This window comes from Stenotrophomonas sp. STEN063, assembly GCF_056854515.1.
Window position 1 is genome coordinate 1 of record NZ_JBXFWF010000038.1, and the last position, 43,944, is coordinate 43,944.

At 61.6% G+C, this 43,944-nt stretch carries 35 protein-coding genes; 28 read left to right on the plus strand and 7 right to left on the minus strand.

Translation table 11 applies throughout. The features are described from left to right. Positions 1-260: 260 nt before the first annotated feature. Together oleD and AC1VWL_RS11445 are read left to right on the plus strand one after the other, a co-directional pair. Positions 261-1,247 carry a 2-alkyl-3-oxoalkanoate reductase gene (oleD, locus tag AC1VWL_RS11440; protein WP_482986763.1) on the plus strand — a complete coding sequence of 329 codons (987 nt, stop codon included), beginning with the start codon at positions 261-263 and terminating at the stop codon, positions 1,245-1,247. A gap of 101 nt (positions 1,248-1,348) precedes the next feature. After that, positions 1,349-1,504, plus strand: coding sequence for a DUF1328 domain-containing protein (locus AC1VWL_RS11445; protein WP_282269396.1), 156 nt, complete (start codon positions 1,349-1,351; stop codon positions 1,502-1,504). 75 nt (positions 1,505-1,579) lie between these two features. Here AC1VWL_RS11445 and ddlA read toward each other — a convergent pair whose 3' ends face one another. Next, positions 1,580-2,683 (minus strand): D-alanine--D-alanine ligase, encoded by a 1,104-nt coding sequence (ddlA, locus tag AC1VWL_RS11450; RefSeq protein WP_482986764.1) that lies wholly within the window; start codon positions 2,681-2,683, stop codon positions 1,580-1,582. A gap of 307 nt (positions 2,684-2,990) precedes the next feature. Between ddlA and AC1VWL_RS11455 the strand changes: the two genes are divergently transcribed. From AC1VWL_RS11455 to AC1VWL_RS11465, 3 genes are read left to right on the plus strand one after another with little or no spacing between them, the layout of a single operon-like run. Continuing rightward, on the plus strand, positions 2,991-3,641 hold the full coding sequence (locus AC1VWL_RS11455) for a ubiquinone biosynthesis accessory factor UbiJ (protein WP_482986765.1): 651 nt from the start codon (positions 2,991-2,993) through the stop codon (positions 3,639-3,641). Beyond that, positions 3,638-5,305, plus strand: a complete 1,668-nt coding sequence (gene ubiB, locus AC1VWL_RS11460; protein ID WP_482986766.1) for a ubiquinone biosynthesis regulatory protein kinase UbiB — start codon at positions 3,638-3,640, stop codon at positions 5,303-5,305. Before AC1VWL_RS11455 ends, ubiB begins: the two co-directional genes overlap by 4 nt. Beyond that, on the plus strand, positions 5,302-6,045 hold the full coding sequence (locus tag AC1VWL_RS11465) for a pseudouridine synthase (protein WP_482986767.1): 744 nt from the start codon (positions 5,302-5,304) through the stop codon (positions 6,043-6,045). The genes ubiB and AC1VWL_RS11465 overlap by 4 nt, the downstream gene beginning before the upstream one ends. A 313-nt stretch (positions 6,046-6,358) precedes the next feature. Here the strand turns inward: AC1VWL_RS11465 and AC1VWL_RS11470 are convergent, their stop codons facing one another. Further along, positions 6,359-6,883 (minus strand): DUF2059 domain-containing protein, encoded by a 525-nt coding sequence (locus tag AC1VWL_RS11470; RefSeq protein WP_282272241.1) that lies wholly within the window; start codon positions 6,881-6,883, stop codon positions 6,359-6,361. A 313-nt stretch (positions 6,884-7,196) separates the two neighbouring features. Between AC1VWL_RS11470 and AC1VWL_RS11475 the strand changes: the two genes are divergently transcribed. The 8 genes from AC1VWL_RS11475 (at position 7,197) to dcp (ending at position 18,389) form a co-directional block, all read left to right on the plus strand. Beyond that, entirely contained in the window at positions 7,197-8,258 is a 1,062-nt protein-coding gene (locus AC1VWL_RS11475; RefSeq protein WP_482986768.1) for a HEAT repeat domain-containing protein, read from the plus strand. Then, on the plus strand, positions 8,255-9,778 hold the full coding sequence (locus tag AC1VWL_RS11480) for a glycosyltransferase family 2 protein (protein WP_481614971.1): 1,524 nt from the start codon (positions 8,255-8,257) through the stop codon (positions 9,776-9,778). Before AC1VWL_RS11475 ends, AC1VWL_RS11480 begins: the two co-directional genes overlap by 4 nt. A gap of 17 nt (positions 9,779-9,795) precedes the next feature. Beyond that, complete coding sequence (locus AC1VWL_RS11485; protein ID WP_482986769.1) at positions 9,796-11,073, plus strand: YaiO family outer membrane beta-barrel protein; 1,278 nt, start codon at positions 9,796-9,798, stop codon at positions 11,071-11,073. 14 nt (positions 11,074-11,087) lie between these two features. Next, positions 11,088-13,448: an LTA synthase family protein gene (locus AC1VWL_RS11490; RefSeq protein WP_482986770.1), complete on the plus strand. Its 2,361-nt coding sequence runs from the start codon at positions 11,088-11,090 to the stop codon at positions 13,446-13,448. Continuing rightward, positions 13,445-14,380, plus strand: coding sequence for a hypothetical protein (locus tag AC1VWL_RS11495; protein WP_482986771.1), 936 nt, complete (start codon positions 13,445-13,447; stop codon positions 14,378-14,380). The genes AC1VWL_RS11490 and AC1VWL_RS11495 overlap by 4 nt, the downstream gene beginning before the upstream one ends. Positions 14,381-15,085: 705 nt before the next feature. Next, positions 15,086-15,517: an alternative ribosome rescue aminoacyl-tRNA hydrolase ArfB gene (arfB, locus tag AC1VWL_RS11500; RefSeq protein WP_482986772.1), complete on the plus strand. Its 432-nt coding sequence runs from the start codon at positions 15,086-15,088 to the stop codon at positions 15,515-15,517. Positions 15,518-15,520: 3 nt separating this feature from the next. Then, positions 15,521-16,123, plus strand: a complete 603-nt coding sequence (locus AC1VWL_RS11505) for a lysophospholipid acyltransferase family protein (RefSeq protein ID WP_482986773.1) — start codon at positions 15,521-15,523, stop codon at positions 16,121-16,123. 106 nt (positions 16,124-16,229) lie between these two features. Continuing rightward, a complete protein-coding gene (dcp, locus tag AC1VWL_RS11510; protein ID WP_482986774.1) occupies positions 16,230-18,389 on the plus strand; it encodes a peptidyl-dipeptidase Dcp in 2,160 nt (719 codons plus the stop codon). Between the two features lie 114 nt (positions 18,390-18,503). Here dcp and AC1VWL_RS11515 read toward each other — a convergent pair whose 3' ends face one another. Beyond that, the gene (locus AC1VWL_RS11515; RefSeq protein ID WP_303748740.1) at positions 18,504-18,830 is read right to left on the minus strand and encodes a hypothetical protein; all 327 of its coding nucleotides are present in this window, start codon (positions 18,828-18,830) and stop codon (positions 18,504-18,506) included. A gap of 161 nt (positions 18,831-18,991) precedes the next feature. Between AC1VWL_RS11515 and AC1VWL_RS11520 the strand changes: the two genes are divergently transcribed. Beyond that, positions 18,992-20,053 carry a linear amide C-N hydrolase gene (locus AC1VWL_RS11520; protein WP_482986775.1) on the plus strand — a complete coding sequence of 354 codons (1,062 nt, stop codon included), beginning with the start codon at positions 18,992-18,994 and terminating at the stop codon, positions 20,051-20,053. 52 nt (positions 20,054-20,105) lie between these two features. After that, a complete protein-coding gene (locus tag AC1VWL_RS11525; protein ID WP_482986776.1) occupies positions 20,106-20,867 on the plus strand; it encodes a porin family protein in 762 nt (253 codons plus the stop codon). A gap of 310 nt (positions 20,868-21,177) precedes the next feature. Here AC1VWL_RS11525 and AC1VWL_RS11530 read toward each other — a convergent pair whose 3' ends face one another. Both AC1VWL_RS11530 and AC1VWL_RS11535 read right to left on the minus strand, forming a co-directional pair. Further along, positions 21,178-21,969, minus strand: coding sequence for a siderophore-interacting protein (locus tag AC1VWL_RS11530; protein ID WP_482986777.1), 792 nt, complete (start codon positions 21,967-21,969; stop codon positions 21,178-21,180). An 87-nt stretch (positions 21,970-22,056) separates the two neighbouring features. Then, positions 22,057-22,554 (minus strand): PadR family transcriptional regulator, encoded by a 498-nt coding sequence (locus AC1VWL_RS11535; protein WP_482986778.1) that lies wholly within the window; start codon positions 22,552-22,554, stop codon positions 22,057-22,059. Positions 22,555-22,949: 395 nt separating this feature from the next. Here AC1VWL_RS11535 and aceE point away from each other — a divergent pair, with 395 nt between their 5' ends. The 5 genes from aceE to AC1VWL_RS11560 all read left to right on the plus strand — a co-directional run bounded on the left by aceE (position 22,950) and on the right by AC1VWL_RS11560 (position 32,171). Continuing rightward, positions 22,950-25,637: a pyruvate dehydrogenase (acetyl-transferring), homodimeric type gene (gene aceE / locus AC1VWL_RS11540; RefSeq protein ID WP_482986779.1), complete on the plus strand. Its 2,688-nt coding sequence runs from the start codon at positions 22,950-22,952 to the stop codon at positions 25,635-25,637. Between the two features lie 111 nt (positions 25,638-25,748). Then, positions 25,749-29,144, plus strand: coding sequence for a hypothetical protein (locus AC1VWL_RS11545; RefSeq protein ID WP_481614983.1), 3,396 nt, complete (start codon positions 25,749-25,751; stop codon positions 29,142-29,144). Then, on the plus strand, positions 29,141-29,620 hold the full coding sequence (locus AC1VWL_RS11550) for a response regulator (protein WP_482986780.1): 480 nt from the start codon (positions 29,141-29,143) through the stop codon (positions 29,618-29,620). Before AC1VWL_RS11545 ends, AC1VWL_RS11550 begins: the two co-directional genes overlap by 4 nt. Further along, positions 29,617-30,834, plus strand: a complete 1,218-nt coding sequence (locus tag AC1VWL_RS11555) for a 5'-methylthioadenosine/S-adenosylhomocysteine nucleosidase family protein (protein ID WP_482986781.1) — start codon at positions 29,617-29,619, stop codon at positions 30,832-30,834. The genes AC1VWL_RS11550 and AC1VWL_RS11555 overlap by 4 nt, the downstream gene beginning before the upstream one ends. Before the next feature lie 668 nt (positions 30,835-31,502). Further along, positions 31,503-32,171 carry a hypothetical protein gene (locus AC1VWL_RS11560; protein WP_482986782.1) on the plus strand — a complete coding sequence of 223 codons (669 nt, stop codon included), beginning with the start codon at positions 31,503-31,505 and terminating at the stop codon, positions 32,169-32,171. A gap of 207 nt (positions 32,172-32,378) precedes the next feature. On the opposite strand, the gene AC1VWL_RS11565 is transcribed toward AC1VWL_RS11560, so the two are convergent. Beyond that, positions 32,379-33,320: an HNH endonuclease gene (locus AC1VWL_RS11565; RefSeq protein WP_482986783.1), complete on the minus strand. Its 942-nt coding sequence runs from the start codon at positions 33,318-33,320 to the stop codon at positions 32,379-32,381. Between the two features lie 160 nt (positions 33,321-33,480). Here AC1VWL_RS11565 and AC1VWL_RS11570 point away from each other — a divergent pair, with 160 nt between their 5' ends. From AC1VWL_RS11570 to AC1VWL_RS11585, 4 genes are all read left to right on the plus strand, one after another. Beyond that, the gene (locus tag AC1VWL_RS11570) at positions 33,481-33,867 is read left to right on the plus strand and encodes a hypothetical protein (RefSeq protein WP_482986784.1); all 387 of its coding nucleotides are present in this window, start codon (positions 33,481-33,483) and stop codon (positions 33,865-33,867) included. Between the two features lie 279 nt (positions 33,868-34,146). Then, positions 34,147-35,340, plus strand: coding sequence for a GGDEF domain-containing protein (locus tag AC1VWL_RS11575; RefSeq protein WP_482986785.1), 1,194 nt, complete (start codon positions 34,147-34,149; stop codon positions 35,338-35,340). A gap of 486 nt (positions 35,341-35,826) precedes the next feature. After that, a complete protein-coding gene (locus AC1VWL_RS11580) occupies positions 35,827-36,321 on the plus strand; it encodes a hypothetical protein (protein WP_482986786.1) in 495 nt (164 codons plus the stop codon). Between the two features lie 158 nt (positions 36,322-36,479). Further along, on the plus strand, positions 36,480-38,465 hold the full coding sequence (locus AC1VWL_RS11585; protein WP_482986787.1) for an alpha/beta hydrolase family protein: 1,986 nt from the start codon (positions 36,480-36,482) through the stop codon (positions 38,463-38,465). Positions 38,466-38,496: 31 nt separating this feature from the next. On the opposite strand, the gene AC1VWL_RS11590 is transcribed toward AC1VWL_RS11585, so the two are convergent. Further along, positions 38,497-39,192 carry an REP-associated tyrosine transposase gene (locus AC1VWL_RS11590; RefSeq protein ID WP_482986788.1) on the minus strand — a complete coding sequence of 232 codons (696 nt, stop codon included), beginning with the start codon at positions 39,190-39,192 and terminating at the stop codon, positions 38,497-38,499. Between the two features lie 198 nt (positions 39,193-39,390). On the opposite strand from AC1VWL_RS11590, the gene AC1VWL_RS11595 reads away from it, so the two are divergent. From AC1VWL_RS11595 to AC1VWL_RS11610, 4 genes are all read left to right on the plus strand, one after another. Continuing rightward, entirely contained in the window at positions 39,391-40,542 is a 1,152-nt protein-coding gene (locus AC1VWL_RS11595; protein WP_482986789.1) for a YncE family protein, read from the plus strand. A 460-nt stretch (positions 40,543-41,002) separates the two neighbouring features. Continuing rightward, the gene (locus AC1VWL_RS11600; protein WP_482986790.1) at positions 41,003-41,968 is read left to right on the plus strand and encodes a hypothetical protein; all 966 of its coding nucleotides are present in this window, start codon (positions 41,003-41,005) and stop codon (positions 41,966-41,968) included. Between the two features lie 92 nt (positions 41,969-42,060). Further along, positions 42,061-43,152 (plus strand): DNA glycosylase AlkZ-like family protein, encoded by a 1,092-nt coding sequence (locus AC1VWL_RS11605; RefSeq protein WP_482986791.1) that lies wholly within the window; start codon positions 42,061-42,063, stop codon positions 43,150-43,152. Between the two features lie 238 nt (positions 43,153-43,390). Continuing rightward, on the plus strand, positions 43,391-43,777 hold the full coding sequence (locus AC1VWL_RS11610) for a hypothetical protein (RefSeq protein ID WP_482986792.1): 387 nt from the start codon (positions 43,391-43,393) through the stop codon (positions 43,775-43,777). The last annotated feature ends 167 nt before the right edge of the window (positions 43,778-43,944 follow it).

Here is a 43,944-nt window from a genome sequence, read left to right on the forward strand (position 1 = left end):
ACCCTCCCCTTCGCTGCGCGAAAGGGAGGTCTAAAGATTTGCCCCCTCCCTTTGCCGCAGGCAAGCGGAGGGTTGGGGAGGGGTGCTTTGGCTCCCTCCCTTGCGCCGAAGGCGGAGGGGAGGGTTGGGGAGGGGTAACGCTCTCCGCCAACATCCCGGCAAAGCACCCGAGCACTACTGCTGCGATACTGACGGACAAATCTCAATGCTTCCGCCGCAGCAGGTCGGTGCCGAAGCCCAGCAGCAGAGCGATCAAACGAATGAAGATTCTGGTTACCGGTGGTGGTGGTTTTCTCGGTCAGGCCTTGTGCCGCGGCCTGGTCGAACGCGGCCATCAGGTGCTGAGCTTCAATCGCGGGCATTACCCGGCATTGCAGGAAATCGGGGTTGGCCAGATCCGTGGCGACTTGGCCGATGCGAACGCTGTGCATCACGCCGCCGCCGGCGTCGATGCCATCTTCCACAACGCTGCAAAGGCTGGAGCCTGGGGCAGCTACGACAGCTACTTCCAGGCCAATGTGGTCGGCACCCGCAATGTGCTTGCCGCCTGCAAGGCGCACGACATCCGCCGCTTGGTCTACACCTCAACACCTAGCGTCACCCATCGCGCCACCCATCCGGTCGAAGGCCTGGGTGCGGATGAAGTGCCTTACGGTGAGGACTTCCAGGCGCCGTATGCCGCCACCAAGACCATCGCCGAACAGGAGGTGCTGGCCGCCAATGGTGCCGATCTGGCAACCATTGCCCTGCGCCCGCGGCTGATCTGGGGCCCGGGCGACAATCAGTTGGTGCCGCGCTTGGCCGAACGCGCGCGTGCCGGACGCCTGCGCTTTGTCGGCGATGGCACGAACAAGGTCGATACCACCTTCATCGACAACGCCGCGCAGGCGCACTTCGATGCCTTCGATCATCTGGTGGTTGGTGCGGCCTGCGCTGGCAAGGCCTACTTCATTTCCAATGGCGAGCCGCTGCCGATGCGCGAACTGCTCAACCGCCTGCTTGCAGCGGTGGGTGCGCCGGGCGTGGAGAAGTCGATCTCGTTCAAGACCGCGTACCGCATCGGCTCGGTCTGCGAAAAGCTGTGGCCGCTGCTGCGCTTGTCCGGCGAACCGCCGATGACACGCTTCCTCGCCGAGCAGCTGTGCACGCCGCATTGGTACTCGATGGAGCCGGCACGCCGCGATTTCGGCTATGTGCCCAGGGTGTCCATCGAGGAAGGCTTGCGGCGTTTGGCGGCCGCATCCTGAATGGACCGTGTCGTCATCATCCGGCGCTAACGTTCCTGTCACCGTATCGCGACCGGCAATTGCCGAGGATGGAGCCCTGATTCCAACCGAGGACCCAGCCCATGCTGCATTACGCCGTCGTTTTCTTCGTCATCGCCATCATTGCCGCCGTACTCGGCTTCAGTGGCATTGCCGGTGCGGCCAGCAATATCGCGTGGATCCTGTTCGTCGTCTTCCTGATCCTTGCGGTGGTGTCGATGTTCCGCAAGAAAGGCTGATCATTCCTGACGCCAGAAACAGAACGGCCCGCATCCTCGGTGAGGGTGCGGGCCGCGTCGTTTCAGCAGTTTCGATCAGGCCGACGTGCTGATCGAGCTGCGCAGGCCCTTGTCTGCCGCGTTGCGCTCCAGCGCCAGCTCGATCAGGCGGGTGATCAGCGCGGTATAGCCCAGACCGCTTGCGCCCCACAGCTTGGGATACATGCTGATCTTGGTGAAGCCGGGCAGGGTGTTCAGTTCGTTGATGACGACGTCGCCGGCCTCGGTGAGGAACACATCCACGCGCGCCATGCCGATGCAGTCCAGCGCCTGGTAGGCGCGCACGGCGATCTCGCGGATGCGCTGCTGTGCATCGGCAGCGATATCGGCCGGGATCACCGTTTCCGCACCGCTGGCGCTGATGTACTTGGTGTCATAGGCGTAGAAGTCGTCATGCACCACCACTTCGCCGCAGACGCTGGCCTCGGGCACGTCATTGCCCAGCACCGCGCATTCGATCTCACGGCCGACAATCGCCGACTCCACCAGCACCTTGTGGTCGAACGACAGGGCCAATGCCATCGCGGTGGCGAACTCGTCGGCGGTGCGCACCTTGCTCACGCCAACCGAGGAACCCTGGTTGGCCGGCTTGACGAACAGCGGCAGGCCGAGCTGCGCGACCAGCGCGTCGTAGTCGGCGTGTGCAGCAGTGACATGGTTGAAACAGGCAAACGGCGCCACCGCCAGGCCGGCATCGCGTAGCAGGCGCTTGGCCATGTCCTTGTCCATCGCCGCGGCTGCGCCAAGCACGCCGGGGCCAGCGAAGGGCAGGTTCAAGGTGCGCAGCAGGCCCTGCAGGGTGCCGTCTTCGCCGAGGGTGCCGTGCACGATCGGGAACACCACATCCAATTGCGGCACGTCGCGACCATCGGCGGCCAGCAGCTGGCCGCGCTCGGCGCCGGGCAGTACCGACAGCACCGGGCCGGAGGTGTCCAGCGCGATGCGCTTGGGATCATCGGCATTGAGCAGGAAACCGGCCGCATCGCACAGGTGCCACAGGCCCTGCTTGTCCACGCCGATCAGGCTGACGTCGAAACGTTCCTTGTCCAGCGCATCGAAGATGTTCTTCGCCGACTGCAGCGAGACCTCGTGCTCGGCCGAGCGACCGCCGAAAATGATGCCAACCCGGGTCTTGCCCATTGCCTGTGTGCTCCTGACGCTGTGTTTGGTGGTGTCTGCATAGCATGAACGCAAACGCCGGAAATGGGGATTGGGGATTCGGGATTTGTTTATCGCGGGGCGCAGACATGAACAAACCCTGTGCGGACGATGCCCCCGCGCCCGTCCCCCGGGAACGCCCCGCCCACCCGGCCGCACGCCCCCCCCGCCTCCCCCCCCGCCCGCCACCGGCCCCGGGGGCGCTGCGCTTACCCGGGCTACGTCGCGGGGCGTCGCAACATCGTGCATGGCAGGCTCCCGATCCCGGCCCTCCGGTAGAATGCCCGGCATGCCTGCATCCCCCTTCAAAATGATCAAGCCGCTGGCCGGCCGTGCGCTGGAAGTGGCCTTGAACCGCGCGCTGGCGCTGGACCCGGATACCCGCGCCGCACTGGCCTCGCTCGACGGCCAACGCATTGCCCTGACCCTGGAGTCGCCGTCGCTGGCGATGCAGATCGGGGTCGCCGGCGAACGCCTGACCGTGGGCCCGGTCGATCCGGCGCTGGAACCGGACCTGGCCGTGCGCAGCACGCTGGGCGGGGTGCTGGCGCAGCTTCCATTCCTGGCCAATGCACGGCGCGGCAACAGCGCGCCCGCTGGGCGGGTCAAGGTCTCCGGCGATGCCGAGCTGGCGCGCCGCCTGCAGCAGCTGGCCACCCGTTTTGATCCGGATTGGCAGCAGCCTTTTGTCAAAGCCTTTGGCGAGATCCTCGGTGTGCAGATCGCGCAGACCTTGCGTGCAGCGTTGCTGCAGGCCAGGCGCAGCGCCAAGGATCTGGCCGAGACCGCCGCCGAATACGTTACCGAGGAGTCGCGTGATGTCGTTGCCCGTGCCGAGCTGGATGCCTTCCATGATGATGTGGACGTGATCCGCGATGACGTCGAACGCATGGCCGCGCGCATCGCGCGCCTGCGTCAGCGCGCCGGGGGTGCCGCATGAAGGCGACCCGCGCCATGTTCCGCGCCAGCCGCATCGGCCGGGTGATCCTGCGCTACCGCCTGGATGACCTGCTCGACGGCACCCCGGTCGAACGTTGGCTCGGCATCGCCAAGCCGTTCGTGCCGCGTGCCAGCGCCGATATCGCCTCGCAGTCGCGCGGTGCGCGCCTGCGACTGGCGTTGCAGGAGCTGGGCCCGATCTTCGTCAAGTTCGGCCAGATCCTGTCCACCCGCCGTGATCTGGTGCCGCCGGACGTCGCCGCCGAGCTGACCCTGCTGCAGGACCGGGTCAAGCCGTTTGACGGCGAACGCGCGCTGCAGATCGTCGAGGAGGCGCTGGGCCTGCCGATCACCGAAGCCTTCGCCAGTTTCGACACCACGCCGCTGGCCTCGGCCTCGATCGCGCAGGTGCATGCAGCAACGCTGGACGATGGTCGCCAGGTCGTCGTCAAGGTGTTGCGCCCGGATATCGAAAAGCAGATCGCCGGTGACATCGCCCTGCTCAAATCGCTGGCCGCATTGGTCGAACGCACCCATCCGCGTGCCGACAAGATCCGCCCGCGCGAAGTGGTGGCCGAGATCGAAACCACCCTGGCTGCCGAGTTGGACCTGCAGCGCGAAGGCGCCAACGCCAGCGTGCTGCGCCGCTTCTGGGAAAACTCGGACGATCTGTACGTTCCGGAAGTGATTTGGAGCCACACCGCCGAGCGCGCGCTCACCCTGGAGCGGGTCTGGGGCATTCCTTCCGACGACATCGTGGCGCTGGACAAAGCCGGCATCGACCGCAAGGCGCTGGCCGCCAAGGGCGTGCGCGTGTTCTACACGCAGGTGTTCCGCGACAACTTCTTCCACGCCGATGCGCACGCCGGCAACATCTGGGTCGACATCGATCCGGCGCGCCGCGACAACCCGCGCTTCATCGCGCTGGACTTCGGCATCATGGGCCAGCTGTCGGAAGAGGATCAGTTCTACCTCGCCGAAAACTTCATGGCCATCTTCAACCGTGATTACCGCCGCATCGCCGAGCTGCACCTGCAGGCGCAGTGGATGCCGAACACGGTGCGCATCGATGAGCTGGAAGCCGCCGTGCGCGCGGTCTGCGAGCCGTACTTCACCCGCCCGCTGTCGCAGATATCGCTGGCCGAAGTACTGATGAAGCTGTTCCGCACCGCCCAGCGTTACCAGCTGACCCTGCAGCCGCAGTTGATCCTGCTGCAGAAGACGCTGCTGAACATCGAAGGCGTCGGCCGCCAGCTCGACCCCAACCTGGACATCTGGGAAGTGGCCAAGCCGGTGCTGGAACGCATCCTGCGCGAGCGTTACAGCCCGCGCCGTGCGCTGAAGGAACTGCGCAAACGCCTGCCGGAAATCATGACCCAGGCCCCGGACATGCCGGCCCTGCTGCACAGCTGGCTGCGCCAGCAGGTGGAAGGCAAGCATGAGCTGGCGATGCGCTCGCAGGACATCGTCAATCTCGAAGGCACGCTGCAGCGCATGCAGCGGCGTGTGGTTACTGCGGTTGCCGGTGTCGGTTTGATGGTGGTGTCGGCGCTGTTGTACGGCTTGCAAGCGGGCGGTCCGCAGTTCGCCTCGGTTCCGCTGTGGTCGTGGGTGACGGGAGCGGTCGGTGCGATAGCGTTGGCTTCGGCGTGGTTGCGTCGATGACTGATGTTGTCGATGAAGCCGCGGAGGTGCCGGTTGTTTTTGAACCGCTGCCGCTGTTGTATGAAGACCAGTGGTTGGCGGTGGTCAACAAGCCTGCGGGTTTGATGGTCCACGACAGCAAGCTGGCGCGCGGCGAGGATGATTTCCTCGCTGACCGTCTGCGCGAGCAGCTGGGCAAGCCGATTTTCCTCGTGCACCGGCTGGACCGTGCAACCAGTGGCTGCCTGCTGTTGGCCTTCGATCGCGAAAGCGCCAGCACCTTGGGCAAGACGCTGATGGGCGGCGAGGTGGAGAAGGATTACCTGGCGGTGTGCCGCGGCTGGCCGGCCGAAGATGCGTTCACCGTCGATCATGATCTGGACGGCGGCCCCGGCAAGCCGGTCAAGAAGCAGGCCATCACCCACTTCCAGAAGCTGCTGGAAGGCGAGTTGCCGATTCCGTCGACGGGCTTCCCGACCTCGCGCTATGCGCTGCTGCGTTGCCAGCCGCAGACTGGCCGTTTCCGGCAGATCCGGCGGCACCTCAAGCACATGTTCCACCACATGATCGGGGACACCAGCCACGGCGACGGGCGCCACAACCGTACCTTCCGCATGCAGGGCGTGCACCGCATGCTGCTGCACGCCGAGCGCTTGGCTTTCCCGCACCCGCAGGATGGCCACCGCATCGAAGTGCGCGCACCACTGGACCGCGAGTTCCAGAAAGCGATGGACCTGTTCAACTGGAAGCTACCGGACTGAGGTAGTGCCGAGCCATGCTCGGCAGGGGCTTTCCAAGCGAAAAACCACCCCTCCCCAACCCTCCCCTTGGCTTCGCCAAAGGGAGGGAGCGCAGTGCCCAGCCATGCTCGGCAAAGGCTTCCCCAGAAATCCATCAGCACGCGCAGGATTGTGGGAGCGGCGTAAGCCGCGAAGCCCACAAATCATCAGATCGCAGAGATGCCGGTGATTCCAGTATTGCCAGCTTCGCGGCTTATGCCGCTCCTACAAAAAACAGAGCAGCTTTACCGGTAACGCCCCTTGCCGAGCATGGCTCGGCACTACCGTTGGGCGCTTATTTGACTTCGCTGTTGATCTTTTCCAGGTCCTTCTGCAGGTCGGCCATCAGCGGGGTCATCTTCTGCTGGATGGCGACCATCAGGTTCTGCATCAGTGCCGGGGTCTTGTCGAGCAGGCTCTGGCCTGCCGGGCTCTCGTAGAACTCGGCCATCGCCAGCACGTCTTCCTTCGAGAACGACTGCTTGTACAGATCCACGTACATCGGCCGCATCTGCGACCACGCCAGCGCCTGACGCAAAGTCTGCGAGGTGCGCTGCTGGATGCGTTGCAGCCCGGCCTTCTGCTCGGCAGTCAGTGACTGCTTCTGGGCGATCTCGGCGAACTGCTGTGCCTGCATGGCTTCCATCTGCGGCAGCATCGCGTCGAGCATGTTCTGGGCGCGGGAGGCGGCCAGCAGGCGGTTGACGTCGGCATCGGTGGCCGGGGCCGCCCATGCCGGCGCGATGCCGGCAAGCGCCAGGCTGGCGGCGACCAGCAGGGGCGCGCAACGGGTACGAAGGGTCTGGCGGCAGCGCTGCATGGATCGTCCTTGTGATGGGGTGGGCTTGAGCATAACCGCGGCCTTGCCGGGGCTGAAGACAGGTTGCTGACCTCTGGGCGCAGGGGGGGGCAGACAGTTGCGAGTGTCGAAGTGCGCTGTAGCGCATTGTTTTTAATGAAAAATTTACATCTTACGATCTTGCTTAACATAATTTGATGACGGGAACCTTACTGAAATTGCGAAAAATAGAGACGAGGGTCACGTTTCTATCTATGCTTGGCACCAGGAGTTGTACTCAGGGGGGGTTACGTGGTCTCGCAAGCCACGTACCCGCAACAAGTAGGGAACTGCGATGGACAGTCTGTTCGAGGGGCCGACCGTACTCGTCGTGGCCAGCTGGGTGGCGATTCTCACCCTGCTGTTGGCCACGGTATTGCTGTTGATCATTGTTGTTCTGCGGGTAAGGGCGCAGCGCCGTGAAAAGCGTGACACCCAGGCCCGGCAGTTCTGGAACGATGTTCTGCAGCGCGAGCTTGCCGGTGAAACCGTGCCGGTGCACCGATTGCAACGCGATGAGGTCATAGGCTTCGTCGAAGCCTGGAACAGCGTCTGCGAGAGCCTGCCGGAAGCGTCGGTACGGCGGCTGGCGCCGCTCGGCCATCGGGTGGGTCTGGAGGAGGCAGCGCAACGCATGTTGCGTGGCAGCTACCACGATCGCGCGATGACCATCATTGCCCTGGGCCATCTGCGCGACCGGCATCTCTACGACCTGCTGGCCAAGTTCCTCAACGATCGCAGCCCGATTGTCTCGCTGTGCGCAGCGCGGGCATTGGCGCAGGTGGATCCGCCGCGCGCCATGTCGGCATTCGTGCCGATGATCACCGAGCGCGAGGACTGGGTGCCGGGCAGCGTGGCGCGGATCCTGGCAGAGAACGAAGATGGCAGCGCTGTGCGCGAGATCAGCAATGCACTGCTGCGTGCCAATGCCGACTCCACCGTGAAGCTGGTGCGCTTCCTTGCCGACATCGATCCGCAGCGTGCGGCGGTGGTGGTTCGGCAGTTGCTGGAAGGGCACGTGGATGACCACATCATTTCGGTCTGCCTGCAGCTGATCAACGATCGCCAGGATCGCGAGCGCGTCATTGGCTTCCTCACGGCCTCGCGCTGGCATGTGCGCATGCACGCGGCCGCGGCGCTGGGCCGCATCGGTGAGATTGGCGACGCCGGACGACTGGAAGCGCTGCTGTCGGACAGCGTCTGGTGGGTGCGCTATCGCACCGCACAGGCCTTGCTCGGCTTGCCGGGCATGGGCGCTGGCGCACTGCGTGAAGTGCAGTCGCGGCAGAGTGATGGCTACGGACGCGACATCATCGAACAGGTGCTGTCCGAGAACGCGATGAGGAGTGCGACATGAACGCTTATTGGCAGATGCTGGTGAGCTACGTGCAGCAGATTCCCTGGGTGAGTATCGCCGACTCGCTGCAGTGGTTCTTCATGGCCTACTTCGTCGCGATCAACCTGGCCTACCTGCTGCTGAACTACATCTCGGCCTACCAGATCGTGCGCTACATGCGCGAGTACCGGGCCAATTACCTGCCGGCCGGCCTGCGTGAGTACCAGCCGCCGGTAAGCATCATCCTGCCGGCGTACAACGAAGAAACCTCGGTGGTCTCGTCGGTGCGCTCGCTGCTCAAGACCAGCTACCCGGCGTTCGAGATCGTGGTGGTCAACGATGGCTCCAGCGACCGTACCCGCGATGCACTGATCGAGGCATTTGGTCTGGTGCGGGTGCCCGAGGCCTATCGCACGCGCCTGCAGACCGAACCGGTGCACGGGGTGTATGCCTCGGCCAGTTGCCCGCGCGTACGCATGGTCGACAAGGCCAATGGCGGCAAGGCCGACGCGATCAACGCCGGCATCAACTGCGTGCGCTATCCGCTGTTCTGCGTGGTTGATGCCGACAGTATCCTGCAGCCGGAGAGCCTGTCGCGGGTGGTGCGGCCCTTCCTGGAAGACAGCCGCGTGGTTGCCAGCGGCGGCGTGGTGCGTGTGCTCAATGGCTGCACTGTGCGCGATGGCATGCTCGACAAGATCGGCCTGCCCAACAGTTGGCTGCCCAGTTTCCAGCTGGTGGAATACCTGCGCGCCTTCCTGTTCGGACGCATGGGCTGGTCGCCGATGAACGCGCTGTTGATCATCTCCGGTGCCTTCGGTGTGTTCTACAAGGAACGGGTGATCGCCATCGGCGGTTACCGCACCGACACCGTCGGCGAGGACATGGACCTGGTGATCCGCCTGCACCGCAACCTGCGCGAGGAAAAGCGCGACTACCGCATCGTGTTCGTGCCCGACCCGGTGTGCTGGACCGAGGCCCCCACCGACCTGTCATCACTGCGCAGCCAGCGCATGCGCTGGCAGCGTGGCCTGGCCGAAAGCCTGTGGACCAATATCGGCATGCTGTTCAACCGTCGCAGTGGCGCCGCCGGCTGGGTCGCGTTCCCGTTCATGCTGTTCTTCGAGTTCCTGGGGCCGATCATCGAGGTCGTGGGCTATGTCTCGATGATCGTGCTGGCCCTGTGCGGGCTGGTGCAGCTGGATGTGTTCCTGATCTTCCTCGCTGCGGCCGTCGGCATGGGCATCCTGCTCTCGGTCAACGCGATGCTGCTGGAGGAACTTTCCTTCGGCTTGTACTCGCGGCCAGCGCAGCAGCTGCGTCTGTTCGTGGTGGCGATCCTGGAGAACTTCGGCTACCGCCAGGTGAATTCGGTATGGCGTTTCTCCGCCACCATTCGCTGGATGTTCACCCGTCGCAAGCGGCATAGCTGGGGGCGCATCAGTCGTGATGGTTCCTGGCAACAGAACCAGAAGGAAGACGTGCCGGTGGCGGTGGCAGTTGCATCGTCGGTGGTAAGCGAATCGAGTATCAACCAATGATTGCCAGGAACCGTTCCATGACCCAGCACCACTCCGTCCGTGCTCCTCGCCATGTGCTGTCGCGTTGCCTGTTGTTGGCGCTGGCCGCTGCGCCGTTGCTGGCGTTTGCCCAGGAAGCGCCAGACAGCCTGACCCTGCAGCTGCAGCAGATCCGCGAGCAGTCCGACGCCAATAATCGTGCGGCAACCATCGCCCGCTACAGCGCATTGTTGACCGAGCATCCGGGCAACGGCGACGTGCTGTTGGCGCGCGGCCGCACCTATGCGTGGGACGGCCAGTACGCTGCCGCCGAGGCCGATCTGCAGCAGGTAGTGAAGAACAGCCCGACCTATGCCGACGCCTGGTCGGCATTGGGCGACATGTACCGCTGGAGTGACCGTCCGCAGCAGGCCGCCGATGCCTACTCGCATTGGATTGAACTGGCACCGCAGGACCCTGCCGCACGCATCGCGCGAGGCCGCGAACTGCGTGCGCTCGGCCAGACCGCTGCAGCGCGTGCCGATTTCGACGCTGCCGCCACGCTGGGTGCTGATCCAAAGGAAATCGCCGAGCTGCGCCTGAGCCTGTTGCCGCGCATGGCCAACCCGGACGCGGTAGCAGCCGATGGCTACCGCTGGGGCGCAAGCCTGGGCTGGGATCACACCCGTTTCAGCGGTGACCGCGATAGCTGGAACGACAACGACCTGACCCTGCGCCGTTACTTTCCGCGCGGCTCGCTGGGGCTGGAACTGCTGCGCGCCGATCACTTCAACACCTCCGACACCGCCTGGGCGCTGGACGGCTATGCACCGCTATGGTCGCGTGCCTACGCAAACCTGCGTTACCAGCGCGGTCCGTCCAGCGGCGTGCTGCCCAGGCAGAGCTGGCGCGTGGAAGTGTTCCAGGGCGTGGGCAATGGCTGGGAACTGTCGGCCAGCGTCGACCAGCTGCGCTTCTCCGACACCACCGAGTTCTACGGCGTCGGCGTCGGCCGCTATGTCGGCAACTGGTATGGCCGCTACAAGCTGCAGCACGTGCCGGGTGTCGGCTCGGGCAGCTGGAGCCATCGCGTGTTGCTGCGCAATTACTACAAGGGCGATGCCGACGACTATCTGGAAGTCAGCGTCAGCAGCGGCCGCAGCACCGACCTGGACCGCTTTGGCGGCGTGGTGCGTGACAACAACGCCGCCATCGGCGTTGCGTGGCGGCATCAGGTCACACCCAACTGGGGCTTCAAGCTGGGCGCCGGTTATGCCGACGACGACAGCGGCTTTGATGAGCAGCGCCTGTCCGGCTCCATCTACACGCGCTGGTAAGGGAGCAGCTGACGATGATTTCCACGCATGACGGCGGCGCCTGGGCGCGCTTCTCTTCGGCATTCCCGGTGTTGCTGCTTGCGCAGGCGGTGCTGGTTGCGATGGCGGTCAGCAGCGGTGTGGCAGCTGCCGGCGGCAGTACGCAGACCGGCGCGATTGTCGGTATTGCCGGTGCGCAGGCGCTGCTGATGCTGCTGCGCTCGGTGCCGATCCTGGTGCTGTTGTCGCTGCCACTGCTGGCGATCAAGCGCGCCTTTCCGCGGTACATCGCCTTGGGCGTGCTGTGGTCGTTGTTCATCGTGGTGCAGGTGCTGCTTGACCAGTATTTCCAGGTGGCGCATGTGCCGCTGGGGGCGGATCTGTTCGGTTACAGCCTTGCCGAAATCCGCACCACGCTGGCCGATGGCGCGCCCTTGGGGTTGCGTGGCGTGTTGGCGATGGCACTGCCGCTGCTGGTGTTGTGGGCGGGCCTGCTGTGGCTGGCACGACGCGATGCGCGTGGCTCCACGGTGTGGAGCACGGTGTGGTTGGTGGCTGCGGGTGTTGCGTGGATTCTGCCGCTGCCCAGCGGTGCGGCGGCGTTGAAGGACGTTGCCTCGCGCGACCTGGCCTGCAACAAGCTGGCCTGGTTCAGCGGCGATGTGTGGCGCTGGTTCAAGGGCGAGTCGGATGTGGCGGTCGTTCCCAGCGCCGTCGCCAGCGATGAAGCCCCGCTGGATCCGAACTTCCCGTTCCTGCACCCGGAGCAGACACCGGATGCCTTGGGTCCCAATTTTTCGCCGACCAGCGATGGCCGACCGCCGAATGTCGTGTTGATCGTGGTCGAAGGCCTGGGCCGCTCGTTCTCTGGTCCGCAGGCATCGCTGGGCAGCTTCACCCCGTTCCTCGATGAGCTGGCTGGGCGCAGCCTGTACTTCGACAATTTCCTCGCCAACCAGGGCCGCACCTTCGGTGTGCTGCCGACCCTGATTGGTTCGGCACCGTTTGCCGACGAGGGCTTTACCGGCCTTGGCGATCGCATGCCGGCGCATCCCGGCTTGTTCAGCGTGCTGCGCCAGCAGGGCTATAACACCGCCTTCTACAACGGCACCGACACCAGCTTCGACAACGAGCGCGCCTACATGCAGGGCCAGCAGGTGCAGACGCTGGTCGACATGAACAACTTCGGCGAGGGCTATCAACGCAATCCGTTCAGCGCCTGGGGTTACCCGGACCAGGAACTGATCTCGCGGGTGCTGGCCGACAATGACAGCGTGCAGGCGCCGTTCCTGACCGCGATCCAGACCATCTCGATGCACACCAGCTACGAGTTCCCGGATCAGGACGTGTACCGCAAGCAGTTCGAGCAGCGCCTGCAGCAGCTGCAGGTGCCCGATGCCGAGCGTGCCAGCTACCGCGCCAGCACCGATATCTACAGCACCATCCTGTACACCGATGAGCAGCTGCGCCGCTATTTCGCCTCGGTGGAAAAGACCCCGTGGTTTGCCAATACCATTTTCGTCATCACCGGCGACCACCGCCTGCCGGAGATTCCGATGGGCGAGCATGTGGACCGTTACCACGTGCCCTTGATCGTGTTCTCGCCGCTGCTCAAGCAGCCCAAGCGCATCCGCGCAGTGTCCTCGCAGCTGGACGTGACGCCGTCGTTGATGGCCTTGCTGTCCAATACCTATGGGCTGAAGCGGCCGGCACAGACGCCGTGGCTGGGCACCGGCCTGGACATGGCCGAGAGCTTCCGCAGCAACCAGCAATTCCCCTTGAAGCAGACCAAGACGAGTGCGCCGGAGTATCTGGCCGGGCGTTGGTGGCTGCATGACGGCAAGTTGTTCGAGCTGCAGGACGGCATGCACCTGGCCGAAACCGACGACGCCAGCGTGCGTGCCTGGGCGCTGCAGCGGCTGCAGCGTTACACCCAGGCCAATGCGATCTTCATGCAGAAGAACGCGCTGACGCCGGAAGGTGCGACGCCGAAGTTGGTCGCCTACAGCGCGCCTGCGGCTGCTGCCGAACTGGCGGCGGCACCGGCAGCGCATGGCTTGTCGCTGGCCTCGGCCGAGCTTGCCACCGTCGCCGATGGCGTGCGCTTGACCGCGGTGTTCAGCAGTGGCGATCCCAAACCAAGCCGCTTGTTCGTACCGCTGGCGGTGATGTCCGCTGAGGATGGCCGCGAACTGCAGGAAGTGTATGGGCAGGCAATGCAGCTGCCGCCGGGTGGCAGCCAGCAGGTGCAGTTGCAGCTGCGCCTGCCGCAGGATTGCGGTGGCCGTTGCTACGTGTCGGTGTTCCCGTCCGATCCGGACAACGGCAAGGCGATCGGACAGGGCCGTTACCACCTGCCGGTGGACGCCGCTGCAGGCGTGGAGAAGTCGCAATGAGCCGGATGTTTGGTCTTGGCTTGTTGGCCGTGCTGTGTGTACTGCCAATGGCGCAGGCAGCAGCGGCCAGCCGCGCGATCTGGACCTGGGAGGCCGAGTCGTACGCGATGATCGAAGACCCGGCGGTCGCCGATGAGGCGGTGGCGTATCTCAAGTCGCAGCGCATCGACACCGTGTACCTGTATGCCGACGCCTACAAGGACCGCAACCTCATCGTCGAGCAGCCACAGTTGTACCGCGCCTTCATCGAACGCCTGCACAGCAAGAACATGAAGGTGTATGCCTTGCTGGGTTCCTGGTACCTGAGCACACAAAAGTACGTGTTGCCGGCGCACCGCAAGGAGGCCGAGGCGATGTTCCGCCGGGTGGTGGACTACAACGCCTCGGTGCCGGAAGCCGCGCGCTTTGATGGCGCCAACCTCGACATCGAGCCGCATATCCTCGACGAATGGGACGACGATACTCGTGCGGACTTGCTGATTGGCTTCCTGGACATGAGCGCGGCGGTGATGCGCATCAAGCAGGAAAGCGGCGCGACCTTGGCGGTTGGCCCGGCGATTCCGTTCTGGCTGGACGGCATCGAAGTGGACTGGAACGGCCGTCACCGTCCGGTCAGCGAGCACACCATCAACATCTACGACTACGTGGCCTTGATGGACTACCGCGACAAGGCCGAGGGCCGGGACAGCATCCTGTCGCACGCGGCCAGCGAGATCGCCTATGCCAATGAAGTCGGCAAGAAGGTGGTGATCGGGCTGGAGGTCTCGTCCAACGACATCGACAAGGTCACCTTCCATGAAGAAGGGCCCAAGGTGTTCGAACAGGAAGTGCGCAAGGTGGAACGTGCGCTGCGCAACGAGCCCTCGTTTGACGGCTTCGCGATCCATCACTACCGCGCCTACCGGCGCTGGGCTGGGCAGTATTGGGAATGAATGGAACCCTCCCTGCGCAGGCTGTGCTCCCTCCCTTGCGCACAGCGCAGGGGAGGGCCGGGGAAGGGGGCCTTTGCTTGAGCCCCCTCCCTTTTGCGTAGCAAAGGGGAGGGTTGGGGAGGGGTGCTTCTAAAGCCTCAGCGGCCCAGCAAAGCTCAGCCACAAGTCGCTGTAGTCAGAACCAGCGCACGCACTCAACCTCAGCCGCGAAAGGCACCCCTCCCCAACCCTCCCCTGCGCTACGCGCAAGGGAGGGGGCCGATGGCTGCGATGTGCAGACGGCCAGCGAGTGCACGCTTCGCCCCCTCCCTTTTGCGCAGCAAAGGGGAGGGCTGGGGAGGGGTGCTCTTGCTTGAGCTCCCTCCCTTTTGCGCAGCAAAGGGGAGGGTTGGGGAGGGGTGCTCTTGCTTGGGCTCCCTCCCTTTTGCGCAGCAAAGGGGAGGGTTGGGGAGGGGTGCTCTTGCTTGGGCTCCCTCCCTTTTGCGCAGCAAAGGGGAGGGCTGGGGAGGGGTGCTTCTAAAGCTCCAGTCGCCCAGCAAAACCCAACCCGCAAGCTCCGGTACTCAGAACCAGCGCAGGCACTCAACTTCAGCCGCGTAAGGCACCCCTCCCCAGCTCTCCCCTGCGCTCCGCGCAAGGGAGGGGGCAACAGCGGCGCTTTGTCGGGGAGGCGGCTAAAACCGCCACAGCCCTTACAATGCGCCGATGGCGACGGAGCAGATTGAAATCTCGGAACGATTGGCGATACCGGAAACGGAGATCGTCGAGCGTTTCGTGCGCGCGTCCGGCGCGGGCGGGCAGAACGTCAACAAGGTCTCCACCGCGGTGGAACTGCGTTTCGACATCGCCGGCTCACCGTCCCTGCCCGAGCCACTGCGCGAGCGCCTGCTCGCCCGCCGCGACCGCCGGGTGACCAGCGAAGGCGTGCTGGTGATCGACGCGCAGCGCTTCCGCACCCAGGACCGCAACCGCCAGGATGCGCGGGAACGCCTTGCCAGCTTCATCCAGGCCAGCCTGAGCGTGCCCAAGCCACGGGTGGCGACCAAGCCCACCTACGGCTCCAAGCTGCGCCGGCTGGATCAGAAAAAGGAACGCGCGCAGGTCAAGCGCGGCCGTTCCACACGTAATTGGGAGTAGTGCTTGAGCAACACGCCATCGACCGTTCCGGTTGTCCCAGCCGCCGTGCCGCAGCGCAAAGGCGCCGCCTTCAGCCGTTGGCTTGGGCGCAGCGTGCTGCGTCTGGGCGGCTGGCATATCCGCGGGCCGGTTCCGGACCTGGCCAAGGCGGTGGTGATCGCCGCGCCGCATTCGTCCAACTGGGATGGCCTGTGGGGGCTGGCGGCAAAGATGGCCTTGGGCCTTGAAGCCCGCATCCTCGGCAAGGACAAGCTGTTCTGGTGGCCGCTGAGTCTGGTGCTGCGGCGGATGGGCGTGGTGCCGCTGGACCGCAGTTCGCCGCAGGGCACGGTGGGCCAGGCGGTGGCGATGATCCGCGACAGCGAGCAGATCTGGTATGCGCTGGCGCCGGAAGGCACGCGCAAGCCGGTGACCGAATGGAAGGGCGGCTTCCTGAAAATCGCGCGCATGGCCGATGTGCCCATCATCCCGGCCTATTTCCATTACCCGGAAAAGGTGATCGGCTTCGGTCCGGTGTTCCATACGACCGGTGACGACGTGGCCGACATGGCCGCCGTTCGCCAGTGGTACCGGCAATGGATGGGCCGCAACCGCGGCACCGGCTGAGCCGCCGCGTCCGGCGCGGCTTGGCGCCACCATCGGCACATGCCGCTCACAGGGGAACGGAGTAGGGTGATGGGCTGTTCGAAGCCCGTTCCCAAGGAGCCGTTTCATGTCGCGTACCGTTGTCCTGGCCGCCGCCATCAGCCTTGCGCTGGCCGCCTGTTCTGGCAAGGAGTCCACTGCCCCCGTGACCGCCAATGCACCAGCGGAGGCCGCCAAGCCGGGCGATGCCTCCACCAACCCGTTCATGACTGTCAGCTCGCTGCCGTTCCAGGCGCCGGCCTTCGACAAGATCAAGGACAGCGACTACCTGCCGGCCTTCGAGGAAGGCATGCGCCAGCAGCTGGCCGAGATCAAGCAGATCACCGACAACACCCAGCCGGCCACCTTCGACAACACCTTGCTGCCGATGGAGAAGTCCGGCGCCATCCTGGACCGCGTCAGCCGCGTGTTCTTCAGCGTGGTGCAGGCCGATACCAACCCGGAGCGGCAGAAGATCCAGGAAGACGTGGTGCCCAAGCTGGCCGCGCATGGTGATGCCATCCACCTCGATGCCAAGCTGTTCGCGCGCATCAAGAGCATCTATGACGGCCGCGTCGAAGCCGGCCTGGATGCCGAGCAGCTGCGCGTGGTCGAGGAAACCTACAAGGGCTTCGTCAAGGCCGGTGCCGAGCTCAGCGATACCGACAAGGAAACGCTGAAGCAGTACAACGCCGAAGAAGCCACCTTGTCCAACGACTTCCACAACAAGCTGGTCGCGGCCACCGCCGCCGGTGCGGTGGTCATCGATGACAAGGCGCAGCTGGCCGGCCTGTCCGATGGCGACATCGCCGCCGCCGAAGACGCTGCCAAGGGCCGCAAGCTCAACGGCAAGTGGGTGCTGAGCCTGCAGAACACCACCCAGCAGCCGGCACTCGGCTCGCTGCAGGACCGCGACGTGCGCGCCAAGGTGCTGCAGGCCTCGGAGACCCGCACCGAGCACGGTGATGCCAACGACACCCGTGCCATCATCCAGCGCCTGGCCCAGCTGCGTGCGGCCAAGGCCAAGTTGCTCGGCTTCCCGAACTACGCCGCCTACAACCTCACCGACCAGATGGCGCAGACGCCGGAGCATGCGCTCAAGCTGCTGACCGACACCGTGCCGGCGGCCACCGCCAAGGCACGCGGTGAGCTGGCCGAGATCCAGAAGGTGATCGACGCACAGAAGGGCGGCTTCAAGGCCTCCGCATCGGATTGGGACTTCTACGCCGAGCAGGTGCGCAAGGCCAAGTACGACCTCGACGAGTCGCAGATCAAGCCCTACTTCGAGCTGGACAACGTGCTGCAGAACGGCGTTTTCTACGCCGCCAACCAGCTCTACGGCCTGACCTTCAAGGAGCGCAAGGACCTGCCGGTGTATCACCCGGACGTGCGCGTGTTTGAAGTCACCGACGCCAACGGCCAGCCGCTGGCGCTGTTCTACGCCGACTTCTACAAGCGCGACAGCAAGTCCGGTGGCGCCTGGATGGACGTGTTCGTCGAGCAGGACGGCCTGACCGGCACCAAGCCGGTGGTCTACAACGTCAGCAACTTCACCAAGCCTGCCGCCGGCCAGCCCGCGCTGCTGAGCTGGGACGACGTGACCACCATGTTCCACGAGTTCGGCCACGCCCTGCATGGCATGTTCTCCAACACCAAGTACCCGAGCGTGGCCGGCACCGGCGTGCCGCGTGACTTCGTCGAGTTCCCGTCGCAGTTCAACGAGCACTGGGCTTCGGACCCGAAGGTGTTCGCCAACTACGCCAAGCACTACCAGACCAAGGCAGCGATGCCGCAGGAGCTGGTCGACAAGATCGCCAAGGCCAAGACCTTCAACCAGGGTTACATGACCACCGAATACCTGTCGGCGGCGCTGCTCGACCTGGCCTGGCATACGCAGGGCGCTGACGCACCGCTGCAGGACGTGGACAAGTTCGAAGCCGATGCGCTGAAGCGCTACAAGGTGGATCTGGCCCAGGTGCCGCCGCGTTACCGCAGCAGCTACTTCGACCATATCTGGGGCGGCGGTTATTCGGCCGGTTACTACGCCTATTTCTGGGCGGAGATGATCGACCACGATGCCTTCGAGTGGTTCAAGGAGAATGGCGGCCTGACCCGTGAGAACGGCCAGGTGTTCCGCGACAAGATCCTGTCGATCGGCAATACGCGTGATCTGGCGACGGCCTACCGCGATTTCCGCGGCAAGGACCCGAGCGTCGAGCCGCTGCTGCACAACCGCGGTTTGAAGTAAGCGGCCTTGAAACAAGCGCTCGCACTTGTGAGCGTGTGAAACGACGAACGGCAGGGGAAACCCTGCCGTTCGTGTTTGTGCGTGTGCCGTGCTGCGAGTTGCAGCGCGCTGGATTTACTCGCAACGCACCTTGGTGATGACGTTGTTGGCATCGGTGTAGACGCGCAGGCGGTCCTGGCGGATATCGCGGGAAACAATCGTGGTCGGGCTGATCGGATTGACCAGGCCGGCACCGCTCTCGGTCTTCAGGCGACGCACGGTGGCTTCGTCATTCACCGTGCCAACCGCCCATTGCAGGGAGGCATCGCTGCAGCGGCCGAAATCGGGATCGTCGCTAAGCGGCGGTGCGCTCAGGCAGCCGCTCAGGGCGATGCTCAGCAGGCCGCCGACCAGCAACGGGCGGAGGATGGCAGCGGTGTGATGTGGTGTGATTTGAGGCATGGGGCAGTTCCTCCGTTCGAATATGCGCTGAGCATAGCAGCGGCCAATTGTCTGGTTGCTGTTTTGCAGGACTGCCAACCAAGTCGCGGCAGGACAATGAATGGCTGTTAGGATCATTCCGATTGCATCTCTGACCTGATCCAGCAAAGGAAGCTAACCCCATGAAATCAGCCAAGCGATCCATTATTGCCGCCTGTGCCACCGTACTTTTCGGTATGGCAGGCGTGCAGCCCGAGGCCGATGCCTGCACCCGTTTCGTCTACCACGGTGCTGGCAATGAAATCTTCACCGGCCGTTCGATGGACTACAAGATCGATACCGGCACCCATCTGTGGATGTTCCCGCGTGGCATGCAGCGCACCGGCGAGACCGGCCCGGACACGCTGAAGTGGACCTCGCGCTACGGCAGCGTCATTGCCAGCGCCTACGACATCTCCACCACCGACGGCATGAACGAAGCAGGCCTGGTCGCCAACCTGCTGTGGTTGGCCGAGTCCGAATATCCCGAGCGCAACAGCGGCAAGCCCGGTCTGGCCATCTCGGTGTGGACGCAGTACATGCTCGACAACTTCGCCACCGTCGAGGAAGCGGTGAAGGTACTGAGCGCCGAGCCCTTCACCCTGGTCAGCGATGCAGCGCCCGGTGAGCAGCGCCTTGCCACCTTGCACCTGTCCATCTCCGATGCCAGTGGCGACAGCGCCATCATCGAATACATCAAGGGCAAGCAGGTCATCCATCACAGCCGCGACTACAAGGTGATGACCAACTCGCCGATCTTCGAAGAGCAGCTGGCCCTGGAAACCTATTGGCGGCAGATCGGCGGCACGGTGATGTTGCCGGGCACCAACCGTGCCTCGGATCGCTTCGCGCGCGCTGCCTTCTATATCGACGCCATTCCCAAGTCGACCGACCCGGTGGAATCCACTGCCAGCGTGTTCGGCGTGATCCGCAATGTATCGGTGCCCTACGGCATCACCACCCCGGACCAGCCGAATATCTCCTCGACGCGCTGGCGCACGGTCTCCGACCAGTCGCGCATGCGCTATTACTTCGAATCCGCGCTGGCACCCAATGTGTTCTGGGTGGATTTGAAGAAGATCGATTTCAGCGAGCGCGGCAAGGTGAAGCGTCTTGATCTTGGCAACCAGCAGCGCACCATCTACTCGGGTGAAGCCAACGCCCAGTTCAAGGACGCCAAGCCCTTCCGTTTCCTGGGCGTATAAGGCGAGCAATCGGCGTGCCCGTGCAAGCGGGCACGCATCATATGGAGCTTCAATGAAAACCCGATTCATCCGCAAATACCTGTGCCTGCTGCTGGCAATTGGCGGCATGCCGCTCGCGCACGCACAGAGCAACGACAACGACGACAGCTGGCGCTTCCAGGCCACGCCTTATGTGTGGATGAGCGGCATGGAAGGGCAGGTAAGGCCGTTCCGCGGCGCGCCGATGGCGGACGTGCACAAGTCGTTCTCCGAGCTGATGGACAGCCTGGATGCCGCCGCCTTCATCACCGGCACCGCACGCCGCGGCAACTTCGTGCTGCAGGCTGACTTCACCCACGCATCCACCTCCGATTCGACACCGCTGCCGATTGGCCTGGCAGCCAACGTGAAGGTGAAGCAGACCTCGGCAACGGTGACTGCAGGCTATGCTTGGTCGGCGAACGAGCGCACCGGCATCGATCTGTTGGCGGGCGCGCGTTATTGGGACATCAATGCAGCGGTGAACGTGCCCGGCCTGGTATCGGCGCGTTCGGATTCCACCTTCGTTGACCCGATTGCCGGCGTGCGCTGGCGGCAGACGCTGAGCCCGCGCTGGAGCAGCATTGCCTATGTGGATGTAGGCGGTTTTGGTGTGGGTTCGGATTCGACCTGGCAGCTGTTGGCGCTGGCCAACTACCAGGCGACGGATAACTTGTTCGTATCGATGGGCTACCGCCACCAGAGCCTGGATTACCGCGACAAGGGCAAGCGTCTGGACGTGTCCCTGTCCGGCCCGATGCTGGGCGTGACCTACCGCTTCGGCGCGGGTCAATAAAGCCCGAAGCCTGAAAGCCCCTCTCCCTCCGGGAGAGGGGTTGGGGTGAGGGTAAGGCGAAGCCCCCGACAATCATTCCCCGCAGGTGCTTCGCACCAACCCTCATCCGCCCTCCGGGCACCTTCTCCCGAGGGGAGAAGGAAGGCGCTAAAGCCCCTCTCCCTCCGGGAGAGGGGTGAGGGTGGGGACGAAGCTCCTGACAATCATTCCCCGCAGGTGCTTCGCACCAACCCTCATCCGCCCCCCGCCTTCGCGGGGGCAGGCTCTTCGGGCACCTTCTCCCGAGGGGAGAAGGGTCAGGCTTCAAGCTTCACTCCACCTCGTTCGGATCCGCCTTCCAATACCCCGTAGCGCGAATCCATTCCTTCGGCACCTGCAGATGCCCTTCCACAAACTTGCGCATCATCCGCGCACGCTTGGACTCGGTGGCAATCCAGTAATGCGTATCACCATCAGGCTGCTCGAAATCCACCAGCGCATCCTCCAGCAAGGTGCTGCTGGCCGCATCAAAGCCATTGCGCTCGAACCACGAAACAGTCACCTGCGCCGCGCTCTCCAACGGCTGCCGGTCACCTTCTTCCGGGATCTCGATGAACACCTCGGCCACCGCACCTTCCGGCAGCTCCTCCAAGCGCCGCGCAATCGCCGGCAACGCCGTCTCATCACCAATCAGCACATAGCAGTCGAAGTCATCGGCCACCACATGCGAACCACGCGGGCCGGCAACCACCAACGCGTCGCCAACCTTGGCGGTGGCTGCCCAACTCGTGGCCGGGCCATCACCATGCAGCACGAAATCCAACACCAGTTCCCCAGCATCGGCATCGTAAAAACGCGGCGTGTAATCGCGCGCCGGTGAAGGCTGCTTGCCTTCCGGATAGCGCGGGCCCTGCTCGGTGAGTTCCGGCAATACAAATTCGCCTTCGGCATTGGCGAAAAACAGCTTCACATGGTCATCCGGTGAGCGGCTGTCAAAACCTTCCAGCGCATCGCCGCCTACTACGATGCGCTGCATGTTCGGGGTCAGGCGTTCCGTGTGCACTACCTGCAGCTGGCGGAAACGCGGGGTCATGCGGATCAATTGGGTTTCATGCTGTGACATGGGGGTACCTGGGGTCAGTGTCGGCAAGGCCGGGAGACCGTGGCTGGATCGCTCTGGCTGGGTCGTAATGAATAACGGTGGTGCGAATCAGTTTTCCTGCGACTGCTGCTGTACCAGCGCGGTCGCCTCTGCAATCAAACTGGCGATGCGCGCGACATCGGCGTCCTGCCAATCGCCCTTGCGCAACATCAACGAATGGGTGAACTGGTGCATGGCATCGCGTAGCGGCGCCGGCAGGCTTTCCCTGGCGATCACGCGCGAGTTGTGGCGCGCTCGCATGCGTGCGGTTTCCACGTCCTCGGCGCGCAGCTTGAGTTGGGCCTGGCCAAGGTTGGTGATGTGGTAGCGCTTGCGCCCGCCGTCTTCCTCGGCGCTTACCCAGCGCTGCTTCTCGAAGTCGGCCAGCAGCGGATACACCGAGCCCGCGCTGGGCGTGTAGACGCGCACGAACATCTCGCTGATCTGCTGGATCAACTCGTAGCCGTGGCGCGGCTGCTCGCCGATCAGGGACAGCAGCAACAGGCGCAGATCGCCACGGCCCAAGGGGCGCGGGGTAGGTGGGCGGCGGGGTTCCGGGCTGGTCATCAGGGTTTTCGATATATCGAATTTGCGCAAAACGATATATCGAAAACTCTTCCGGCGCAAATGGCAGCGCCTCCCATGGGACGGTGCAGACCAGCTAGGTGGGCATTCCTGGTGGGTGGTGGGGCCGTTCGCTGGCCCCGCTGTCATCGGGCTGACCCCGGCAGATGGCAATTTCGCCCCGTGTTTAGCGCCATTAAGGATGTTGGCAGGGGTGCGGAAGCTGTCTCCGGCTGTCCTCGTGGGCGCATGAGAACTGTCGCGAACTGTCTTGCAGACACTGGCTTTTGCCGCTCCATACGCATGCGTAGCCAGCTTGGCAAGGTACCGGGTGCGCTACACTTTACGGCTCAAAATAATGACAAGCGCGCGCGTGCGTGCAGTAACTGGGAGCGCTAATGAACTGGTTGAACGAGATGCTTGATAACGACACGAATCCCCTGGAAACCCAGGAGTGGATCGAGTCGTTGAAGGCCGTTATCGATGTCGAGGGCCCCGAGCGCGCACATCAGTTGCTGGAAGGCATGGTTGAACTGACCCGTCGCTCGGGCGCGTTCCTGCCGTTCTCCCCCACCACCGAATACGTCAACACCATCGAGCCGCAGCTGGAAGCCAAGAGCCCCGGCAATGCGGAACTGGAATGGCGCATCCGCTCCATCATCCGTTGGAACGCGATGGCCACCGTCGTGCGCGCCAACCGCAAGCCGGGCGACCTGGGCGGCCACATCGCCTCGTTCGCATCGGGCGCCACGCTCTATGACGTGGGCTTCAACCACTTCTGGCGCGCGCCGAGTGACAGCCACCCGGGCGACCTGCTGTTCATCCAGGGCCACAGCGCCCCGGGTATCTATGCGCGTTCCTACCTGGAAGGCCGCATCAGCGAGCAGCAGCTGGACAAGTTCCGCATGGAAGTGGACGGCGGCGGTCTGTCGTCGTACCCGCACCCGTGGCTGATGCCCGATTACTGGCAGACCCCGACCGTGTCGATGGGCCTGGGCCCGCTGGCTGCCATCTACCAGGCGCAGTTCCTGCGTTACCTGGAAAACCGCGGCCTGATCGAAAAGAGCGACCGCAAGGTGTGGTGCTTCATCGGCGACGGCGAGTCGGACGAGCCGGAAACCCTGGGCGCGATCGCCCTGGCCGGCCGCGAAGGCCTCGACAACCTGATCTTCGTCGTCAACTGCAACCTGCAGCGCCTTGATGGCCCGGTGCGCGGCAACGGCAAGATCATCCAGGAACTGGAAGGCGTGTTCCGTGGCGGCGGCTGGAACGTTATCAAGCTGCTGTGGGGCGGTTACTGGGATGCCCTGCTGGCCAAGGACACCAATGGCGTCCTGAAGAAGCTGATGATGGAAACCGTCGACGGCGAATACCAGAACTGCAAGGCCTTCGGCGGCGCTTATACGCGCGAGCATTTCTTCGGCAAGTACCCGGAAACCGCAGCGATGGTTGCCGGTCTGTCCGACGACGACATCTGGCGCCTGAACCGTGGCGGCCACGACCCGCACAAGGTGTACGCCGCCTACCACCAGGCCGTGAACACCAAGGGCATGCCGACCGTGATCCTGGCCAAGACGGTCAAGGGCTACGGCATGGGCAGCGCTGGCGAAGCGCTCAATCCCACCCACCAGACCAAGAAGCTGGACGACGAATCGGTCCGCCATTTCCGCGACCGCTTCAATATCCCGGTCACCGACGAGCAGCTCAAGGACGGCCAGGTGCCGTTCTACCACCCGGGCCCGGATTCGCCGGAAGTGAAGTACCTGCAGGAGCGTCGCGCTGCGATGGGCGGCTACCTGCCGCAGCGTCGCCAGAAGGCCGACAAGTCCTTCGTCGCACCGAAGCTGGAAACCTACGAGCGCCTGCTCAAGGAATCCGGCGAGCGCACCTATTCCACCACCATGGCCTTCGTGCAGACGCTGAACATCAGCCTGCGTGACAAGGAGCTGGGCCCGCGCCTGGTGCCGATCGTCGCCGACGAAGCGCGTACCTTTGGCATGGAAGGCCTGTTCCGCCAGATCGGCATCTACGCGCCGTACGGCCAGAAGTACAAGCCGGTCGACGCCGACCAGCTCATGTACTACCGCGAAGACCAGAGCGGCCAGGTGCTGCAGCAGGGCATCAGCGAGCCGGGTGCCATGTCCTCGTGGATGGCGGCCGGTACCAGCTACTCGGTCAGCAACGTGCCGATGCTGCCGTTCTACATCTACTACTCGATGTTCGGCTTCCAGCGCATTGGCGACATTGCCTGGCAGGCAGCGGACATGCGTACCCGCGGCTTCCTGCTCGGCGGTACCGCCGGCCGCACCACGCTGAACGGTGAAGGCCTGCAGCACGAAGATGGCTTCAGCCACATCGTCGCTGGCGGCATCCCGAACGTGCGCAGCTACGACCCGACCTTCGGTTTCGAAGTAACCGTCATCCTCCAGCACGGCACCAAGGCCATGATGGAAGACCAGATCGACGAGTACTACTACATCACCCTGATGAACGAGAACTACGCCCACCCGGCCATGCCGGAAGGCGCAGCCGAAGGCATCATCAAGGGCATGTACCTGCTCACCGACGCCGGCAAGCCGAAGAAGGGCGAGCTGCGTGTGCAGCTGCTGGGCAGCGGCACCATCCTGCGCGAAGCCATTGCAGCGGCCGAACTGCTGGACAAGGATTTCGGCGTCACCGCCGACATCTGGAGCTGCCCGAGCTTCAACGAACTGCGTCGCGATGGTTTCGACGCCGAGCGCTGGAACCGCCTGCACCCGGAAGCCGAACCGCGCAAGCCGTACGTCACCGAGCTGCTGGAAGGCCGCCAGGGCCCGGTCATCGCCGCAACCGACTACGTGCGCGCCTACACCGACCAAATCCGCGCCTTCGTGCCGGCTACCTATTCGGTACTGGGCACGGATGGCTTCGGTCGTTCGGACACCCGCGCCAACCTGCGTCGCTTCTTCGAGGTTGACCGTTACTACATCGCGCATGCGGCCATTGCGGCGCTTGCGAAGGATGGGAAGATGACGGCCAAGGATGTTGCCCGGGCTATCAAGCAGTATGGGATTGATCCGGAGAAGGCTAATCCTGTTGGGGTTTGATTTAATCCTGTGAACTAAAGAAAGCGGCCCAGTGGCCGCTTTCTTTTTGCAGGGATATCTACCTCCGACTGGGTCGGCCGGTACTTCAGCACTACATTGCAGGGAAAGCAAATGGCATCAAAAAAACATGCAAGGGAATCAATCAAGTACGGCTCCTTTCGCGGCTTGTTTGGAAGCGTTCGTGAACGCGCCTATGGTGTAGATCACAGCGTTAGGACCTACAGGGCAGTTCGCGGTTTGCGCGACGTGCACGGGCGCGCTCGTAGTTCGCTACCCGCGAATGCATATGAAGCATATTTCAGTCATATCAATGCTTTTGCTTTCGAAATGCTTCGGCAGGTGCCGATGAAGGGCTACTCGAACGTAGCTGCCCTTGTTGAGATGCCGCCGCTCCCGATAGAGGAGGAACTACTCTGGAATATCGCTCGTATTAGGGCTGGTGCCGAAGAAATTAATGACGTTCTAAATCGTGCAAGGGCCGTTGACGAATGTATATGGCGAGGTCACTCTCGAGACGCATTCAGCATCATGGACGATATCGCTGAAGAATTTGGCGAATCGATGTGGATGATAGAAAAGAGAATATTCTTGCATCAATTCGTGGGGGGACTACATGCCCAGAAGACATATGTAGCGGGCGTAAAGTCGATACTCAAGGGCGGAGTCGCTCCATTCTTAGTCCACTACATCAGTGTCCGCAATGAACCATCGACATCGGTTGCTCGTTTTGTATCCGACGTACGAATGAGATGCCAGCGAATCAAAGATAAAGAGCTGGCGACCTACATCGAGTACCGCCTGACTAGGCAGTGGCCTGAAGATGAAAGCTCAATCGCCAACATTCTTCGAGTTGAACAGAACAACGCGAACATTGATGTATACGAGACGTTCTTGTCCCTCATTACGGCAGCTCGTGCCGGGAAAGTATCCCTCTCTGTCGACATTGAGAAATATGCGAGAGAGCTGAATGAAATCCGGGATCAAAGGCTGAACGCTTGGTTTGCTGGATCCAGCGCATCCAGCACGAGTATGGTCATGGCGAAGCACTTTGTTTCCGGAGACTATGGAAAGGTAGTTCGCGCCAATTCTCTTGGGCTACCAGCAGGTGTAGAGGGTACTTTCTTGGCCGCCCTATGTCGGGCACAGCATGTGCCATTGCTGCAGCACATCGGACGTGACCGTAGGTCCCTCTCCAACGTCCTTGTATGCAAACTATCGGAAAAGATTCGAGGTGGGCTAGGGGAGTCGCGTGCCGTCGCTGAGATGGAGAAAATTGCGCTCAACTTTCATGATGGGGCTCTGGCGGACGCAATCTCCCGCGTTGCCAAAGCCGACATCTTCGACGAAATTGCAGTTAAGGAAGCACTTAACTCTATCCCGCTATACCTCAGGGGTAGTTCATTTTTGGCGCGGCTCTCCATATCTGGGGACGTCATAGCTGTCATGCGCGATCTGGTGAATGAAGGCGTTCTGGCCGAATTTTCCTCACTGGGGCCGGATGCAAGCAGAATGGCCGCTGCCTGCTGTGCGGCTGCTAATGGAGATACTGCGGCCACTATCGACGAACTTGCTTCACTGTGCGCGGATGACCGCGACTCCATCAGCAACATGGCTTTTCTGATGGGTATCGAACTCGCGTCGAAGTGGCGAGACGTAGAGGTTTTCCTAAAAATGATCGCCGAGGCTGTGGTCAGACTCGGGTCCATCTCTTTGACGCCGCGGGCCAGGGAATACGCTGCTGGGGTTAAGTGGAATGATGTTAAGACGCGCGCGCCTGACCTGAGAATCGTAGTGGCCTCCCACTACCTCCTGAGGTCTGGTGGCGGTAAGGGATGGGGGAGCATTCTTCGCTTCTCACTCGACGCATTCTTGGAGTCGCAGGGGATCAGGCACCCTTCTGAGGTAGATCGCTCGCGCAACGGCGCGGCACTTGTGAAGCATTTTTGGAAGGTGGTTTGCGAGCATAAGATTGTAGATATGATTCGCACCATAAACGGGGTCCGAGAACTTCGCATGGAAATGCGAGCGATTTTTTCCGAGCTTCGCTCAATTGATGCGATAAATAGCGAATACTATGACACTGAAATCGTTCATATAACGCACTCCCTAATGATTGAAGATGGAAGGAAGATAGTCGATCAAAGCAGAATCTATGTGGACGAGGCGGCTATTCGGGAACAGCTGAAGTCTGAACTTGCCGAGCCATTTAGTCGGTATCGTGCATTGGCACCTGCAGCTGCGAGTGATGCTAAGGAGTTTGATGAAGCAATTCGCCGGGCCGCTAAAGGAAATTTGGCTTCGGAAGGTTTGACATTTCCAACGAGCGAGGCGGATCAGCTGCTAATTGAAATGATTGGACAAAGTTGTTCAAAGTTTCTTTCCGACCCGGCTCATGGATTGGATAGCTATTTGAGCAAGCGTATTAGACACGGTTCAATTGTTGGCCACCTTCGAGGCGCCATCGAACAACATCGCGTGATCTACCAATCTCAGGGCGATGTCTATGCGCCATCAGCTGAATGGCTGGAAGATTTTGCGGATATTGATAGCGTTGACCAAGTTGAGATAAATGCGGCAATGGCGGAATTTAGTCGTAGCGTTGACTCCGAGCTTCTATACACAAAAAACCACGTGGTCCAAATTCGGTCTGCGGAGAAGAAAAACGGACTGCTTGGCGTCAATCTTTCTCCCGCAGAGTACCACGCTATTCGCTCGATAGTTCGTGTGGATCTCTCTTATGAGGGCTTCTTGACATCAATGTTTGCCACATTCTGGGGGCTCTTGAACCCCTCCTTAGATGCGGTGAAGCGTCATCTGCGGGAGCGCACTGCTTTAGTACTATCCACCGAGTTCTCTAAAGTGAGATCAAGTGTCAGTGCTAAGAGGACCAAGTGTCCACAACTCGCGCAGCTTTCGACTGGTCTCGAGCAAGCGGGCAGGGATGTATTGGCAGAGCTAGAGTTAGTTGCCCAATGGTTTGAACGATCTGGGGCGCAAGCGGCGACTCGTACTTACAAATTGTCAGACGCAATAGCAATCGGCATAGAATCGTCAAAGGCTGCCTATAAGGGCGGGCTTATAGAGCTTAGGCAGCATCTCGCTGAGGATTTTCCAATCACAGTAGTGGACATTCCTGTCCTGGCGGACGTGCTACTTGTTGCACTAGGGAATGTTTACACGAAATCGGGCGTCGCGGGCATCCCGTGGGTAAATATCTCAACCGCGATCGATGCTGAGACCGGGGTATTGATCGTTTGCGTCAATAGTGAAGTGGGGAATGGGGTATATGCGTCCGGTGCTGCAAAAGTCGAATCTATTCGCGAGGACATACGCGAGGGACGCATTGATCAGAGTTTGAGAAAAGAAGGTGAGTCAGGGCTGAAGAAGTTGGCGGCCACTGTCAAACAGTCGCAGCACGGCGGTTTGAAATTCGGGTTTGTTTCAGAGGTGGAATTTTTTGTTGAGGTGAGACTTTCCCTTGTCCTCGATGAAAGGAGCGCGGCGTGATTCAGAAAGCATTTTCTGTCCTATTTGCAGAGGATGACGTACACAAGTCGAAGCATATTCGCGAGTTCTTCGCTAGCATGTATCCGTCGGTCGTTATCACGGAGGTTGCCTCTGTAAAATCCGCTATGACGAAGCTCGCAGGTGGAGTATTCGACCTGCTGCTGTTGGATATGTCGCTTCCTACCTTCGACGTAGCCGCGGGAGAGGGAGGAGGGAGGCCTCAAGGTTCGGGTGGGATGGAGATCCTTCGTGAGATCGAAAGGCTCGATTACAGCCCGCTGGTGATAGTTGTCACCCAGTATGCGGACTTTTCAATTGATGGAAACTGGTACTTACTGTCCGAGCTGCGTGAGGAGCTGTCTGCGGAGAGTGGTGACGTGTTCATTGGTTTGGTGGAGTTTGACAGCGCAAGCGCAGACTGGCGTATCGCTCTAAGTGATCTCATGGATGAATTTGTGATAAGGAGGGGGGGTTGAAGATTTTAGTTGTCGAGGACACACAGGCTAAGCTGAAGAAGATTATTAAAGCCCTTACTGATATCGGCGTAGTACGCGACGATATAGATACTGCTGGATGCTCATATTCTGCGAGACAGCACCTTAGGGTTGGTGTTTACGACCTTCTGCTTCTTGATGTGCTAATACCATTTCGCCAGGAGGGCGATCCTGACTCACAGGTGTGTATCGACCTTATTGACGACATCTGTGCTGGGGGCGATTACTTCTTGCCAAAGCAGATTGTTGGTTTAACCGCTTACGACGAGGGGTTGGTGGATGCGTTTGAAGCGTTCAACGGACGACTTTGGAATGTAATTAAGGTGGAGGATACCGACTCAAGTTGGGTTGATCGTGTAAAGAATTGCGTAAACTACCTAAGGTCAGCAAGTTCTGCACCCAGGCAGAAGGTTTCTGAATGCGATGTGCTGATTGTGTGTGCACTTCGCGTTCCCGAGCTTGAGGCGATTAAGCGTTTATCCTGGAGCTGGGAGTCAGAAACCCCATTTGATGAAGTTTCATTTATCTCGAAGGCCAAGCTCAGTTGCGGTAATCGTGAGATACGAGTAGTCGCAGCGGCCGCGCAAAGAATGGGGATGGTCTCTTCTGGCGTGCTAGCTAGCAAACTCATCTCAGCTCTGCGACCTGAGCTCTGTATCATGCCTGGAATATGTGCAGGTATACCGGGGAGGGTCGGTCTTGGAGACGTCATTTTTGCTGATCCGGTGTGGGACTATCAAGCAGGCAAGAGATCAGTCGATAAAGGCGGTGCTGCTAGGTTCGAGATGGCCCCGCATCACTTACAATCCGCTCCGGAGCTCAGAGCCATTGCGGAGCAGCTGTCGGATGACCGCGCCGTGCTTCGTGGTATCAAGGACTCTTGGCAATGTGCCCCCACCCACGAGCTGAGTTTGAAAATTGGCCCAGTAGCATCCGGCTCCGCTGTCGTTGCTGATTCGGGCTTTGCTCAGGCGGTGTCTCAACAGCAGCGAACGGCCTTAGGTTTGGAAATGGAGTTCTATGGAGTGTCCTCTGCATGTGCCATCGCTGGATCTCCCCGCCCGCTGTTTGTTGGAGTGAAATCGGTTTGCGATCTCGCAGACGAGGAGAAAAACGATGACTATCAGGCTTATGCCTCTTATACCAGTGCGGCGGTCGTCGACCAGTTGATCAGAAGATACTTTGAGGGTAAATAGCTTGCGTCGGAGGAGGTTGGCTCGGGTGGGGAGTCCTCGGCAGACTAGCGGAAAGCAGGGTTCAGAGTAAGGTTGATTCTTCTTCGACTCCTGTGATCTGCGTGTGGGCAACGAAGCGTCAACCAAGAATCAAATCTAGGAATGTTCTAGCCCTTGAAACGGCTTTCCCGATGCCGCTGTGGACCGGCAGAATGTGGATAAGGAAAGGGAGTTGACTGAGCTGCCTCGGATTCCATGAATGGTAGTCAGGGGACGCTCCCGACCTGTTGATATTGCAGCTCGATCTGTAAAGGTGAGGTGTAGTCGAGGCCTGAATGGAGCCGGGCGCAGTTATAGAGCAGTTCGATATACATCGAAGATGGCCGTCCTCGCCGCTTTTCGATCGGGGAACGGGCGGCCATCATTGATTTCAAGATTCTGATTGGCGAAGGACAAACGGAGTAAGGTGCATTTCCGGCAACTTAGAGTTGCTGCGGAATGCAGGTGGCATAGATGGGGTAGTTATCGCCTGTCCCTTGGCATATTTTGGAGTGCTGACATCAACGAATAACGTGTTTGATTCTTGTGGTTTTGACGCCGCGGGACTGATGGTTATAACGATAATATTCCCTATGTTCAGATTGGTATCATTCAATCAAGGATGGATTGCCGGAAAGGAGGAGTGAGCTGTGGATTTTAATATTCTTCGTGAAGCCGGAGTGCCCAGTCTTTTTGTTGTCGGCGTTGTGGTGGCTGTGTCGCTGATGAAACTATTCCATGCCACTCGGGCCTATGCGCGGCAAGGGAGGAAAGAGTGTTTGGAGCTATGGGACGGTGCTCGAGTGGGCGATTCATTCTGGTTGGAGTCATATTTCCGGCATCTATATAACGTGAAGTCGCCTCCTGCCGATCTGATTCGCGAAGGTCTGCAGGCTTTCAATCCAGCGTATGTCTGTCTGGAACTTTCGATGAACTGGAGGTTCTTCAAAGGAATGAATTTGTGCGATCTCCAATGGCGAAGTCGTTGGCTCAACAGGGCTTGGTTCCGCCGTTCTGTTCAAGTCATTCTGCTTATATTATATGGTCTGCCAGTGTCTGCGGCAGTGTATCTATGGGAACGCCAAGGAAGTGGTATTGAAGTCAAGCTCACAGCCGTGCTGCTTGTTGTCATTGGCGCGTCTTCTTTCTGGAGATTTTTGGAGATGGTCGGCGCAGCGAGGGCGTTAGAAACGCTCCGCCAATCGAGTCCTAACTCCCCAAATTTGGATGCCAATAAGGCTGTTGGTACTACGGAAAAGCAACAAAAGTTGGTTGGAAAAATGAAGCGTAAATACGCGGCTAAGGGGGGGCGTCGATGATGCTTGAAGGTGGAGCGCAGTGCCGGGCTTCCCCATGCTTTTTGCTCTCTGGCTCGCTTGGCTAGCCTAAATGGGACCTTCCGCTACCCGGGGATCTAGAAAGCAGGCCAGAGAGCAAGGAGACATAGCCGACTTGGATTCCTTCTGGCGCCTGCTGGTTCTGATCCACATTGTTCTCACAATTCTCTGAGCAGATTGAGCTGCGAATCAGGTGGCTTTTCGACCGAAGGCCGCACGATGGTGTTCGAGAAATAACGCCTGCTCAGGTCTAAAGCCGTCCAGCTTTTTCTGGGGGTCAATGCCCCAGCGTTCCAGTACTTCCGGAGAAAGTGACTGATGAAAGCGCATTCGTCCATTGTCTTCGAACGTCATCAGGTGATCGTCAAACAATGCGTCTACGTGTGGTGACAGCAAGATGCCGTTATGACCATTGAGACGTTCGATGTTGTTGGATGCACGCCACGGCTTGATGTGACTTGCGATAAGCACTCGTCTATCCTCCACGCCGGTGACGCGACACGCCGATTCCAAAAGCATCACGCACTTTCGATACAAGCCTTGGCCTATGCGTGCTTTAGCCAGGTGCAAACGCTGGGTCTCATGTAGTTGCGGATCACTTTCGATCACTTGCAGGTCTTCAAGCAGCTCTCTTGCTTGTGTTGGCTCGCCGAAACTGTACTGACGTGGATCTTTTGGTTCAGTGTTTAGAAGTCCAAGAAGGCTGTAACCCAGCACATCGCTGATAGCGGCTAGGTAGCAACCTTCATTGCCCTTTCCTGTCTTCTTCTGAATTGGAGAGTACTTGTCTGGTAAAAACGGTGCGATCTGCTGCAAAAAATCGGCCGGCCGCATTGATTGGGGGACGGGCTCAAAATGCACGTCTACCAGCCAGCCCTCGTCAGCCCAGTTAGCGCCTACGCTACCGAACTCGGCTGGTTTCGGGCTGAGTACCGCGGTTGAGGTGGCCGTTCCGACGTACTCAATGTGCCCTTTTGCGTAAGAGAAAATCGTGTCACCTACGTGCACGTGACGCATATTTTCGTATGTTTGATTGAACACGCCGTTAGATTTACGTTGTGGCGACCATAGGTAGCCTCCGCGAACCTCGTGAGTACGCGTCTGCTTGTGATTAACCCACCAGAAGCTCATCGGTCTGCCTCAACTGGTTGGAAAGCAGTAAAGAACGCATTAGCCATTCAGAATTTCCCCCTTTCGGAGGATGGTAGGCGAGCGACGGTAAATCTTCCATCTCAGCCGGTGGGACTGGCCCAAGGCAATCTCGCTGCGCTTTGGCCAGCGGGAGTGAGAAATGGAGAGGGAGAAGGAGAAGGAGAAGGGATTTGCTGTCTTGGAGTACCTGTATCGGGATGCGGGTAACTGGAAGACGCATGGCGCGGTGTTGGTACGCGGCAAGGTTCGGGACGCCGGTGCGGCCATTCGTTCCTGTTTAGAGCAGGGGGAGTTTTTTGTGCCGGAGCAGGTGTTGCTGCCAGCCTTGCATCCACAGCATTGGCGCGATCACGAGGATGGTCCTAACGATCTGGATCATGCGTTTCATGAGTTCGCGGGGCTGCGGGATGCCCGGGAAGAGGACTTATTGCTGCTGTCGCCGTGTGGTTCGCTCGTCCAACTGGTTTCGTTGTTTGTAGCGGCGCAGGGGAGGTGGGATGTGCGTTGCTCGCGGTACGTTGATTGAGACATGGCTGGGTAAAACCGGGGTCAGAGTGGGGTTTCGTACCGAAACCCGACTCTGACCCCGGTTTTACCCCAACCAACGTAAGAGTCCCCGTAACCGTTTACATACCCCTTCCAGCCCGGCCCAAACCTCGTAACCCCAACCGAATTCGGTACGATACGTGCGGGGACAACGCGGTGCCGGGGGATCAGCGGCAGCGTTGCGAGTTCTTGTTTGGCATCCGTCGTTCCACATGGGGTGGACCAGCGCGCCTTCGCCTGCCTTTTTGTCGAACACCCAATGATCGCCACCCTCCTAGTCGGCATGCTCTGCGTTTACCTGCTGAGCTTCACCGTGATGTTCCTGCTCATCAGTCGTCGCCTGCAGGACGAGAACATGGGCATGGACGTGTTCGGCGTAGGCAACCTGATGCTCGGCGGGGCCTATGTGCTGCAGCTGATGGAAGGTGTGCCGGGCTGGAGCTGGCTGAGCATGGTCAACCACTCGCTCACGCTGTGCTCGCTGCTGGCGTATTGCGTGGGCGGGGCGCGGTTCTTTGGCCGCTCCACGCCGCTGGCGATGCCCTTGCTGTATCTGGCCGTGGGCTACAGCCTGCTGCAGATCCTGGTGAACTGGACGCTCGGCCCGGTGGCGCGCTACGTGCTGCTGGCCGGCACCTGTGCGGTGTCCTTCGTCGGCATGGTGGCGGTGCTGCTGTACGGTGTACGCAGCTTCGCCAGGGACCTGCGCGGTGAGGTGCTGCTGTTTGCCGGTTTGATCAGCGGCATTTGCGTGCTGAACATCATCAAGATCGTCAAGCTGCTGTCCGGTGGCTTCGCGGCGCTGAGCATGGACGGCCAGTTCTCGATGATCTTCTATGTCTACATGTGCTCGCTGGCGACCATCCTGCCGCCATCGATCGTCTGGCTGGTGCTGCGCCGCCTGACCGACAGGTTGCGCGGCATTGCTGCCCACGATCCGCTTACCCAGCTGCTCAACCGCCGTGGCCTGGGCACGGCGCTGGAAGCCTGCTTCCGGCGGCCGGGTGCCACCGCGCGCTTGCTGCTGATCGACGTCGACCATTTCAAGCGCATCAACGACAACTACGGCCATCAGACCGGCGACGCGGTGCTATGCGGCGTTGCCGAGGCCTTGCGCGCTTCGGTGCGCAAGGACGACCTGCTGTGCCGGCTGGGCGGCGAGGAGTTTGCCGCCATCTGCGTGGGCGCCAACGAAGCCTCGGCCCTGCGCGTGGCCGAGCGCGTACGCAGCAGCATCGAGCAGGCAGTGATGCTGCAGGGGGCGCGCTACGAAGGCCTGCGCTGCACCGTCACCATCGGCGTCTCCGACAGCTTCACCAGCGAAGCCGGCCTGGCCCACGCCATGCAACAAGCCGACGCCGCCCTCTACCGCGGCAAACACACCGGCCGCAACCGCGTAGAGCAAAACCGGGGTCAGAGTCGGGTTAACGCGGCGCTGGATACGGTGCATTAGCCCCGCGGCTCGAGTCCGTTTAATGGCACTGATCGACCGTCCTAGGTCACGTCATGCGGGCTGGATTCCGGTGGATAGGTATCCGGGAAGTACTACATGCGCAAGGCGAGCGTGGCTTTGGGCTGTGTCCCGAAGCTGCTCATTTGGCGAAGGAGAAGCCCTCGCGGCTTTTTCTTGATGCAGGTCGCCCTGTCTTTCACGTCCCATCGCTGCTGTTCTTGGTGGGTTTGTGGCGAGCCAACTTCTGGGATGCTTCTGATTTCCGTTCTTTGGCACGCGGGAGGATGATGTGGCATCGGATCTCGGCATTGGATAGGGATCTTCTGATCTGCACTCAGTGCGCGTATATCCAATGTGTGTATCGCTAAAGAAGCGCACGCCACCACGGGTATCCGTGTGGCTGGAGTTGCACTTGCCGTACTTGTGCGACGCTGAGCGAGTAAAAAAGATCGGCCCGACGTCTCTCAACCAAGGAAGGGTTCGGACATGCATAGACTGATACTGCTCGCAATGCTGATGGCACCGGCCAGCGCTATCTGCAGTCAGCCAAAGGAGCTACATCAGAAATCCATCATTTCTCTTGATGGGGGCCGCCTGTGCTTGCGTGCCAATGATGTGCAGGAGTTGGATGGCCGGGAAGCTGAAGTGAGCAACGTAAGCATCTATCGTCAGGACGCGAGCGGCTCGCATCTTCTCTGGCAACAGAGCTTTCCGCCAAGCAATGGGCCAGCTCCCGTTGTTACGCCGCATGAGTGTCTGGATGGTCTTGGAGCTGCGGGAAATCCCTTGCCAGAGTTGTCGCCGGGCACTCGATACCTGGTTGATATTGCTGCCTCCATCGTTGCTTCTGACGGCGAGGCGGTCCGGCGATGGTATAGCGGCCATTTCTGCGTAGTGCGCGGAGAGTCAGGACTGGAAAGCCGACAGATTGTGTTTGACCGCCGCCGGAAGATTTGGCCGTGGGATCTCTGCGGTATCTAGATGTACGTCCCCGGTGTGCTTTCAGTGGACGCTGGATGCAGGCCCTTGGGATGTGAGGGGAGGGGATGTGATTCGCTTGTAAAGAACCTGACTCTGACCCCGGTTTTCACCTATGCTCCGGCAACCAGCGGGGGCTGGATTGCTGAGGAGGGGGCAGGATGCGGATCTTGTTGGCGCTTGTGTTGTGTGCGGTGTCGTTGGGGGCACGGGCTGGGGAGACTTTGGACCTCACGCCTTTCGTGCAGCAGGACGTCTATGAGTGGGTGAAGATTTCGCCCGATGGCAAGCACTTCGCGGTGACCAAGCCGCTGGAAGACCGTACCGCGCTGCTTATCCTGCGCCGCGAGGATAACGCCTTCACCGCCAAGATCATGGGCGGCCCGGATTCGGTGGTTGACGATTTCTGGTGGGCCAACGATGAGCGGGTGGTGGTGTCGCTGTCGCGCAAGCAGGGTTCGCGTGATGAGCCGGTGTCGGTCGGCGAACTGTATGCGGTGAATGTGGACGGCAAGTACAGCATGTTGCTGGCCAGTCCTTATGGCGTGCGCACGCAGCCTGGGCTGGTTACGGAGATGCGCAATACCTTCGAACAGTCGGTCTACATGCTCGATCCGCTGGCGGGCGATACACGCAACGTACTGGTGTCGGCGGTACCGGTGGCGAGTGATCCTGTCGTCCGTATCGAAAAGCTCGACATCTACAGCCGCAACCGCGTGCATATTGCCGAGGTGCCGGTGCAGCGGGCGAGCTTCGTGTCCGACCAGGCTGGTGAAGTGCGCTTTGCGGTGGGCGCCAAGGCCGACAACGTTTCCAAATTGTTCTACCGCGAGGCGCGCGGGCAGGACTGGCGGCTGATCAATGATGAAGGCAGCAGCGGCCATCGGCGTTTCCCGCTGGGGTTCAGCGCGGACGGCAAGCTCGCCTATCTGCAGGTGGAACACGCCAGCGGGCCGGACAGCATCGTGTCCTGGGACCCGGCCAGCGGTGCCGAGGTGGAGTTGCTGCGCGACCCGCAGGTTGATCCCTACCAGGTCCTCTACGACCTCGATGGCAAGACGCCAATCGGCGCCTCGTACATGAACGAGCGTGTCAGCAACCGCTTCTTCGACGAGACCGCGCGTACCGCACGCTTCTACCGCAGTCTGGAAAAGGTCTTCGTGAACGACGCGGTACGCATGACCTCGTCGACCAGCGACGGGCGCTATGTGCTGTTGTTCGTGTGGAGTGACCGCAACAACGGCGATTACTTCCTGTTCGATACGCAGGAGCGCAAGGCCGATCGGATGTTCAGCCGCCGCGAATGGTTCGAGCCGCAGCAGGTGCCGCCTTCGCGCTACATCAGCTTCCGCGCCCGCGATGGCATGCAGCTGCACGGCTACCTGACCGAGCCCTTGCAGCCCGCGAACGGGCCACGGCCGATGGTACTGCTGCCACATGGCGGGCCGTTCACCATCTTCGACCAGTGGCGCTTCGACGACGACGCGCAGCTGCTTGCAGCGGCCGGTTACGCGGTGCTGCGGGTCAACTACCGTGGCTCAGGCAACTACGGCCGCGCATATACCGAAGCCGGCAGCCGCGAGTGGGGCGCGCGCATGCAGGACGACCTGGCCGATGCCACCCGCTGGGCAATCAACGAAGGTGTCGCCGACCGCGAGCGCATCTGCATCTACGGCGCCAGCTACGGCGGTTACGCTGCATTGATGGGCGCGGCACGCGACCCGGACCTTTACCGCTGCGCGGCCGGCTATGTCGGCGTGTACGACCTCGAGCTGATGCATCGCAACACCTCCCAGCGCAGCCAATCCGGCCGAACCTGGGCAGGCGAATGGCTGGGCGAGCGCGGCGATCTGGGCGCACGTTCGCCCGTATCGCTGGCCGACCGCATCAAGGTGCCGGTGTTCCTGGCGGCCGGCGGCAAGGACGAGCGCGCACCCATCGAGCACAGCAAGCGCATGGAACGCGCCCTCAAGAAGGCAGGCGTACCGGTGGAAACCCTGTACTACCCGAACGAAGGCCACGGCTTCTACACCGAGCCGCACCGCCGCGAATACTACGCCCGCCTGCTCGCCTTCCTAAGCCAGCATCTCGGCGGAGCAAAAGCAAAACCGGGGTCAGAGTCAGGTATTCGCAGCTCGGCGAACTGATCAGCGCAAGGTTGCCACTGCAGTCGATGCGCTAGCGCGCCGGCCCCGCCTTTCGGGGCCGGCCACTCTTACCAGGCGTCAGACTACGGCCGAGCTGCGCCTCGATCGCGGCCCGGAAACGATCGTTGCCCATGGGCTGCTGGCGGTTGAGGTGGTCACGGAAGCTCGCGGTGTCTTCGTCATTCGCGCCCTGCACGAACTTTCGGTACGCCGCCTGTCGCTGCTTCTCGCAGGCATCCAGCGTGGCGTAGCAGACGTGGGCCTGTATGGCCGGGTTCGCCACACCATAGGCATTGTGCCGATAACTCGACCACGGATAGTCGGCGGGTTGCGGCACCATTCCAGCGCGGACAGGATTCAACTCGATGTAGCGATAACAGCGAAGAAGGTGCTCGTCATTCGCGACAAGGTGCGATTTGAAGCGGCCTTCCCATAGCGTACCGCTGCGCTCGTACGCGTCGTTGATATAACGGACATAGCGCCGGCCCAATGCCTGCATCAGGCCGCTGATCGCGCCGGATTCAGCGGGCGTCATCAGCAGGTGGACGTGGTTGGTCATCAGTACATAGGCATGCACGCGGCATTCGCGCTCGATGCTGAGCGTGTGCAGATCCTGCAGGTAACGCATGCGGTCGATGTCGCGGAAGAAGCATGGTTGCCGGTCGTTGCCGCGCTGAATCACGTGCTGGGTTACGCCCGGCGGATCGATTCGTGGTCGCCTTGCCATGTTGAACTCCAGTCGCTGTTCGCCTGCAACGCTAAGGTGACTGGTGTGGTGGATCGATCCGGGGAGTGGGTTGTTTGCTGTAAGAACCTGACTCTGACCCCGGTTTTGCTCTAACATGCCGGCACCAGCCAGCCATTCCCGTTCGACAACGGCGCAGCGAGCCAGGACACCCTTCGTGCCCTATCAAGGAAGCTCGCAATGTCGAAATCCCCCCTGTTCCGTTCCGCTGCGCTCGCGCTGGCGGTCTCTCTTGCGGTAGTTGCACCGGCTGCGTCTGCGACGTCGCCGGTTGCTGCCAACAGCAACGCCACTACCGCCGCGCAGCGCCAGGCCGTCGCCAAGGGTCTGTACGAACTGGCTTACAGCCCCGCGCAGAACGCCGTTTTCGTCGCTTCGTCCGGTGGTTTTGGCGATGCTGCCGGCCCGGCCCAGGTGTTGCGTCTGGACCCCACCACGCTTGCCGTACAGCAGCGCATTCCGCTGGAGCGCAAGGGCTTCGGTGTAGTGCTGGATGATGCCAACAATCGCCTCTACGTCGGCAACACCGTCGATACCTCGGTGACGGTGGTCGATACCGCGCAGAACAAGGCCATCGGCACCGTGCAGCTGATGGAGAAGGTCACCGGCAAGGACGGCAAGTCCTATTACAGCCATGACCTGCGCGAGCTGGTGGTGGATGCGCCCAACCATCGCCTGTATGTCACCGGTCATTCGCAGGAAGGCAGCGTGCTGTTCGTGGTCGATACGCAGTCGCTGCAGCTGATCGACACCATTGAGGGGCTGGGCAAGGCCAAGGCGCCGGGCCTGGCACTGGATGCAGCCGGCAAGCGCGTCTACACCAGCAATCTGCTGGGCGAAGTGGTCACTGTTGGTACTGACAGCGGCAAGGTCGAGCAGCGCTTCCAGGTCAGTGCCGAGCAGCCGATGAACATCGCGCTCGATCCTGCGGGCACGCGTTTGTTCGTCACCGACCAAGGCCTGGAGATGATCCGCAAGTACCAGGGCAGCAGCATCGAAGGCTTCGTCTCGCGTCATCCGGGCAAGCGGGTGCTGGTACTGGACCGCAGCAGTGGTGCAGAGCTGGCGAGCATCCCCACCGATGCCGGCCCGCTCGGCATCCTGCTGGATGCCGAGCGCAAGCGCCTATACGTGACCAACCGGGAAGCCGGCAGCGTCACCGCCTACGACAGCGACAGCTACCAGCAGGTGGCCAGCTGGTCGGTGCCGACGCACCCGAACAGCCTGGCACTGGATGCGAAGAACAACGTGCTGTACGTCAGCATCAAGAACGGCGAAAGCGACCCGAAGGGTGCTGAGGAAACCGTTGCCCGCATCGAACTGGGCAGCTGAAGCAGAAGCATTTGCAGCATCTGATTGCTGCGCGGGCCGGGGCAGCACGCCTGCTGCCTCGGCCCTTCTTTTTGCGTGGTAGCGAGAACGGGCTCGAAGGTCCTGCGCGTTTGGATTGCTCGCGTAGTCGTTGGAGCCCTTCCTTCGTCTTGCGAACCTGGCTGGGATGGCTGGCTGGCTGGCTGGCGGGACAGGGGAGGTGCATGCGCGACTTCCGTACCGGTCACGGCATGGCAGAAGGAAGAGGGGTTGCTTCATGCGGGCGGCGATGCCGCCGGGGCCGAGCCGCCTTTTGACGCAGTCCTTGGGGGGACTTGCAGCCCCAGCGTGTGTACGCCTTGGATCGACGTCTATAGAATTCCGCACGGGGAAACACCAGCATCTCTTTCCTGCGTCTCTCATGGCGCGGTGTTGGACGCCTGTCCCTGCAACCATCCTTGTCGAAATGGAAGTCGAGTAAATGCAGATTCGTTTGTTGTCGCTGGCCTTGCTGGCGTTTGCGTGTGTGGATGTGCGTGCGGATGTCGGGGCAGGAGAGAGCCTCGCTGCTCCTGAAACCCAAGCGAAGGTCGAGCGCCCGGCACGCATCCGCCTGTTCGGGCAGAACGGCGTAGGGCTCACGATGTATACCAACGCGGTCTGCAGGAAGGAGTACGACGAAGAGATCGAAGCATCGGGCTCGCTGGGCAACTACTTCAAGGCGATGGTCCGCAAGAAGCCGGAGAACATCTCCATCGGCATGCCGGAAACCGACGACAGCCGCAACCTGGCCACGCGCGACAAGCTGTGGGCCAGCCCCTATTACACCGAGCACGCCTTGGTGCCCGGCCAGCCGGTGTTGTTGCAGGCGAACATCGCCAACGGATCGGGCTGGACCTGCAACCGCGGTCGTGGCATCGAGCTCGGTTTCGTACCGGAGCCCGGTGTGGACTACGAAGGCGATATGATCCGCGACTTCGAAGGTGGCAGCTGTGGCATCGCGATCCGTCGGCTGGAAGCGGACGGAAGCACCGCGCCCATCGTCGGCCAGATACCGCCTTCCAAATGTGAAGCAAGACCGGCACGCACCCCGTCGCTGATGGTGATGCTGATGAACGCGGATAACCTGCAATACCGCCTCGCCGAGGAAGATGCTGGCATCGACGAGCTGGACAACGATGAAGACAGCCTGGAAGACCTGGAAGAAATGATCGCCGAGGCGCCCATCACCGCCGCCATGCCGGTCTGCATTGTCGCCAGCGCCGACAGCCGCGACAGCGAGTTCGGCAAGAAGCTGCCTGCGCTGCTGGAAAAGCGCGGCGTGCAATCGCAGGTGATGCGGGTTGATGCCAATGCGCTGACGGCCGAGTGGGGCCTGACCGAACAGCAGCCGCTGGGCTTTGCCTTGGCCGAGTATTACTGCCGTTCGGTCCGCGAGCTTCGTTGATCGCGAGCGGCGCGGCCAGAAGTGCATGAGGCCGGCATTCGTGGCTTCTGGAACTATGTTCCCGCAGACACGGATGCTGGCATCATCCGCCCATGACGCTCACCCTCGACCACCTGCGCCGCTACGCGGTCGCCCGCACGCTGTTCAAGCCGACCACGCTGATGCGGGCGATTGCCAAGCTGGGTTTCGTGCAGGCTGATCCTATCCGTGCGCCCGCAAGGGCGCAGGACCTGACGCTGCGGCACCGGGTCCTGGGTTACCGGGCCGGGGACCTGGAGCGGCGCTACCCACGACTTCCCATCGAGGAAGATTTCTTCGTCAACTATGGCTTCCTGCCACGCGACCACCAGGCGCTGATGCACCCGCGACAGGCTCGGATGGAGTGGACGCCGGCACGCTGGAAGCAGGCGCAGGCGGTGCAGTCCTTCATCGCCGAGCGCGGTGCGGTCCACCCGCGTGAGGTGGATGCGCACTTTGCACATGGCAAGACCACCAACTGGTTTGGCGGCTCGTCCAATGCCAGCACCCAGTTACTCGATGGCATGCATTACCGCGGCCTGCTGCGGGTGGCGCGACGCGATGGTGGCACGCGCGTCTATGCAGTTCGCGACGCGGCGCTGGCGGTAACTGCCCCCGAGATCGATGCGCGCATGGATGCATTGATCGACCTGATTGTTGGCAAATACGCACCGCTTCCCGATGCAAGCCTGGGTCAGCTGGTGGCCTATCTGGGGAATGGTGTCCCGCAATGGAAGGATGCGCGCAAAGCGGCGTTGGCGCGTGCGCGCCTGCGTCTGCAGCGGGCGAGGGTGGATGGCATTGATTGGCTGTGGCCTGCCGATGAGCGTGCGGAAAGCCGTCGCTGGAAGCCGGATAGCCAGGTGCGCCTGCTGACTCCGTTCGATCCGGTGGTCTGGGATCGCCGTCGCTTTGAGCTGCTGTGGGGTTGGGCGTACCGCTTCGAGGCGTATACCCCGCCGGCAAAACGCAAGTTGGGCTACTACGCGTTGCCGCTGCTGTGGGGCGATAGGGTCATTGGCTGGGGCAATCTATCGGTGGCTGGTGGCGTGTTGAATGCGCAGCTGCAGTACGTGGAAGGACGGGCGCCGCGTGACGCTGGGTTTGTCGACGGGCTGGACGCGGAGCTGGGCCGCATGCGGGTATTCCTTGGGCTGGATGAGTGAGTTGAGGTCTGGGCTGCGGGCGGTATCCGGACGTAGTGCCGTTGAAAGGATGCGCTTGCACCTCTGGCCGCTGTTTTGCTTGGTTGCAGGTGTCGTTGAGCAAGCCGGGCGCTTGCGGGCGGAGCACCAGCTTACTCGTTCGCGAGCAACGGATGCCTTGGCGGGCCGAGGTTGATTGCCAGCTGGCGCATCCGTCATGCTGCGCTGCCACGCCACAACAAGCCCGCAGGACCATCACGTGCCGACAACCACCGCAGCCACCGCCCGCAACAGCGCTGTGCATATGGCCGTGGCGTTCATTGCGATGGGTAGCTGGGCCACTTTCGCGAATCTTGCGCACCCAATGCCGCGGCCGTTGATCGCAGGCGTAGTGCAGGGCACCTTGTCGGCACTGATCACCCTGTTCCTGAAGCGCATGATCGAGGCGCTGTCCGCGCGTTTGCCCGGAAGCGCCGGCTATTGGGTGCCGCCGGTGGTTGCTGTCGGGGTTTCGCTGAGCTTGCTCAGCAGCATCCATTGGATCGCTGGCACGCCTGAGATCCTACGCACGATCGTGGTGCCGCTCTCGGTAACCGCGATCTATGCGACGAGCTACAACCTGACGCTACGGCGGATCTCGACGTAGGGGCAGGATAGGAGCGATGTGGGAGCGGCGTAAGCCGCGAAGCTCGCAAGGCCTGCAACCCGTAGTGGGGGGGGCGGGGGGGGCGGGGGGGGGGGGGGGGGGGGGGGGGGCGGGGGCGGGGGGGGCGGCGCGTGTATGGAGGGCCGCGGCGGCCCCGGGGGGCGGGG

Excerpts from the sequence above, each read along its gene's own strand:
- AC1VWL_RS11445 (WP_282269396.1), top strand. The coding sequence starts at position 1,349 with ATGCTGCATTACGCCGTCGTTTTCTTCGTCATCGCCATCATTGCCGCC.
- AC1VWL_RS11595 (WP_482986789.1), top strand. The coding sequence starts at position 39,391 with ATGTCGAAATCCCCCCTGTTCCGTTCCGCTGCGCTCGCGCTGGCGGTC.
- AC1VWL_RS11570 (WP_482986784.1), top strand. The coding sequence starts at position 33,481 with ATGGAGAGGGAGAAGGAGAAGGAGAAGGGATTTGCTGTCTTGGAGTAC.
- AC1VWL_RS11565 (WP_482986783.1), bottom strand. The coding sequence starts at position 33,320 with ATGAGCTTCTGGTGGGTTAATCACAAGCAGACGCGTACTCACGAGGTT.
- AC1VWL_RS11515 (WP_303748740.1), bottom strand. The coding sequence starts at position 18,830 with ATGCCTCAAATCACACCACATCACACCGCTGCCATCCTCCGCCCGTTG.
- aceE (WP_482986779.1), top strand. The coding sequence starts at position 22,950 with ATGAACTGGTTGAACGAGATGCTTGATAACGACACGAATCCCCTGGAA.
- AC1VWL_RS11590 (WP_482986788.1), bottom strand. The coding sequence starts at position 39,192 with ATGGCAAGGCGACCACGAATCGATCCGCCGGGCGTAACCCAGCACGTG.
- dcp (WP_482986774.1), top strand. The coding sequence starts at position 16,230 with ATGTCGCGTACCGTTGTCCTGGCCGCCGCCATCAGCCTTGCGCTGGCC.
- AC1VWL_RS11490 (WP_482986770.1), top strand. The coding sequence starts at position 11,088 with ATGATTTCCACGCATGACGGCGGCGCCTGGGCGCGCTTCTCTTCGGCA.
- AC1VWL_RS11600 (WP_482986790.1), top strand. The coding sequence starts at position 41,003 with ATGCAGATTCGTTTGTTGTCGCTGGCCTTGCTGGCGTTTGCGTGTGTG.
- AC1VWL_RS11530 (WP_482986777.1), bottom strand. The coding sequence starts at position 21,969 with ATGTCACAGCATGAAACCCAATTGATCCGCATGACCCCGCGTTTCCGC.
- AC1VWL_RS11495 (WP_482986771.1), top strand. The coding sequence starts at position 13,445 with ATGAGCCGGATGTTTGGTCTTGGCTTGTTGGCCGTGCTGTGTGTACTG.
- AC1VWL_RS11480 (WP_481614971.1), top strand. The coding sequence starts at position 8,255 with ATGAACGCTTATTGGCAGATGCTGGTGAGCTACGTGCAGCAGATTCCC.
- AC1VWL_RS11520 (WP_482986775.1), top strand. The coding sequence starts at position 18,992 with ATGAAATCAGCCAAGCGATCCATTATTGCCGCCTGTGCCACCGTACTT.
- AC1VWL_RS11465 (WP_482986767.1), top strand. The coding sequence starts at position 5,302 with ATGACTGATGTTGTCGATGAAGCCGCGGAGGTGCCGGTTGTTTTTGAA.
- AC1VWL_RS11455 (WP_482986765.1), top strand. The coding sequence starts at position 2,991 with ATGCCTGCATCCCCCTTCAAAATGATCAAGCCGCTGGCCGGCCGTGCG.
- AC1VWL_RS11585 (WP_482986787.1), top strand. The coding sequence starts at position 36,480 with ATGCGGATCTTGTTGGCGCTTGTGTTGTGTGCGGTGTCGTTGGGGGCA.
- AC1VWL_RS11545 (WP_481614983.1), top strand. The coding sequence starts at position 25,749 with ATGGCATCAAAAAAACATGCAAGGGAATCAATCAAGTACGGCTCCTTT.
- AC1VWL_RS11525 (WP_482986776.1), top strand. The coding sequence starts at position 20,106 with ATGAAAACCCGATTCATCCGCAAATACCTGTGCCTGCTGCTGGCAATT.
- AC1VWL_RS11475 (WP_482986768.1), top strand. The coding sequence starts at position 7,197 with ATGGACAGTCTGTTCGAGGGGCCGACCGTACTCGTCGTGGCCAGCTGG.
- AC1VWL_RS11575 (WP_482986785.1), top strand. The coding sequence starts at position 34,147 with ATGATCGCCACCCTCCTAGTCGGCATGCTCTGCGTTTACCTGCTGAGC.
- arfB (WP_482986772.1), top strand. The coding sequence starts at position 15,086 with ATGGCGACGGAGCAGATTGAAATCTCGGAACGATTGGCGATACCGGAA.
- AC1VWL_RS11485 (WP_482986769.1), top strand. The coding sequence starts at position 9,796 with ATGACCCAGCACCACTCCGTCCGTGCTCCTCGCCATGTGCTGTCGCGT.
- oleD (WP_482986763.1), top strand. The coding sequence starts at position 261 with ATGAAGATTCTGGTTACCGGTGGTGGTGGTTTTCTCGGTCAGGCCTTG.
- AC1VWL_RS11580 (WP_482986786.1), top strand. The coding sequence starts at position 35,827 with ATGCATAGACTGATACTGCTCGCAATGCTGATGGCACCGGCCAGCGCT.
- AC1VWL_RS11535 (WP_482986778.1), bottom strand. The coding sequence starts at position 22,554 with ATGACCAGCCCGGAACCCCGCCGCCCACCTACCCCGCGCCCCTTGGGC.
- ddlA (WP_482986764.1), bottom strand. The coding sequence starts at position 2,683 with ATGGGCAAGACCCGGGTTGGCATCATTTTCGGCGGTCGCTCGGCCGAG.
- ubiB (WP_482986766.1), top strand. The coding sequence starts at position 3,638 with ATGAAGGCGACCCGCGCCATGTTCCGCGCCAGCCGCATCGGCCGGGTG.
- AC1VWL_RS11470 (WP_282272241.1), bottom strand. The coding sequence starts at position 6,883 with ATGCAGCGCTGCCGCCAGACCCTTCGTACCCGTTGCGCGCCCCTGCTG.
- AC1VWL_RS11605 (WP_482986791.1), top strand. The coding sequence starts at position 42,061 with ATGACGCTCACCCTCGACCACCTGCGCCGCTACGCGGTCGCCCGCACG.